This is a genomic window from Plantactinospora alkalitolerans (genome assembly GCF_015690345.1).
Lineage (GTDB): Bacteria > Actinomycetota > Actinomycetes > Mycobacteriales > Micromonosporaceae > Plantactinospora > Plantactinospora alkalitolerans.
The window spans coordinates 57,672-113,061 of record NZ_JADPUN010000148.1; the positions used below are offsets into that span (position 1 = coordinate 57,672).

Below are 55,390 nucleotides of genomic sequence, written 5' to 3' on the forward strand. Positions count from 1 at the left end.
GCTGGTAGGCGCACCGGGACAACCAGCCGGGCGACTGCCGAGAACAGCGTGCCCCGCGTGACTTGGCTCGTTGGCTTCCGGTCCGTCTGGCGTGGTTCCCGATCTTTTGCGGCACGCCCCGGTCTCCAGCAACAGAGCTCCACATCGCCAACGAACAGAGACGAGGCCCCGAGATATGACGAGTGATCCGATGAAAGAAGTGCTGGACCGGTGGAAGGCGGCGTTCGACGGCCATCAGGTGGACGCCATGGCGGACCTGTTCACTCCGGATGCCCTCTTCCAGGGGTTCGGGCCCGAGGTCGTGGTCGGCCGAGAGGCGGTGCACGACTATTACGAGTCGGTGCCCGATAACCGGGATGCCGAGGTGACCCTGCTGCACACGTACATGATCGGGCAGGAGGTAGCCGGTGGGTTCGCGGGCGTCACCTTTCGGGACCCGACGGGTTGGGAAGCCCCGGTGCAACTGTCGCTGGTTCTTCAGCTCAGCGAGGGCGGCTGGCGGATCCGGCAGTACCACGTGTCCCGGATCAGTAAGGAGCACTGAGCCTTCACCGCGGCGCGACGCACCATCGCCGCGTGGCAAACAGTGGCAGCGGGTACCGAATCACGCGGGCAGGTCGGCTTTGCCGGGGTCGTTGGGGTGGGCCTCCAACTCGGTGATGGCCGGTGTCATCCACGGGCGCAACGGCAGTGTCCCGAGTACCTTTTCGTGCAGTTCGGCCTCGTCGGCGGCACGCCACAGCCCGATGCTGCGCAACTCGCCGACAGGACGCCACAGCCGCACCAGGTGACCGGCGGCGGCCAGTTCCCCGGCCCGTGCCTTTTCGGCGGCACGGCGTCGATCGACCTCGGCCGGGTCGGTGCCCTCTGGGACATCAGTGACGAGCTCCACCAGAAACTCCTTCATGTCCGCATACTCCATCTGCTCAGTTGGCTGCGGATTGCTTCTGCGGCGGTACCTGCAGTAGGTCGAGGCAATTACGCCACAGTGTCTCAAGGCGCGTCGGATCGTTTAGCAGTTTCGCGAGCAGCACGCGTCCCTCGATCGGTGGGTCGGGGTCACGCCTGGACGGCGCCCCGGGCGGCGGTGAACTGTGCTTCCATCGTGTCGCGCAGTGCGAGCATCCCGCTGAGTGGGCGGATCATCACCACGAGTTCGTCGATCGCGCCGTGGTCGTCGAGATGCAGGAAGTCGCTGCCCTCGATCTGCTGGTCGGCGACGCGTGCCTGGAAGACCAGCGCGTGGTCGGCCGCGTCCTCGGCGCCGATCTCGCGTACGTATCGGAAGTCCTGGAAGACCTGGGCGACGGCGCGCAGGATCGGCGCGACGGCGGCCCGGCCCCGGTAGGGCTTGAACGCGATCGGGCTGCGGAAGACGACGTCGTCGGAGAGCAGCGCCACGGCCGCGTCGATGTCTCGGGCCTCGATGGCGACTCGGAAGGGATGCATGACTTGACCTCTCATTAGACAACAAGTTGAATAGGTGCCAATGAGACTAATGCAATCTTCGGGAGTTGTGTAGATGGCGCTGCGCCACGCTGTCCTGGCCGCCCTGTCCGAGGGCGAGGCGTCGGGATACGAGTTGTCCAAGAACTTCGACGTCTCGGTCGCCAACTTCTGGTCGGCCACCCCGCAGCAGCTCTACCGCGAACTCGAACGCCTCGAGGCGGACGGACTGCTGCACGGGCGCGTGGTCGAGCAGCAGCGCCGGCCGAACAAGCGGGTGTTCCGGCTGACCGACGCCGGCCGCGCGGAGCTGCGCGCCTTCGTCGCGCAACCGGCCAGGCCGACCGCGATCCGCGACGACCTCCTGGTCAAGTTGCAGGCCGCCGACACCGAGGACCTGCCCTCGGTACGGAACGCCCTGACCAGCCGGCTGGAGCAGGCCCGCGACAAACTCGCCCGCTACGACCGCCTCCGCGACGCCCTCCTCGACGGACGCGACGAGGACACGTACCTGCGCGACACCGAACGGATCGGCCCCTATCTCACGCTGCTCGGCGGACGCATGTACGAGCAACAGAACATCTCCTGGTGCACGACCGTCCTCGGCCTGCTCGACGAGCGGATGCAGGGGCAGCACACGGGTGCGTCGAACGAGGAACGGACGTAGGGCGCCGCGCAGGGCCATGGCACCCAAGCCGTACACCAATCTCATAGGGCCGGGCACCGAGGGCTGTAGCTGGTAACTGCACCCGGCATGGTCCGAACGCCGGTGCCAACTCGACCTGACCCAGTCCGACCTGGCCGACCTGCTCGCCAGGCGCGGCCTGCGGAACCGCCCTAGAAGGTGATCACCTGCCGGGTCAGGGTGGCGGAAGCGAGCGCGTCGAAGCCCGCGTTGATCTCGTTGAGCCGCAGGTGCCCGCCGAGCAGCAGGTCGGCCGGGAGCAGACCGGCCTGGTACAGGGCGACGTAGCGCGGGATGTCCCGGCGCGGGACGGCGCCGCCCAGATATGACCCGCGCAGCGTGCGCTCCTCCGCGACCAGGGAGACCGCCGGGATCGACAGGACCTGCCGCGGGTCCGGCAGCCCGACGGTGACGGTGGTGCCGCCCCGCCGGGTGGCGGCATAGGCCGTGGCGAGCACGGCGGCGCTACCGACCGCCTCGATCGCGATGTCGGCGCCGCCGGAGGTGAGGTCGCGTACCGCGGCGACCGTGTCCGGATCGCCGGCCAGCGTGTGGGTGGCGCCGGCGGCCAGCGCGACGGGGTGCTTGGCGGTCACGGGGTCGACGGCGACGATCGGATGACAACCGGCGGCCCGGGCGCCCATCACCGCCGCGAGGCCGACGCCGCCGAGGCCGAACACCACGGCGGCGGTACCGGGCCGGGCCTGCGCGGTGTTGACGACCGCGCCGACGCCGGTGAGCAGCGCGCAGCCGAACAGCGCCGCCCGGTCCATCGGCAGCGACCGGTCGACCGGTACGAGCGACTCCGCCGCCGCGACCGTGTACTCGCTGAACGCGGAGACGCCGAGATGGTGGTGCAGTTCGCGACCGGCGCGCCGGAACGGCCGGTGCCCGCGCAGCAGCGTCCCGGCGGTGTTGGCGGCGGCACCGGGCTCGCAGAGCGCCGGTCGCCCCGACTGGCAGGGCAGGCAGCCGCCGCAGGCTGGCACGAACGCGAACACCACGTGGTCGTCGACGCGCACGCCGCGTACATCGGGGCCGACCTCGACCACCACGCCGGCGGCCTCGTGGCCGAGCACCATGGGCAGCGGTCGTGGCCGCGAACCGTCGACCACCGACAGGTCGGAGTGGCAGAGCCCGGCGGCACCGACCCGTACCAGCACCTCGCCGGCGCCGGGCGGGTGCAGCTCGAGGTCGCCGACGGTCAGGGGCCGGCTGTGCGCGTAGGGCCTCGGTCGGCCGCTCTCCTCCAGGACGGCCGCGCGGGCCGTGATCACAGTGCGGAACTACTACGCATGGCCCACCACCATCAGATGGAACGACATTTCATTTGGACGCTAGGCACGACATCGTTCCATGTCAACAGGCTGCCGGGAGCGGTTCGATCACCATCGTCGGCCTATGTGGACGGTCGTGAACTGCCTCTTGACAGAGCCGATCCCGGCCGCGAATGATCCCGGGTCACAACATGAAACGAAGTTCCATTCGACTCGGTCGTGCTCTCTAACTCTGCTCACCTGGGGGCAGCAATGCGCCGTGTTATACCGCTTCTAGCCATTGCCACGCTGCTGACCGCCGCCGCCGGCTGCGGCGGCGACAGCACATCCGGCGACGCCGGCGACGCCCGGTCCAAGACCCTCGTCTACGGGGTCAACCTCAAGTCGCAGGGTCCGTGGGACCCGCACGTCGGCGCGGTCGGCCTCGACCGCGTGGTCAACCGGGCCGCCTACGACACGCTGGTCGCCTATGCCGGAACGGACTACGCCAAGGTCGTCCCCGACCTGGCCAAGGCGTGGACCGTCGCGCCCGACGCGAAGACGTTCACGTTCAGTCTCGACCCCGCCGCCAAGTTCGCCACCGGACGCACCGTCACCGCCGATGACGTGCGGTGGAGCTTCACCCGGTTGAAGAACCTCGCCGGTCCGCCGTCCTACCTCGCCGAGCCCATCGCGTCGGTCACCGCGCCGGATCCGGCCACCGTGGTCGTCACGCTGAAGAGCCCCGACGTCTCGTTCCTGCGGCAGTTCGTCGACGGCCACTTCTCCGTGCTCGACAAGGAGACCGCGACCGCGAACGGCGCCACCGACGCGGCCGACGCGGCGAAGACCGACACCGCCACCAACTGGCTCTCCGCCAACAGTGCGGGCTCGGGACAGTACAAGATCGAATCGTGGACCGCCGGCTCCCGGCTGGTCATGGTGAAGAACCCGAACGCGTGGCGGCCGACGTCCTACTTCGAAAAGATCATCCTGCAGGACATGCCGACACCGGACGCCCAGCTCGCCGCCCTCAAACGGGGCGAGATCGACCTTACCCAGCCGCTCGGGCAGAGCCTGCTGGAGCCGCTCGCGTCGGAGAGCAAGTTGCAGGTCGCCGGCTCGCCGGGCCTGACCTGGTTCCTGCTCGGCATGACCCGCGCGCCGAAGACCGACCCCAACCTCGCCAAGCAGCAGGTGCAGGAGGCGATCCACCTCGCCCTCGACTACCGGGGCATCGGCCAGCTCGCCGAGGGCGTGCAGCAGTGGTACGGGATGATCCCGCCGTTCATCCCCGGCGGGGTGGCCGAGCAGGACGCGCCGAAACAGGACGTCGAGAAAGCCAAGCGGCTGCTCGCCGAGGCCGGGCTCAGCGGCGGCTTCGACACCGAGCTGTGCACCACCACGTCGACCGACCACCAGCCGTCCGCGCTCGACCTTGCCCAGAAGGTGCAGGCCGACCTGAAGAACGTCGGTATCAGGGTCAAGATCGACGGCCAGGAGAACTCGGCGTTCCTGACCAAGTACCGGGCCGCCCAGTGCAAGATGGTGCTCACGATCGACGGGCCGGCGTTCCCGGACCCCTCGCACATCGTGCCCTACCTGCCCGACGGTGCCCGGGCGCTGCGGATGGGCTGGTCGAGCGCCAACCCGGGCTGGGACGGCGCGAAGTACTCGGCGGCCGCGAAGGACGCGCTGACGCGGACCGACGAGACGCAGCGGGTCCAGCTCTGGCACGACGTGGTGGCCGGGATGAATACCGACGGACCGTGGATCGGGCTCGCCTCGGTGCCGTACAAGTTCGCCGCGGACGCCCGGATCAAGGGCTTCGACCAGGCCACCAACCAGGTCGTGCTGTTGGACGTCGCGGCGCTGCGCCGTGACTGATCAGGTGGTCACCCCGGCGCCGGCGGACGAGGCGGCCGTCGACACCCGGCGCCCGCTGCGTCGCGGGCGCCGGGGTGGCCGCCGCCGGTCGATCGCCCGGCGGCTGGTCACGCTGCCGTTCCTGCTGCTCGGCATGACCCTGCTGATGTTCCTGATCAGCCGGTTCCTGCCAGCCGACCCCGCCGTCGCCTTCCTCGGCAACAACGGCGCCGACAACCAGCAGGCGGTCGACGCGTTCAACGCCAGGTACGGCCTGGACCGCCCGCTGTGGGAGCAGTACTGGATCTACCTGGACCGGCTGCTGCACGGCGACCTCGGCACCTCGATCTCCACCAGCCGCCCGGTGGCCGACGAACTGGCCGCCGCCTTTCCGGCGACGCTCGAGCTGGCCGTGGCCGCGCTGCTGATCTCGCTGGTGGTCGGCATCCCGCTCGGCATCCTGGCAGCGGCGCGCCGGTCCTCGCTGTTCGACCGGCTCACCGGCGGCGCCACCCTGCTGGGTGTCTCGATGCCGCCGTTCGTGCTGGCCCTGCTCGCGCTCCAGGTCCTGTACCTGCAGCTCGGGTGGGTCGCCGGGCCGGGCCGGCTGGACCCCTTCCTCGACCCGCCGCCGACGGTCACCGGCCTGATGACGATCGACGCCCTACTGGCCGGGCGGCCGGCGGTCGCGCTGGACGTGCTGCACCACCTGGTGCTGCCGGCCGTGGTGCTGGGCGTCATCCACGGCGCCTTCTTCGCGCGGGTGGTCCGCTCCACGATGGTCGACGCCCTGCGCGGCGACTTCGTGCGGACCGCCCGGGGCAAGGGCCTGTCCGGGCGCGTCATCGTCGGCCGGCACGCGTTCCGGTTCGCGCTCATCCCGACGTTGAGCCTCGTCGGCCTGACCTTCGGCGAACTCTTCGCCGGTGCCATCACGGTGGAGACCATCACCGGCTGGCCCGGCGTCGGACGCTACATGTACAACGCCGCCACCAAGCTGGACTTTCCGGCCGTGATGGCCGGAACCCTGCTGATCGGCATCGCGTACGTGCTGGTGAACCTGATAGTCGACCTGTTGTACGGGGTCGCGGACCCGCGGGTGGAGGCGTCATGACGCGCCCGGTCGAGTCGGCGCCGGGGCTGCGGCTGCTGCGTCCGGTCTCGCCCGCCCAGTGGGTGGGCCTGTCGATCATCGCAGCCTGGGTGCTGCTGGCGGTGCTCGCGCCGCTGGTCAGCGCCGATCCACTGGCGCAGCAGACCGCCGACCGGCTCCAGGCGCCCAGTTTCGCCCACCCGTTCGGCACCGACCAGCTCGGCCGCGACGTGCTGAGCCGGGTGTTGCACGGCGGGCGGGCGACGCTGCCGATCGGTGTCTCGATCGTCCTGCTGGCCACCCTGGTCGGCGTACCACTGGGTGCGTTGGCGGGCTTCGTTCGCGGTTGGCTCGACGAGGCGGTGATGCGGGTGGCCGATCTACTGCTCGCCCTGCCGGCACTGGTGCTCGCGCTGGCCATCGCAGCGGCGCTCGGGCCGAGCGTCAGCAGCGCGGTCATCGCGATCGCGGCCGTCATGTGGCCGCGGTACGCCAGGCTGGCCCGCGGTCAGGTGCTGACCCTGCGCCAGCGCGAGTTCGTCCTCGCCGACCGGGCGACCGGCGCGTCACCGGCCCAGGTGCTGTGGCAGACCGTACTGCCGAACGCGGCGCCGGTGGTCACCCTGGTCGCGGTGCTGGACCTGGGCACCGCGACGCTGGCCGGCGCCACGCTGAGCTTCCTCGGCCTGGGCGTCCAACCACCGACGCCGGAGTGGGGCGCGATGGTCTCCACCGCGGTGCAGACACCGGAAGCCTGGTGGGCCAGCCTGTTCCCCGGCTTCGCCCTGGTCTCGTTCGTGGTCGCGGTCAACCTCTACGGCCAGGTGTTCGACCGGAAGGGGCTGGGCCGATGACAACGGAACCGTTGCTGCGGATCAGCGAGCTGTCCGTGGAGTTTCCCGGCGGGGTGCGCGCCGCGCGCGGCGTCAGCCTCGACGTACGGGCGGGCGAGACGCTCGCCGTGGTCGGCGAGAGCGGCTCCGGCAAGAGCGTCACCGCCCTGTCGGTGCTCCGGCTACTCCCCGAGGACGCCCGGGTGACCGCCGGGCGGGTCGAATTCGCCGGCGTCGACCTGCTCAACTGCCCACCCCGGCAGCTCAACGAGCTGCGCGGCGGTGCGATCGGGATGGTCTACCAGGACCCGCTGACCGCGCTCAACCCGGTGCTCCCGGTCGGCCGGCAGATCGAGGAGGCGGTCCAGCGCCATCTCGGGCTGCGTCGGCGGGCGGCCACCCGGCGGGCCGGGGAGCTGCTGGACCTGGTCGGTATCCCGCAGGCCACCCGCCGCCTGCGGGACTATCCGCACCAGTTCAGCGGTGGGATGCGGCAGCGGGTGGTGATCGCCATGGCGATCAGCTGCGAGCCGCGCCTGGTCATCGCGGACGAGCCGACGACCGCGCTCGACGTCACCATGCAGGCGCAGATCCTGCACCTGCTCCGCCGGCTCCGTGACGACCTCGGCACCAGCCTGATGGTGATCAGCCACGACGTCGGCGTCGTGGCCGGGCTGGCCGACCGGGTCGCCATCATGTACGCGGGCCGGGTCGTCGAACACGGCACCGCGACCGACGTGATAGGCGCGCCGAACCACCCGTACGGCGACGGGTTGCTCGCCTCCGTCCCACGTCTGGACGCGCGGACCCGTACCCGGTTCGCCGCGATTCCGGGCTCGCCGCCCGATCCGGCGGCACTGCCGGCCGGCTGCGCCTTCGCGCCCCGGTGCCGGCACGTCGTCGACCGGTGCCGGGAAGCGGATCCACCGCTGCTCGACGCCGCCGACGGCCGACTGGTCGCCTGCTGGCGCCATGCCGACCTGGCCGAGGTCGCACCAGAAACCACCGGAGGTGCCCGATGACCACCGAGGAGCCGTTGCTGGAGGTGCGCGGGGCGGCCGTCTCCTACCGGACCCGGGCCGGCACGGTCACCGCCGTCGACGGCGTCGACCTCACCGTGCGGCGCGGCGAGATCGTCGCCCTGGTCGGCGAGAGCGGCTGCGGAAAGAGCTCGCTGGGCCGGGCCGTGCTCCGGCTGGAACCGCTGGCCGGTGGCGAGGTGCGGTTCGCCGGCGTCGACCTCGGCACGCTCTCCGGAACCCCGCTGCGGCAGGCGCGGCGCCGGTTGCAGATGGTGTTCCAGGACCCGCAGTCCTCGCTGGACCCGCGGCGCACCGTCGGGCAGATCGTGGAGCGGCCGCTCAAGGTGCACCGCGCCGGCACCCCGGCGCAGCGGCGCGCGAAGGTGGCGGAGACGCTTGATCTCGTCGGGCTCGGCAGCCGCTTCCTCGACCGCTACCCGGCCGCGCTCAGCGGCGGGCAGCGGCAGCGGGTCGGCATCGCCCGGGCCCTGGTGCTCGACCCGGAGCTGCTGGTCTGCGACGAGCCGGTGAGCGCGCTGGACGTCTCGATCCAGGCGCAGATCCTCCAGCTCCTGCTCGACCTGCGCGAGCGGCTCGGCCTCGCCCTGCTGTTCGTCGCGCACGACCTGGCCGTGGTGCGGCATCTCGCCGACCGGGTGGCCGTGATGTATCTCGGCCGGATCGTGGAGCGAGGCGCGGTGGACGAGATGTTCGCGCTGCCACGGCATCCGTACACGCAGGCGCTGCTCTCCGCCGCGCCGGTGCCGGACGTCGCGGTCGAGCGGGCGCGCAGCGTACCGCTGGCGGCCGGTGACCTGCCGGACCCGCTGGCACCCCCGTCCGGCTGCGCCTTCCGTACGCGCTGCCCGCACGCCCGGCCGGTGTGCGCCGAGGTCACCCCGGCGCTGGTCCACGACGTCGCCTGCCACCGGCAGGACGAGCTGCCCCCGTTCGTCAGTCCCATCATCCACAGCGGAGGCTGAGATGGCCGAGTCCCCGGTGGTCGTCGTCTTCGACCCCTTGCCGCATTTCAGCTACCGAGAGGAGCGGGCGATCCTCGAGGCCGGCGGAGCCCGGCTGGTCGTACCGGCCACCGAGGCCGAGGCGCGGGCGGCGATCGCCGACGCCGACGTCGTCGTGGTCACCGGTCGACGGCGGTTCACCGCCGCCGAGGTCGCCACGCTCAGCAGGTGTGTCGGCGTGCAGACGTCGAGCGTCGGATCCGACTACGTCGACCCGAGCCTGCACGACCGGGGCATCCCGCTGCGGACGGCTGCCGGATACTGCACCGAGGAGGTCAGCGACCATGCGGTCGCGCTGCTGCTCGCGGCCTGGCGGCGGATCCCGATGCTCGACCGTGCCGGCCGCCGCGCCGGATGGGCCGGGGGCGCCGCACTCACCGCTCCGCTGCGCCGCCTGCGCGGGCGTACGGTCGGCATCGTCGGCCTGGGAAGGATCGGCCGCATGGTCGCCGCGAAGGCGCGCGGCCTGGGCCTGGAAGCGGTCGGGCATGATCCGTTCCTGACCGCCGGCGCGGTCGCACCGACCCCGCTGGTCGATCTCGACGCGCTGCTCGCCGCCGCCGACGCCGTGGTGCTGTGCGCGCCGGCGACCGCCGAGTCCCGACACCTGCTCGACGCCCGGCGGCTCGCGCTGACCCGGCCCGGTGTGATCCTGGTCAACGTGGCCCGTGGCGGGCTGGTCGACGAGGCGGCGCTGGTGGCCGCGCTGGACAGTGGACAGGTGGCGGTGGCTGCCCTCGACGTACGGGAGCTGGAGCCGCCGACCGACGGCGACCCGCTCGCCGACCGGCCCGACACGATCCTCACCCCACACGCGGCGGCGAGTTCCGTCGAGGCGGTCGCGGAGCTGCACGAGTGGACCGCCCGGGGAGCGCTCGACCTGCTGCGCGCCGCGGGACGGTTGTAGCGAGAACGACTTCCGGGTGTCGCGCTGCGGGCGGTTGGCGCGACGGCTCTGTTGCGCTCGTCTGAAGCAGGTGCAGGCAGGGGTTCGGCATCATTTCGCGCGGTACGCGGCCCCAGCGCGGCTCCAGACCGAGGATGCATCGGCGCCCTCTGCGATGTCCGGCTGAGTGACAGGTCAGTTCTGATTCACCGGCCACACCGCTGCCGGGTCGCACCGGGCCGGGCAGGCCAGGAGATAGACCTCGTTGCCCAGGAACATGCCGTACTCGGCGGCGCTGAACGAGTCGATCTGCGGCTCTGCCTCAGGTCGCTTGGGGAAGCCGACGTTTTCCGGGACCTGGCAGAGGAACGCCAGTTCGGTGCCGCACGCGCAGCGGTAGTTCTCCGGACCCTGGATCCATGCCGGCAGCCCGCCCACCTTGAACGCCGAGGCGCCGTTGCCATGCCTGTCGCTGACCTCCTCGGCACGCTCGAGTGTCAGCCGGAGCGGCTGCAGGTGGGGGTCGGCCGAGGCGGCCCTGACTCCGGCGCGTTGTCGGAGGATTCGCCAGAACGACATCTTGTTCGGGGGCGGCGGTTGATCCCAGTACAGTGCTGGGAGCTGCCGGTCCCGGGGCGGGAAGCATGCCTCGTTGTGCCGTGGGCATTGGAACGCCAGCAGATGGTCGCCGCCAAAGGTGGGGACGTCGAGCGGGATGTCGAGCTGGAAGAAGAGCGCCATCTGGGTGCCGCACCGGCAGGCCGGCCAGGTCTGGCCCGGATCCAGGATCGGCCATCCACCGATGGTGTTTCGATCGCCGGCTACGGCCGGCGTCGAGGTGATCTCGATCAAATACATCCGGCGACGATACCCGCGCGCGGTTGGGCGGTCCGCCGGCAAACCATCCCCGCAGGACCTGGCCCGGCACGCGGATCGTCCGCCCATCGCCGGATCCGTGCGCCGAGCCGACGATCGGTTCGTTACGCACCGCGGCACCCGGTCGCGGCCAGATCCGGGTGCCGGATCCGGTGCACGCCGCTACCTGAAGTCCGGCCCCGAGCGCGTTCGACGGATCATGGTGACCTGCGGTCGTGTCCGCTCGAAGCCGGCCGGTGCTCGGAGTGACGGTAACCGTTGCCCGGTAACGGTTTCAACTACCGTCGGTTCGGGTCGGCGAGTGGAACGACGCGCTTCTCGCCGGTGCGGGTCAGCATTACGAGCGGGGCGCTGGCCGCGCCGATCAGGCGTGCCAGGAGAGGTTGTTGCCGTCGCTTGAGCATGGCCGGTCCGATCGCCGCCATGACGGCAGTGACGCCGGGCAACGGCCTTCCGAACAGGGTCAGTTCTTCGATCAGCCCGTCGTCGTTGAATCGAAGCAACTGGGCCTCTTCGAAGTCCTCGCGGCCGCAGCGTCCGTTGAAGAACAGGGCCCGGGCCGATCCGTCGCCGAGTTCGGTGTGATAGCGGATCGTGTCGATGACCTCGAAGGCGGCGATGAGCATATCGCGGGCCTGGTCGCGGCCCTGGAACCGAAACCGTGCCGTCAGCGGCGAGATGACTTGTACGTCCTCGGCCAGGCAGGCGGCCGCGAGCTCGACGTCGTGTGACTCGCCAGCAGTGCGCCACGATGCGGTCGTCGTGTCGACACGGTTGCCCATTGGTCAGGCTCTCCTCTGTCTGTCGCCGGCTCTGGGTCATGCGGTCGTGGTCCTGATCGTGGCTGAGGCCCCTGGACGAACCCAGGGCGCCGGCCTCGATCCATGTGTCGCGCGCTTCCGAGGCGAGTGGATGTGGCGCCGGAGCAGTCTTGCCTGCGGCGACGAGTTGGAAGACGGAGACGGGATGAGAAGGGCCGCTCGGGTTCCGCTGCTGGTACACCGGCAGGATAGCGCGTCGCCCGGTACGCGTGTCCGTTGAGGACCTTTCGGTCGACGCCTGCTGCCGGGTGCTGGACGTCTCCGGTTCGGCTACACCCCACCCGGGAGGGCAAGGCTTACGGCGCCCTGGTTCTGGGCACCGGAGGCGTCTCCGTGGCCATTTGGCAACATGGTGATCGTCACAGTACGCAGGGACCCCGCCACTCAACGGTCACCATGCACAGTGATGGATGCATGGTCCATCGATCAGGGTGGGCGCCACGCCGGACGGAGTCCACCAGGTCGGGGTCGCACCAGGTGCGAAGTGGATCGCGGCCCGAGCCTGCGGAGCGGTCCTCTGCGATTACAACGCGCTGGTGGCGGCTGGCCAGTGGATGCTCGCCCCAACCGACGAGTTGGGCGAGAACCCCCGCCCCGACCTGGCGCCGGACGTCGTCAACAACTCCTGGGGCTGGGACCCCGAGGATGGACCGCAGTGGTACAGCCCGATCGTCGAGTCGTGGGTGTCGGCCGGCATCTTTCCGGTATTCGCCAGCGGCAACTCGGGGACCACGCCGTGCGGGTCGACCGGCTCCCCAGCCCAGGACCTCTCCGCGTACGGCGTCGGCGCGTTCGACTCCGACAACGTCATCGCCGACTTCTCCTCGAGCGGCCCTGGGGAGAACGGCGACATCAAGCCGAACATCGCCGCCCCCGGGGTGGCGGTCACCTCGGCGTACGGTGACGGGTACGAGTCCCTCGGAGGCACCTCGATGGCCACCCCGCACGTGGCCGGCGCGGTCGCGCTGATCTGGGCCGCCCGCCCACATCTGGAGGGCAACGTCGCGGCGACCAGGAACCTGCTGGACAACGGCGCCATCGACGTCAACGACACCACCTGCGGCGGCAGCGCCGACGACAACAACGTCTGGGGCGAGGGGCGGCTCGACGTGTACGCCTCGATCGTCGCCGGCCCTTCCGTCCCGACCGGCACGCTCACCGCGCACGCGATCGACCAGAGCAGCACGGCCGACCTGGGCGACGTTCAGCTCACGCTGACCGGCCCGGTGAACAAGACGCTGACCACCGGTGCCGACGGCGACCTCGACTGGCAGCCGGCGGCCACCGGGACGTACACCTGGCAGGCCCGCAGGTTCGGATACCAGCCGCGCAGCGGCACGGTCACGGTGACCGCGGGTGGCACCGCATCCCTGAACCTGAGCATGGTGCGGTTGCCGAGGTACACCATCCAGGGCACGGTGACGGTCGGCGGGCAGCCCGACCCCGCCGCGCTGGTACGCCTGGTCGACGTCGCGGTCTCCGCGGTGACCGACGTCAACGGGCACTATTCGGTGACGGTGCCGGCGGGCAGCTATCGGCTGTACACCGAGCCATCGTCGCGGTGCGCCGCACCGACCACCGCCGACCTGACCGTCACCTCGTCGGATGTCACCCGGAACTTTCCGCTCGCCCAGCGGCAGGACGCCTTCGGCCACACCTGCCGGCGGATCGCGCCCGGCTACCAGGCCGGCAGTACCCTGCTGCCGATCAGCACGACCGGGCAGAAGGCCCAGGTGACCCTGCCGTTCCCGCTACTGCTCTATGGTCAGAGCTACACCTCGGCCTGGATCAGCACCAGCGGCGCGATCCAGCTCCTGCCCACCTGGACATACGACTTCTTCAACAACAGCATCCCGAGCTCGAGCCGTCCGAACGGTGCGTTCTATCCGTTCTGGGACGGCCTGGACGTCGACGCGGCGGCGGGGGTGTACATCTCGGCCAGCTCAACCACGTTCGTGGTCGAGTGGCGCAATGTCACCTTCTCCGCCGCGCCCGGCGAGCGGATCTCGGTGAGTGCGGTGTTCAGTCCGATCGGGACCGTCGAGTACCACTACAAGGATCTGGTCGGCGGCTCGGACGCCACCGGCGGCAGGGCGACCGTTGGTCTGGAGAACGCCACCGGCACGGACGCACTGGAGTACACCTTCAACAGTCGGTCGATCCGGACGGGCCTGAGCATCCGGATCAGCCCGCCCGCCTGACAGCAGGCTGACCCGACCGCCCACCCACACGGTCGGGTCAGCCTGTCCGCCGCGCCGAGGGGTGCGGGGTACTGAACAGGCGCGCGGCGTTTCTCGGGGTCTAGAAGATCTCAGGACCCTTGATGGCAATGACTGGTTCTTCTACCTCCCACTGGGGTGGTGCTCGGATGGACCACCACTTCGCCGTCGTCGACGACGAGCACGACGTCAAGGACCCGGTCACCGTCGTCCGGGTGTCCGAGCGCACCGGTGTCACCGAGTTCCACGACGAGGCCGACTGGGTCGAGAAGAAGTCGGCCAGGACCGCCGCCAGCCAGGTCGTCCCGGCCGAGCGACTCACCCCTGGTGGTCGGCACCGGATCGAACGGGCTCGGCTCGGCGCCCGCCGGCAGGATCAGGTCGGGCCCGGGTCGCCCGGTGGCCATCGCGTCGAGCCGGGTGGTGTGCTCGCGCGGCCGCCGGATGACGCCGTACGTGAAGGTGTGGTTCGTGTCGGCGGCAGGTCCAGACAGGACAGCGGATTGGCACCGACTCAGATCCGGCGCAGCACGACGCCGAGGAGTCGGTCGGCGGTCACGTATCCGTAGTGGCGTGAGTCGTAGCTCGCCGATGCGTTGTCACCGAGCGCGACCAGGCAGTCCGGGGGAACGACGTCGTCGTCCAGGACGGCCAGTGCCGGCCCGGCGTCACGTGGCACGGGATCCCCCGCGACCGCGACCGCCCGCTTGACCAGCCATCCCTCCGACGACTGCGACAGCTTGTGGCCGGGCACACCCGGGCGCCACGGTCTTCTCGGTCCCCGGGCCGGCATCGGCGATGGCGGCATCGGCCCGCCTGATGGCATCGATGTCGACCCGCCGGTTGGCGTCGGCCCGTACGGTGGCGTCGGCCCGTCCGCTGGCACCGGCCCGTGCGGTGACAGCGGCGGTGGTCCGTGCGGCGACTCCGGTGCTTCCGCGAAGACCACGAGGTCGCCGGCACGAAGTCGCGCGGCCTCTCGGCGGCGGATCAGGACGCGGTCGCCCTCCCGCAACGTCGGCTCCATGCTGGGGCCGCGCACGGTCACCACCACGAACCGTCGACGGAGTACCACGAGGCCGATGGTCGTCACCACCACGACCACGACCCCCACCACGACGGCGAGCACGGCTGGCCACGCCCCGTCCACCATGGGGCACCACTGTAGCGACAGATGCGCCGCAGGCGCCCGCACCGGACCCGTCGGCAAGTGTCGACCCCTCAACCGTGGACTCGCCCGATGATGACCCGAGCCGGCGCCCGGTGGCCCGGGGGTGGTGCGCTGTTCGTGGCTGGCTGGTGCGCCGCTCTTGGCTGGCTGGTGCGCCGGCCCGGGTTGGGCGAACCCGGGCAACCTCCGGATCAACGGTGCGTCGACCCGGTTTCCCCACCCGGCGTTCCGCGCGTACCGCCGGCCCGGCCGACCGATCCGGCGGCTTCCTGGGAGCGCGCGACAGCGCCTACAAAACCTGCGGCCGGACGTGGGACTCGCTGTGGCTCAGCGAATGAGCCACAGCGAGGCTGCCCCGTTGACGTGCGCTACGCGGCGACGTAGCCGTTGAACACGTGGACCCCGTCGTGCGCACCGCTCGAGTTCGCCCGGTTCGTGCTGAAGTACAGCTTGCCGTCGCTGATTCCTACGCCTTCGATCTCGAACTTGACCGAGTATGCCGAGGACGTGATGCGGAAGGAGAGGTCAGTGGCCGCGGGCGCGGTCCCCGTCGTCGTCGGCAACACATTCCGGTAGACAAGCACGATGCTGCGGTTGTCCTTGGTCAGCGGGTAGTAGAGAACCCTCTTGGCCTCGTCGTAGAAGAATCCCTGGTTGGCAAAGGTCCCCAGGTCTGGCACCGTTGCACCGTTGACCAGGGCGCCTTCGACCTGCAGGTTGAACGCCTGCGTCAGGTTGATGGTCCCGGAGGCGGCGCGCAGCGGGAGAGTGCCGTTGTAGATCGTCCTGCCACTCTTGAACATGAACGCGATCGCAGTGCTGGTGACCGAGACTCGATCAACCCCGGACGGCGTCGATACGGCCCCGTTGAGCCGCAGCTGGTAGGACCCGGCGTGGTAGTAGGTGGTGCCGTCGTAGCGAAGCCTCACGAGCTGCGCGCCGCTCGCGTTCATGGTGACGATGAACATGTGGTGCTGCCCATCGATGTCGACGATCGTCATGTCGTTCCCGTGCCCGAGCCAGGTGTTGGTCGACGTGTTGTTCGTGCCGTTCTTCATCACCACTCGCGCACCGGTGGTCTTGTGGACGCGGTATATGACGGAGACGTCGTCGTAATTGGTGTGGTTCTTGATCGAGTAGAGGTAGGTGGTTCCGGCGGCGAAGCCTTGCACCCCGGTGCAGCAGCTCGTGTCTGGCGTGCTGGCGATGTCGCTGTACGTGTTGTAATAGGCAGCCTGAGCTGCGTGTCCAGACAGGACCAGGAAGCCAAGGACCATCGCGACCAGAATCGTCAGCCGTCTACCAAATCGCATGTTGTCCTCCCCGAATTTGACGACCCGGGCCGAGTGCCTCGGAGATCGTCGGGTGCAGGTTATTGCGTGATGGTAGGGCGGTCAAGGCGCCGACGAGACTCAGGGAAGTGCTCGGTCAAAGACGCTTGGACCTCGACGAGGTTTCCCCAGGTGCATTTCGAAAACCGGAAGCGGCATGCGCCCCGTCGTGGTCGTGGTCGTCGGTCGGATCGAACCGGCCGCGAAGCCACGTCCGGTCCACAGTTTCGAGGGCATCAGCCAAGTCCAGCACGTCGCGGACGCCGACGTATACGACGTAGGTCCCGTCATGCAGATGCCGCCCGCCGAGCACGATCAACCGATCACGCAGGCCATCGCCGACGCCGTCCGGCGTCCCGAACCCCCGTACGTAGCCGCGCTGCGTCGCCTGCGGATCGGCGTGACCAGCCCGTTCCGCCCAGCGCCAGGAGGTCTCGCGTCCACGCCCGACAGATCGGCAGGTACGACACCGGAAGCAGAATCAGGTAGGGCGGCCCTGCATCACCGTCGTCACCAGCTGCGACGAACGTCAGCACGGACGGAGCGGTACGAGCGTGCGTCAGCGCCCGCCTACGTGACTCGGCCCTGTCGATCGATCATCATGTCAGCCATCATGCAACGGTCCGTACTGCCTATCGTGCGTGGCATACACGTGCGACGCTTCGTGGAAGGGAACCGCAGTGGGCTACGAGACCACCTTCACCGGCCAGGTGACGATCACTCCTCCGCTCAACCGGCACGAGATCGACTACCTGCTGGCGTTCGCCGAGACCAGGCACGAGCCTCGGTCCACCGGCCCCTACGCGCTCGGCTACGGCGACGAGATCGAGAACGCCGGCGATCCGGATCCGAGCAAGCCCGGGTACTGGTGCAAGTGGGCGCCGACCGCCGACGGCACCGCGATCGCCTGGAACGGAAATGAGAAGTTCTACCAGGCCGATCTCTGGATGGGGTACCTGGTACACACGTTCCTGAAGCCGGACGCCACCGTCGCGCGGGAGCGGGTCGACCCGGCGCCGGGCCGGATATATCCGCCCGCGCTGGACGGGTTTACTTTCGACCACGTCGTCGACGGCGTCATCAAGGCCGAGGGGGAGTGGCCCGACGACCGGTGGCGCATCGAGGTGCGCGCTAACGCCGTCTACGTGGTCCGTCTGCTGACCGAACCGGACTTCGCCGAGTACCCCCGCACCCACCGCGACGACTGGACCGACGAGCAGCGGGCCGACTTCGCCGCGCGGACCCGGCACAATTTCGTGTACCTGGTGCGGGGCGGGCGGTTGCACGAGGTGGGCCCGGCGGACGGGACGTCGTTCGATCCGATCACGGCCGACGCGGACTGAGCGCCGGCAGATTCAGCGGCGCACAACCCACGCCGGCCACGGCCGGTACGTACCGTCGGCCTGCACCGCCTCGATTACCATCGAGCGATGAACGATGAGGTCTGAGCCCGCTCCGCAGACCCCGCTGGCCAATGTCTTCACATTGGGCGTTCGTGATCTGGGGCGGCAGCGCGATTTCTACCGTGCCCTCGGATTTTCGCAGGTTGTCGACGATGCCGACTTCGCCGCCTTCCCGCTGTACGGAGCAGTCCCAGCGTTGTTCCCGGCGGCGAAGCTCGCTGCCGAATGGTGTGGGCTGAACCAGACAATGCCATCGTGGCGGCGGCGTACCGAGCTGCGCGTCTCGCGCCGCCCGTCGGACAGTAGGCCGACCAGCCGGGCCAGAGCCCGCGCCATGAGGCGATACGCGAACCTGCATTTGAAGGCTGGGCCCGATCAACGTGGGAACGAGCCCAGGGGTGACCTGTCGCCCACGGACCAGTTGTGACCGAACGGGTCGGTGAAGCCACCTTGACGGTGCGTCCCCCAGGGCACGCGGTGATCCTCGATTGCCGCTCTGGCGACTGCGCCGGCCGCGACGGCGCGCTCGATGAAGGTGTCGGGGTCATCGACGAACACCTCGATGCGGGTGCTCGTGACCCCCGCCTGGCCGGGATTGGTCTCTGTAGGGTTCTTGGGATTGACCTCATGCAGGAAGAAGGGGGCGCTGCTGATCTCAAGGCCGGCCACACCCCCAAGGTTCCACAGTTCCGTCGCGCCCAGTGCAGTCGAGTACCAGGCGGCTGCGGCGTCCGCATCGGAGACGATCAACATCACAGAGATCGCCGCCGGTGCGACGGGCACCGTGTCGCCGGACAGAGCGGATCGATCCTTCGGTTCCTCGGTCATGTCCACAGCATGCCGGACATCACCAGCAGCATCTCCCGAGTCTCGCCGACGGCCGTCTCCACCAGCACCAAGGGGAACAGATCGCGAAACGTCACCGCCATCCAACTCCTCGCCGCCAGCCGTCTCACGGGTAAGACGAGAAAAGGTGGCGAACAAGGCGTTCCCAAGCTGGATCAAGGCTGACTAGCCTGGGACCCGTGCAGCTTGGCGTGAACGTACCGAACTTCGCCCCGGGTACCGACCCGGACATGCTGCGACAGTGGGCGCAGACACTCGAGGGTCTCGGCTTCGACCTGCTGATGGTCTCCGACCACATCGCGGTGACCCCGGACGTGGCCGAGCAGTATCCGGCACCGTTCTACGAGCCGTTCACCACGCTGTCCTGGCTGGCCGGGCTGACCCGCCGGGTCCGGCTGGGCACCACGGTGCTCATCGTCCCGTACCGGCATCCGCTGCTCACCGCCCGGATGGCGGCGAACCTCAATCGGCTCAGCGGCGGCCGACTCGTCCTCGGCGTCGGTGTCGGCTGGGCCCGGCAGGAGTTCGAGGCGCTCGGCGTGCCGTTCCGGCGGCGCGGCGCGCTGACCGACGAGTACCTGCAGACGATGCGCGACGCCTGGCGGAACAGCGACGACTACGACACGGCGGCGATCCCGATCTGGGTCGGCGGCAACAGCGACGCCGGCATCCGTCGTGCCGTGCTGCTCGGTGACGCCTGGCACCCGCTGCGGCTCACGCCCGGATGGCTGGCCAAGGCGGCCGGGCGGCTGAAGGCCACCGCCGACGAACTGGGTCGGCCGGTGCCCGCGTTGATGCCGCGTATCGCACTGCGGGAGACCCGTGAACCGGTCACCGACCCGGAGCGGCTTGCCGGGGTCGGCACCATCGACCAGATCATCGCCGACCTCGACCAGATCCGTCTGCTCGGCGCCGAGACGGTGGTGCTCGACCCGTTCAATGGTGACCCGACCGAGATCCGCCAGCCCGAACGCGCCTGGCAGACCCTTGCCGCCCTGGCCGCGTACCACAGATCCCAGGAGGACGGATGACTCCCGACGACGAGAAGTTCCTCCGCCGTGCCGTGGAACTCGCCAGCCAGGCCGGGGCGTCCGGCGAGCGGCCGTTCGCCTCGTTGCTGGTCGGCGCGGACGGCGCCGTCCTGATCGAGGCCCACAACACCGTGGTCTCCGACTCGGACATCTCCGCTCACCCGGAGCTGAAGCTGGCCCGCTGGGCCGCTCGGGAACTCGTACCCGACGTGGCAGCCAGCACCACCATGTTCACCAGTTGCCAGCCCTGCCCGATGTGCGCGACCGCGATCGCCCGGTCCGGCCTCGGCCGGGTGGTGTACGCCCTGTCAGCCGAACAGTTCGAGCAGGTCAAGCCGGCCACCCCGCCGCTACTCCCGGTGCGGTACGAGGGACCGGCGCTGTTCGACGAGGCCCGCCAGCCGATCGACAACTATTACTAGAGTTCACCGGACGGACTTCGGTCGCCGTCCCGGACTGCCTGCCGCAACCCCGACGCCGGACCGGACTGGCCCTGTCCCGAGGGCGCTGGACGGTCCACGGCCGGTCGGGGTCGGTCATGACGCCGGGAAGATGTGTACGTAGCGGCCGCCGGTTGGGCTGCGGTGGAAGATTGTCCCGGGCCGTGTCGATCCGGGGGCCGATCGTTCGACGTGGGGGTGCGAGGGCCGAGCGACGGCCCCCTGCCGGATGAGGAGAACGCGATGCCGCAGTACATGCTGATCATGCGGGGTACCGACGAGACGAACGCGGCCATGATGGCCGACATCGACGAGATGATGGCCGCGACCCGCCTGTTCATCGAGGAGACGGCCAGGGCCGGCGTCTACGTCGCGGCCGAAGGGCTGGACGATCCGGGCCAGGGTGTCGTGGTGCACTTCAGCGGCGAGGCCCCGGTGGTCACCGACGGGCCGTACGGAGAGACCAAGGAACTGTTCGGGGGCTACTTCCTGCTCGATGTCGCCTCGAAGCAGGAGGCGGTCGAGTGGGCCAAGCGGGTCCCGGCGGTCCCCGGATCCAAGATCGAGATCCGGCGGGTGCCCGGGGAGGACGAGGTCCCGCAGGACAGCGGGAAGTTCGTCAAGGAAGGGCGCTTACGCGAGAGCAACGGCCAGATCTGATGGGTACGGCCGACGTCGAGGCCGTCTGGCGGATCGAGTCGGCGCGGATCGTCGCCGCGCTGACCCGGTTCACCGGCGATTTCGGGCTGGCCGAGGATGCGGCCCAGGAAGCGGTTGCCGAGGCGCTGGTGTCGTGGCCGCTTGCCTCTCCGGCCAATCCGGGCGGCTGGCTGATGGCCACGGCCCGGCGGCGGGCGATCGACGCGATCCGCCGCCGGACCGCCCTCCAGGACCGGTACGCCCTGCTGGCGGCCGAGCCGGTGGTCGACGAGGAGATCGACCCCGACAGGATCGACGACGACGTCCTGGCGCTGATGTTCGTCAGCTGCCACCCGGTGCTCTCCCCGGAGGCCCGGGTGGCGCTGACCCTGCGCGTGGTCGGCGGCCTGTCCAGCGAGGAGATCGCCCACGCGTTCCTCGTACCCGTGCCGACCGTGCAGGCTCGGATCACCCGGGCCAAGAAGACGATCGCGGCGGCCGGGGTGCCGTTCGAACTGCCGCCGGCCGGCGAGCGCGGGGAGCGGCTGGGCGGCGTGCTCAGCGTCCTCTACGTGATCTTCACCGAGGGGTCGACGGCCACATCGGGCGACCGGCTGCTGCGCCCCGACGTCGCGTACGAGGCGATCCGGCTGGCCCGCACGCTGGCCGCGCTACAGCCGGACGAGCCCGAGGTGCACGGCCTGCTCGCACTGTGCGAACTGACGGCCGCGCGCTTCCCGGCCCGGACCGGCCCGGACGGTTCGCCGATCCTGCTCGAGCACCAGGACCGGCGGCGGTGGGACTTCTCGGCGATCCGCCGTGGGCTGGCCGCGCTGGCCAGGGCATCGACTCGCGGCCTCGGCCCCTACGGCCTGCAGGCCGCGATCGCCGCCGCCCACGCTTCGGCGCCGTCGGTCGAGGCGACCGACTGGGACCGGATCGTGGTGCTCTACGAGGCGCTCGGTCGGATTGCGCCCTCACCGGTGGTCGAGCTCAACCGGGCCGTCGCCGTGGCGATGGCCTCCGGCCCGGCGCAAGCCCTGGCCATGGTGGACGAGCTGATCGCCTCGGACCGGCTCGCCAATTCGTACCTGGTTCCGACCGTACGCGGCGAGCTGCTGGCCCGGCTCGGACGGCGACCCGAAGCGCGCGCCGAGCTGGAGCTGGCGGCCCGGCTGTGCGCCAACCAGCGCGAGCGCTCTGTGCTGCTGCGCAAGGCGGCGGCGCTGAGCTGACTTCCCCCGGGCTCGGCCGGCCGGGATTCGAGCGCGGCGCCCGATCGGTGGCCGAGCGGAATCCTCGAAACGTTCCACTCGTTTCGGTCCGGGTGTCGATCGGGTAGGTGAGGGCATGGATCGCAACGTGGTCAAGGTGCTGCTCGCCGCTTGGGAACGACCTGACTTCCAGGCTGGCCTGCGGCATCTGATCGACCTTGACGAGGTGACGTCCCTGCTCGCCGCCCTGGCCGTCGACGATCACGACGACGAGGTACGGCGCCGGACGATGGAGCTCCTGCGGTCGGCGCTGGAGACGGCGGAGATCCGCGGTGCGGTCCTGCTGTTGATAGAGACCGACGACATCCGGCACAGCCTCACCGCCGCGATCTCGGACAACCTCGCCGACCGCCCGGGTCTCGCGTCGTCGATCCGGTCCGCTCTGGACGATCCCGACGTCCGCGCGGAGATCCGCGACGCCCTCGAGTCCCAGGGGATGCGGACCCTGGTGTGGAAGGTGGCGGAGGACGAGTTCCGCGGGCACCGGCTGACGCTGGTCAGGGAGGCAACGGTGCTGCTCCTGCGGCACCGTCCCGCCCGACGCCTGGTCTGGGCGCTGCGGCGGCACGGCGTCATCCGGGAGTTGCGCCGCAGGCCGGCGGCCACCTGATCGCGCAGGGCGACCGCCGGCGTCCAGCTCCGTGGCGGCGTACCCGCGCACGGTGGTTCAGGCGACGAGAAGACGGAGGCCGAGTTCTGCCGCGTCGAGGGCGGCGAGTTCGCTGTTGCGCTCGGCCCACCGGCCCGAGGCAAGATCTTCGTGGAGGGTGCTTACCGCCCGCTGCTCGGCCTCCGGCCCGACTCTGGTCCAGACCGATACCGCGCGGCGTACGTGTTCGTCCAGGTACGCCTCGGGTCGGCGCCAGTAGGCCTCGAGGAAGCCGTCGGCGCAGTCCCACGGGATGAGCACCGGCTCCATCCGGGCCCCGATCGCGCGGGCCAACTGGTCCACCGAGGGCCGGCCGGCGACCAGACCGGCGACCTCGGGCAGGTAGTCGCGGGTGAGCCAGAACCGGTGACGCCAGCCGGTGTCACTGGCGTCGTGTGTGAACACCACCACGCGTCGGGCCACCCGCCGCATCTCGCGCAGCCCGGCGATCGGGTCGTGCCAGTGGTGAACGGTGCTGAACGCCACCGCGGCGTCGAACGACTGGTCCTCGAACGGGAGGCTCTCCGCAGTGGCGGCCACGCACGGCGCCGCGCCCGGGGGACGCTGTGCCCGCATGACCGCCGACGGCTCCACCGCCGTGACATCGCGATCGGGAGGCTCGTACGAGCCGGTGCCGGCTCCGACGTTCAACACCGTCCGCGCGTCGCCCAGCGCCTCCCAGACCCGCGCCGCGATCCGCGGCTCGGTGCGCCGCGTCGCCGGGTAAGCGGATCCGATGGCTTCGTACAGTTCCGCGCCGAACATCTTCAGTTGTTCCTCCGGCGTCATCCTGATCCCCATCGCCCGTGCCTCCAGTTCCCTGTCTATGGCTGTCACCATGGCGGCAGCGCGGTCACGCTGTTCCAGCAGCAGGCCGCGCAGCCGGTGCAGATGTGCGACCGCGTCGATGCTCGGGTCGTCGACCAGATCCGCGATCTCGCGCAACGCGAAACCCAGCCGCCGGTAGGCGAGCACCTCCCGCAGCCGCTCCACGTCGCCCGCGGAGTAGGCCCGGTACCCGGCCGCGGTCCGCGCGGACGGCCGCACGAGGCCGATCTCGTCATAGTGATGCAGTGTGCGGACGCTCACGCCAGCCAACTCGGCCACGCGTCCCACGGCCAGATGCTCTGCCACACCGCCGACAATGCGGCATCACGCCACGTGAGGGTCAAGGGCACGGGCGCCGCCTCGGTCAGGACGCCGGTTCGGGATCGCTGCCCGGTCGTCGGCTACAGCCGGGACACCAGCCCGGACTCCCACGCCCAGGCGACGACGCCGACCCGGGTGAGGTTGCCGAGCTTCATGGACAGATGGGCCACGTGCGTCTTGGCGGTACCTGGTGAGATACGCAGTTCCACGGCGATCTCGTCGTTGCTCAGTCCCCGCGCCACGAGTTGGGCGACTTCCCGCTCGCGCGGGGTCAGCGGCGGACTCGGCTGGCGTACCGTCCGGTCGGTCCTCAGCCGTTCCAGCAGGCGGACGGTGACTTCGGGGCTGACCAGGGCATTGCCCGCCAGCGCGGCCCGGACGGCCTCGACGAGCAGCCCGGGCGCGGACGCCTTCAGGAGAAAGCCGCTGGCGCCGTCGCGCAACGCCCGAGCGACGTACTCGTCCTCGTTGAAGGTCGTCACCACGATGACCCTGGTGGGCAGGTCGGGCGCGTTGGCGACGCGTCGGGTGAGTTCCAGCCCGTCTGTTCCCGGCATTCTGATGTCGGTGAGAAGCACCGCCGGGCGGAGATGGCGGACCAGCTCCCATGCGCTGTCGCCGTCGCGGGCCTCACCCACGACGGTGAGGTCGGGTTGTGCGGACAGCACCATACGGAAGCCGTGCCGCACCATGTCGTGGTCGTCCGCGACGACGATGCTGGTCATGAATCCTCCCACCGGGGACCCGGCGACGGGTCGAGGGGCGGCATCGGCTCAGTCTATGGGCAGCATCGCGCGGACCCGCCACGAGCCATTGTCGGCGCTGGCGCCCATCGTCCCGTCGAGCGCCTCCACCCGGGCCCGGAGGTGTACCAGGCCCGTTCCCGGGCGGGTGTTCCGCGTTCGCGTCGCGGCGTCGGCCAGGTTGTTCGACACGACGACCTCGAGCTGTCCGGCCTGCCGGGTCGCCGAGACCCGCACCTGGCAGCCCGGGTGCGCGTGCCGGACCACGTTCGTGAGAGCCTCGGATATCACCCGATGTGCCGTGGCCTGTATCGCGGCCGGAACCTCCTCCGGCCGTTCCACCGCCACGGTCAGCTCGACCGGAAACGGACAGGCGGCAACGAGGTCCGGTACGTCTGCGAGGCCGTACTGCGGGATCGTACCGTCGGTGCCCTGACGCATGAGCCGGATGCTGCGGTCGAGGCGGCGCAGTGCCCGGGTCGCGGCCAGCTCGATCTGCGCGATGGATGCCACGTCGTCGTGTCGTCCGGTGATCCGCGCCGACTGCGCGGCGACCGCGATGCCGGCGATGTCGTGCGCCACGTAGTCGTGGAGATCCGTCGCGAGCGCCCGGCTCTGCGCGAGTCGCGCCTGCTCGACGGCGGCGACCCGGGCATGGTCCAGCCCACGCAGATAGCGACCGAGCAGGATTCCGGACAGCACCGTGGCGGCGCCCAGCAGCCCCAGGAAAATCTGTTCCACGACGGCTGCGTCCGGCAGAAGTCGGATCCCGACTGCGGCGCCGGGGGTCAGCAGGAGCCATCCGCTGCGCCGGCCGGTCCGGTCGGCGCAGCGAGCCAGCGTGACGCCGAGGGCTGTCAGCCCGCCGACATCGACCGTGGTCCACAGCAGCAGCTTGTCCGAGTCGGCGCCGGCATCGACGAAGCCGTAATCGAGAGATTGCCAGGCCCAGAGACTTCCGCTCATCGAGGCGGCGGCCGCCGCCAGGCCCAGCGGTGCGCGGGCGAGTCGGAGGAACGAGGATGCCAGTGCCGCGGCGACCACCACGATCCAGGCGGACAACCGCAGCACGCCGGGCTGGCCGTACCAGGGTGCCAGGGCCGTGACCAGGCCAGCGGCCACCCACGGGAGCCGGGTCATGCCGGTGAGCATTTCACGGTACGACCAGGTCGAGGGTCACGCCCGGTTCCATGGCGAACGTGCCGGCCGGCGCACCGCGAAGTTGGATGTCGAAGAAGCGGACAAGAGCCTGTCTCGCCGTACGTTGCGCCAACGGCTGCGCGTCGCCGATGTCCCGCCGTACGACCGGATTCGTCTGCGGGTAGCGCTGGGCTATCTGCGCCAGCACCGCACCGTCGTCGGTGAACGAACGCGCCGTCGCGCCGGGTACGGTCACGCTCGCCAGCCAGCCTCGTGGCCGATCACGTCGCTGCCCATCCTGCTGGCCGTCGACGACGAGCAGCGGCGGTACGCCCGGTGCGCGACCGGTCATGGCCGGAGTGGCGGCCACCGCCGCGAGGGCGGACACGTCGGGCAGATCGGCGAGGCGGGTCAGGTGTTCGCTGTCCGACCCCACCCAGCCGAACAGGCCGAGGCGCCGCTGGTCCATCACGTCGCTCAACTCCCGGTCGAGGGTGGGAAGACCCGCCACCACGTACCCGATGTCGGCGATCCTGGTCGAGTCGGCCTCGGCGCGGCCCACCACCACGGTGGCCTGGGGAGATCGGATCACCCGCCGGGTGGGATAGATCTCGACCACCGGCGAGTCGTACGGATGATCGAGCGTGACGACGACGTAACCGCGGCTCGCCAGCTCCTCCGCGAGACCCGTGTACGCCGTGCGCATCACACCAGGTGGCGCCGAGCAGATCAGGACGGGGAACGATCCGTCCGCCGGCGGCGCCCACTCGTGTGAAGCGGTACGGAACATCCAGTTCACCTCGTCGGGCCGTAAACCGAGGCGCCGCTCTTCGGTAGGCGCCCACGCCAGGCTGCCGAGTTCCGTCATGGCGGACGCCACGGCGTAGTGCGCCAACGGCGCGGACCCGGCGTCCGCCGGATAACGCACGTCGAGCATCAGCGTCCGCTCGGTGTCCGGCCGCCATGGGTCGCGACGGTCGCGGTCCACGAGCAGCGTTCGTCGCACACCCACGTCGTACGGGCCGCTCGGGGCCGGCAGGGCGGGACTGAACGTGTCCTTCCAGCCACCGGTGTCGCCGCGGTGCGGCAGCACGAGCATGGCGACCCCTGCCGTGAGGAGCGCCAGGAACGCCGATGTCAGCTGTCGCCTTCGCATGCGTTCGTGCTGCCGGGAAACCATGCCTTCATGCTGCCGGGAGACTCAGGGCCCCGGCATCACCGTGGGGGCGCAGACGCGGCACCCGAGCGCCTTCCAGATCGTCCACCAGGCAGACGCCGGGGGTGCCCGCCATACTCGACACTGCCGACATGACAGCCTCGACAGAATCGGAAACGCGGCCCGGCCGCTCTTCCTGGCGGCGGTGGGCGGCAGCTGCGGCGAGCGGATGGTCCTGGTTCCTCGTTGCGATGGGCGTGTTCTGGTGGGCCGGTGGGGCCGGATACCCGTTCGGGCGCAACGACGTGACCGGGCCGGACTACTCCGCACTGCTGACCGGCATGGAGCGCGGTACGGGTGGTCCCGTCGTCGTCGGCTTCGGCGCGGCGGCACTCGTCGTGGCCGTGCGGCTCGACACCCGCGACCAGCGGCCACGGCGACGGGGACTGGTGATCAGCGGCGGCGTGGGTGTCGTCCTGACCCTGGTCTGCGTCGTACTCGACGGTCGGATGATCATGTTGCTGCCGCCGCTCGGCCTGGTCCCGATCAACTGGCTCCGGGCGGACTGGCCGACGTTGTTCCAGGCCGTCGTGGCGCTCGGTGCGACGCTGTTCATCCTGGCGGGCGTGGCCTACGCGGCGCGTACCCGCGATCGAGGTTCGGAAGCCGCGCGGCGGCGGGAGCGCGTATCGTCCGGGTGGATCCGGGTCGGTCGAGTGGCGACGTTCGTCGCGATGCTGTGCCCGCTGCCGTACGCGGTGATCCGCCTGGCCTGGTCCCGGGGCTGGGCGCTCGGGGCGCCGGAGCCGTTCGTCGCCTCGCTCCTGCGCAACCAGCCCGAGAACGTGTACATCGAGCCGATCCTGGCATCGTTCGCACTCGGCGGTGTCGTACTGACGTCTGGACTGTTGCGCCCGTGGGGCAGGGTCTTCCCGCGCTGGATCCCGGTGCTTCGCGGCCTGACCGTGCCGATGTGGTTTCCCCTCCTGCTCGGCGGCTGCGCCGTGGTGGGCATCTTCGGGTTCGGCCGTGGACAGTTGCTGGGCCAACTGGGCGTGCACCTGCCGGGTCAGCTGGACACCTTCCAACTGTGGGGCCAATCGATATCCGACCCGGCGTACTGGGGTGCCGGCGGCCTCGGATGGTTCTTCTTTCCGCTCTGGTCGATCTCGTTGGCGGTCGCACTCACCGGCTACTACTTCGGTCGCGTCGCGCCAGCGGCGGCGGAAGACCGGGCGGCTCGGCGCCGCCGGTGGTAGTGAACGGTCAAGATGGCGAGCAGTGGTCCCCAGGCGGCCAGCGGCAGGTAGGCGACCCAGAACGCGACGCTCTGCCAGCCCTCGGTGAACGACGTGAGCGGACTGCCATTGACCATCCGGCCAGAGGCGATCATGGCCAGTGCGTACGGGAAAATCAGCAGGGCGGTCGCACCGAGGCCGGCGGGGATGACGGCGGCGAGGGGCGGTACCCGGCGGCCGCGCAGGCCAGGGATCCACCTGGGCCACACCTCGCCCCACTCGCACACCAGCCCGAGAGCGAGGAACGCCAGCACCTCGCTGATCAGGCTGAGCGCAAGGATGTACCACATCCCTTCGAACAGGACCGGACCGTGGCCGGGCAGCGGAGCGTCGAAACGCTTGACGAGCGGAGCGTCGAGGACGAAGGCGGTGATCCGCCAGATGGCGGAGGGCAGCGTGGTCAGGGCGGCGGCGTATGCGGCGACCATGGCCCAACGGGGCACGCCCACCGCCGTCCGGCCGTGCAGCTTCCTCAGGACGGTGGCAGCGGTCATCGGCAGATCTCCTCGTCGAGACACCGACCAGCGGGGAGGGTGCTGTTACGCCAGCGGGCCGGTGGAAACAGGGGTTGCTGACTCAATGTCGCAGCCACGTGGAGTCCACGCCTCCCCCTCGGGAGGGGACGGGGTAACCCGCGCGAGGGTAGAGGGGGGTCGGGACCTTGGGTCACGTGTGGGGATGGTTGGTGATGCCGTCCAGGATGGTGGTCAGGTTGTGGTGGAAGGTTTCCTCGGCGTTGAGGTGGGCGCCGTCGATGACGAGCCGGGCGACGGTGGGATAGCGGCCTGTCTCGAGCATGCGGGTGAGGTAGGGGCCGAGGCTGGCCTGCCAGGCGGTTACGTCGGTGCCGGTGGAACGGGCGGTACGTCGCTCGGTGACCTCTCTGCGGAGCGCTCCGACGATGAAGGCGTTGAGGGCGCCCAGGGCCCGCTGGAGATCGTCGATGCCGCGCACGTCAGGAGCCTGGCTGAGCGCCGCCGCGGTCGATTCGCCCACGGCGAGCGCGTGGGGTCCCAGGTGTGGCCTTCCGCCGAGCAGGTCGGAGAACCACTCGTGCTCAAGGGCGGCCTCACGGGTCCGGTGAACGATGGCCAGGACCGTTGCGCGCCACCCGGAGTGCTGGCCGGCCTCGGCGATCTGGGAATAGACGGCGTCGACCATCAGATCTAGCAGTTCAGACCTGTTGATCACGTAGTCGTAGAGCCGCATCGGACCGACGCCGAGCTCTTTGGCGATCTTGCGAACCGAGAGTCCGTCGAGACCGTGCGCGTCCGCCAGCCGGATCGCCGTGGCGGCGATCTTCGCGCGGCTCAACGGCACCGGCGCCGCTCGCGGCGCCGGCTCGGGCCGTTCCCAAACGGGCAGAACTTCGCTACCGTACGGCGTATCCATGAGGTACAGCGTACGGTAAAGGAGATGGGGATGCGAATCGCGATCATCGGTGGCGGACTCGGCGGCCTGACCCTGGCGCGGATCCTGCGCCGGCGCGGCATCGAAGCGGTGGTGTACGAACGCGAGGCGAACCGATCCGCGCGACCGCAGGGCGGATCGCTCGACCTGCACCCGGAATCCGGGCAACGTGCCCTGGCCGAGGCGGGTCTCGCCGGCCGGTTCCGGTCCGAGGCGCGGCCCGAGGGCGAGGAACATCGCATCCTCGACCCGGCCGGACGCACCCTCGTGCACCACAAGCCGCAACCCGGCTCGTTCTCCGGACGTCCCGAGATCGACCGCAGCGCACTGCGCGATCTTCTGCTCGACTCCCTGCCCGGTGACGCGGTCGCCTGGCAGCACCGGCTCGTCGCGGCGACACCACGACCCGACGGGGGCTTCGGGCTGACGTTTCACGGTGGCCACGGAGCCGACTGCGACGTCCTCATCGGCGCGGACGGCGCCCGCTCGGTCGTCCGGCCGCTGCTGACCGACGTGGAGCTGTCCTATGTGGCGACCCTGGTGGAGCTGAGCATCAGCGACGCCGACCGGCGCCATCCGGATCTCGCCGAACTGGTCGGCCCCGGGAACCTGTGGTGCATCGGCGTGAACCGGATCCTCGCAGCGCAACGCCTCGCCGACGGCAGCATCCGAGTCGGGATCTCACGCGCGCGGAAGATCGCGACATCGACGCATACCGTGGTAAGCGTGTCCTGCTGGAGATGTTCGACGGCTGGGCTCCAACCCTCACCGCACTCATCGAAGCCGGCGACAGCACGCCGACGCCGCGCAGGATCGAAGCGATGCCCACCGGTCCACGCTGGGTCAACCGGCCGGGCATCACCCTCATCGGTGACGCCGCGCACCTCATGCCGCCGGTTGGCGAGGGTGCCAATCAGGCCATGCTCGACGCCGCCGAACTCGCCGGCGTGCTCGCCGCCAACCCCGCCGACCCGGACTCGGCGATCCGGGCGTACGAAGAGGCGATGTTCACCAGGATCCACCCGATCGCCGAAATGTCCGCACGGGTCCAGGCGATGATGCTGTCCCCAACCGCAGCGGACGACATCGTCCGCTTCTTCACGGCGCGGCCCAGCGAACCGGCAGCCGCCAGTTGAACACGCGCTGCTCTCTCCGCCCTGATGGTCGGGCGCCGTGTCGGCAGGAGACGGCTACACCTGGACGACCGCGAGACCCTTGACGAAGCGTGCCTTGGACGCACATCGGTCCTCGTACCCGAGTCGTTGGTAGAACTCGTGCGTTCTCGTTCGGTATCGGCTGCTGGTGACCTCCATCTGGATGCAGCCTGCGGCACGCGCCCGCTCTTCGGCGGCCGTGACCAGCGACTGACCGACGCCCCGACCCCGGTACCGGTCGTCGACGACCAGCGCGAGCAGGCGTCCGAGCTTCCCGGTCACCTCAAGCATCGGCAGGATGTGCAGTGCCGCGACGCCGATCAGATCGCCGTCGTCGTGGGCGCCGACGAGCCAGCTCGAGGGATCGTCCAGCCAGTAGTCGAGGCGTTCGTGCACGGCCGTCTCGGTGGTCGGATACCCGAGCTGCCCCAGCAGGTCGGAAAGTCGTGGCACGTCCTGCCGCTGGATCGGTCGCAGTCGTACGGCCATGCCGGGCATTCTGCCATTTCCTCGTGTCCCGCCCGACCTGGCAACCGACTGAAGCCAACGTGCGGCTGCGTCGCGAAGATCGATCGGAGGCGCGGCTTGACCTATATCCGTCGCGGATATAGTTTGGGTTCATGGCAAGCACCAAATCAGGTGGGCCCCTCACCCCGGCGGTGCTCCACATCCTGCTCGCGCTCTCGACGCAGGAACGTCACGGCTACGGGATCATGAAACAGGTCGAGTCCGACTCCCGGGGCAAAGTCAGGATGGGGCCAGGAACGCTCTACGGCTCGATCCGCCGAATGAGCGAAGCGGGCCTGATCCGCGAGAGCGACAAGAAGATCGATCCGAACCTCGACGACGAACGCCGCGTCTACTACGGCATCACCGCGCTCGGTCAACAGACCCTCGCGGCGGAGTTGCAGCGTTACCGCCAGGTCGTCGCGGTCGCCCACGAGCGGTCCCTTCTACCCAAGGTAGTGGGTATCTGACAATGGACGGACAGGCACGATACCGGCGCTGGTACCGGAGGCTGCTCGGTCTCTATCCGAGGCCGTACCGCGAACGCTTCGCCGACAGCATGGAGCAGACGTTCACCGACATCTGCCGTGAACGGGCCGAAACCGAGGGCCGTGGGCATGGCGGCTTCATTCTCTGGATCTTCATCGAAACGTTCGCGGGCATCGTCCGGGAACGCGCGACAGACCTTGCGAGGTTGACTATGGCCAGGAACGCAACCAACGTCTTCAGGATCGTCAAGTACCTCGCGCTCGCCGCCGGCGGCCTGATGGTGGCGGGGATCGCCACGGTCATGGTGCTGGCCCGCGGAACCGGCGAAGACATCACGGGTGTCGTGGCGCCGGCGTTGCTGTTCACACTTCTCTCGGTCGTGGCCGCCATCGTCGCGGCCGTCCTTCAGGGCGCGAGCCATCGCCGCGGGCGCAAGGCGGGCGACGATCTGGCCGGCTGACGCCGCACCGGTTCTTTGGCCGGGACGCCGGCTTCAGACATGCAGGGTCGGCCGGTAGACGAGCTCCGCCTTGAGTCGGGCCACGACATCGACGGCGTCACCTGTCACGACGGTCGCGTCCGGCCAGTCGAGGGGTCCTTCCAGCGTGCTCGACAGCACCGTCGCCGGAAGGTTCCTCATCCGGGTGACCCAGGCGTCACGGACCTCCGACTCCTCGGTGCTCGCGGCCAGCATCCCCGCGAACAACCGGTACGTGTCTGCCCCGAAGACCATGCGCTGCTCCTCGCCGTACCGGCCGAGGCGGTGCTCGAGCAGCTCGGGGCCCTGCTTACCCCAGTAACCACCCCAGTTCCCGCTGGTGGTGCCGAACCCGTCCAGGCTGGAGAAGACGTCGAAGGTGTAGGTGGCGGTCAAGATGGTCTCCTTGTGCGGGTGAGTTCGGCACGACGGGTATGCAGGAACGCACGCTCGGTCTCGTTGGTGGCCAGCGCCATGGCCTGGTCGTACGCGGCTCGGGCCGCTGCGTCGCGTCCGAGCCGGACCAGCAGTTCGGCCCGGGTGGCGGGCAGCCGGTGGTAGCCCGGGAGATCGAGGTCCGCCAACGCGGCGAGGGCCACCGCCGGTCCGTGCACCTCGGCGACGGCGACCGCACGGTTGAGCGCGACGATCGGGGTCGGCGTGAGCGCGAGGAGCTGGTCGTAGAGTGCCAGGACCTGCGTCCAGTCGGTGGCGGCGCCGTCGGTGTGCACCGCGCTGATCGCGGCCTGGATCTGGTACGGGCCGGGCCGGTTGCGCCGCAGGCAACGGCGGACCAGATCGTGTCCCTCGGCGATGAGGCTCCGGTTCCACAACGACCGGTCCTGGTCGGGCAGCAGCACCAGTTTGCCGGTCGGGTCGAGCCGGGCCGGGCGGCGTGCCTCGGTCAGCAGCAGCAGGGCGAGCAGGCCGAGGACCTCCGGCTCGTCGGGCATCAACGCGGCGAGTTCCCGGGCGAGCCGGATCGCCTCGGTGCACAGGTCCGCGTCGATCAGCGGTCCGGCGGTGGACGTGTAGCCCTCGTTGAACATCAGGTAGAGCACGGTGAGCACGGGCGGCAGCCGGTCCGGCAACTCGTGCTCTGCGGGTACCCGGTAGGGGATGCCGGCGTCGCGGATCTTCTTCTTGGCGCGCACGATCCGCTGGGCGACGGTCGCCTCCGACGTCAGGTAGGCCCGGGCGATCTCCGGTACTTCGAGGCCGCCGAGCAGGCGGAGGGTGAGGGCGGTCCGCGCGTCCGGCGCGAGCGCCGGATGGCAGCAGGTGAAGATGAGTCGGAGCTGGTCGTCTTTCACCGGTCCCACCTCCTGGGGCTCGTCCTGTTGGTTCAGCAGCAGGGCCTGGGCGTGCCGGGCCTCGCGGGTCGACTCCCGGCGGAGCCGGTCGACGGCCCGGTTGCGTGCGGTGGTCACGATCCATGCGCCCGGGTTCGGCGGCGGGGTCTGCCACTTCTGCAGGGCCGTGGTGAAGGCGTCCTGGACCGCCTCCTCGGCGAGGTTGATGTCACCGAGGAGGCGGGCCAGGGTGGCGACACAGCGGCCGTACTCCGCGCGGTAGATGTCCGTCAGGTCCATGTCGGGTGACCGGATCCGGTTCAGGCCTGGGACAGGTCGTCGAAGGGGCGCACCTCGACCGGGCCGCAGGCCGCCGCGCACTTCTCGGCCCAGGCCAGCGCCTGGTCCAGGTCCGCGCACTTGATCACCCAGAATCCGGCGATGTGCTCCTTCGTCTCGGCGAACGGCCCGTCGCTCATGGTGGCGGTGCCGTTCGCGATCCGGACGACGGTGGCGCTGTCCGGCGACGTGAGCCCTCCGCCGAAGACCCAGGCGCCCGCGGCCTGCATCTCGTCGTTGATCCGACCCGTTTCCCTGAACACGGTCTGCATCTCCTCGTCGGTCGGCGCCGGTGCGCCCTCGACGACATGAACGGAAAGCAGGTACTGCCTCATGATGGTCCTCCGGTAGCTCGGGCGGTGGGATGGCGACAGGTCAGGCGGCCAGGCGGCGCGCGAGAGCAGGGATCATGATCGCCGCCGCGACCAGGTGGGTGAGCATCAGCAGCGCCTTGGTGGCCGTCCCGGCGTCGACGATCACGTCCGGCACCAGCGACAGGACGGTCAGCACCACCGTCGTGCGGATGAACGTGCGCTGCGGACGCCTGGCGAAACGGGACAGCACCGCGGCGATGACCACGCCGATCAGCGAGAAGACGGCGGTCAGCACGCCGAACCCCGTGACCGGAATCGGGGCGCCGCTGATATCGAGGCTGATCCCCGCCGCGTGACCGGCGGCGGCGACGGCCATGGTGGCGGCGCTCGCGGTAACCGCGGCGACAACCCCGGTCCCGATCAGCGCACCGATGTTCGAAACGGTGGCGGGGCTCGTGTGCGCGGTGGTGGTCATGATGTCCTCCGGTGGATGTGCGGACCGGCTCGGTGCCGGGCTCTCACCAGGGCTACGAAGAGGATCAACCCCGATCGACAACCACGCCCGGACTTTTTCCAAGATTTTCGGCTCCGGTGTACGTCGAGGCAGTCCTCCCGGGCATAGCGGACGAACCAGACGATACGCCGATGACGCTCTCGCTTCGACGACTGAACGTCATCCGACGTGCAGCAGGGACTGGACCGAGGCCACGTCGGGATGGTCCAGCTCTTTCAGCAGGGTCAGTGCCTGCCGCCACGCGGCGACCGCAGCGGTGTCGTCCCCGGCCGCGCGGTACGCCTCACCGAGACGTACGAGGGTGTCGGCTTCGGCGTAGCGGACTCCCACCTGACGCCAGACCCGGACCGCCCGCTGGTACGCCTCGACCGCAGCGGCGGGCTCACCACTGTGGTGGTGGGCGTACCCGATGCTGTCCCACACGTCGGCCTGGCTGCGCTGGTCGCCGACCTCCTCCAGCAGTGCCAACGCCTGCCGGCAGTAGCGCAGGGCGGGTTGGTGCTGGCCGAGCAGGGCGTGGTACCAGCCGACGGCGTTGAGCGCCATGGCTCGGCGGGCCGGGTTGCCAGCGCTCTCCAGCAGCCGCAGTGCCTGTTCGGCGTGGGTGAGTGCGACTTCGTAGCGGCCCTGCTGTTCGAGTACCCAACTGAAGGTCCGGTGCTGCTCGGCACGGGTGTCGTCGTCGACCGTGTCGGTGAACAGGTCGAGGGCCTGCTGCATGTGATCGCCGGCTTCGCCGAGCTGGCCGAGGTTGGCCAGGGCCCGGGCCAGCACGCTGTGCATGTGTCCCAGCGCGACCGGATCGCCCAGGCGCTGCGCGGCGGCCAGCGCGGTCCGGCTGAGCGCCAACTGTTCGTGCCACAGGCCCCGGCCGTACAGGAACTGGTTCAGCGCCCAGGTCAGCTGCCACACGTGCGGGTCGAATCGGCTGTCCGGGGCCACGCTGGTCACCAGGTCCAGCAGGAGCCGGTAGCGGCTGTCCAACCAGGCCGACGCCTGCTCCGGCGTGGTCAGCTCGGTAACACACACCCCGGGCCGCGGTCGCGGCAGTGCGATCGGTGGCCGGGACACCGAGTAGTGCCCGGCCGCCGCGGCGGCGGTGTGCAGGTAGTGGTCGAGCAACCGGTGCCGGGCCTGGTCGCGGTCGGCGGCGCTGTCGTGTTCCGCGCTCAACTCGGCGGCGTAGGCCCGGAGCAGGTCGTGGCAGGTGTATTCGCCGGCGGCGGCCTCGCTGGCCAGGTGGGCCTGGGCCAGTGCGGCCAGCGACCCACGGGCCTCGCGGACGCTCACCCCGAGCAGGCTGGCCGTGGCGGGCAGCGTCACGTGGCTGCCCGGATGCAGGGCCAGCAGCCGGAACAGCCGGGCCACGCCGGGCTCAAGCGCCCGGTAGGACCAGGAGAAGACGGCACGGGCGTTGGTAGCGGCATCCGCGCCGGCGAACGCATCCAGACTGCCCTCGGCCTCCCGCAGCTCCGCAACCACCGCGGTCAGCGGCAGATCCACGTCATGAGCGGCCCGCGCCGCAACCACAGCCAGCGCCAGGGGCAACCGTCCGCACCGCTCGGCGATCTCGTCGAGGACCGCCGGCGCCGCCACCGCCGTGGCCCGGTCCAGCCGTCGAATCAGGTACTCACGGGCCTGCGCCAGCTCGAACAACGGCACCCGCATCGGCCGGGCCCCATGGGTGACGCTCAGCCCGGTCAACCGATCCCGGCTGGTGACGATGGCCAGGCACGTCGCCGAACCGGGCAGCAGCGGCCGCACCTGCGCCGCATCCCGGGCGTTGTCGATCACCACCAGCACCCGACGTCGGGCCAGGACGCTGCGGTACAGCGCCGCCCGGTCGTCCAGTTCCGCGGGCAGATCCTTGGCGGGTACGCCCAGCGCCTGCAGGAAGCCGGCCAACGCCCCGGCCGGATTCACGGTACGACCGTCCGGGTCGAACCCCCGGAGGTTCACGTAGAGCTGCCCGTCGGGGAACCGGCTCGCGAAGGAGTGCGCCAGGTGAACCGCCAGCGCCGTCTTCCCCACACCGGGCATCCCGTCGACCGCGATGACCGTCATCCCGCCGCCGCGTTCCAGGTCGGCCAGCAGCAGCGACGCCTCGGCGAGTTCCGTCCGCCGGCCGACGAAGACCGGCAGGTCGGCGGGCAACTGGGCCAGCCGGGCCGACGGCCTCGCCGTGGCCGCCGTGGCGTGCGTACCCTCGTCCGTGCCGGAGCGTACGCCCGGGTCGGTGTGTGGGCCCTGGGCGGTGTGTGGGCCCTGGGCGGTGTGCGAACCGGGGTCGGGCGGTTCGGCGGGCCGGACCTCGTCCGCCGGCACATCCTCCTGGAGGACGTGCCGCTGCGCCTCCTGGAGATCGTGCCCCGGCTCGATGCCGAGCTCGTCGCTCAGGCGACGGCGGGTGTCCCGGTACGCGGCGAGCGCCTCGGCCCGGCGTCCGGTCGCCGCCAACAGCCGGACCAGGCACGCCTGGATCGACTCGTTGAGCGGGTCGAAGGCGGCGGCCCGCCGCACCTCGCCCAGGCACTCGTGGCCGAGGTTCCACCGCAGGGCGAACTGAGCGGCCTCCTGTGCGGCCGCGAGGTACTCGTGATCGGCGGCGGTGATCGCGAGGGGTACCCGGACGACCGTCCGGACGTCGGCGGCACACGGTCCGCGCCACAGGCGCAGCGCCGCCACGTACGCCTCGACGGCCGCCGCATGGTCGCCCCCCTCCACGTGCCGCCCGGCCTTCTCGCGCAGGAGCCGGAACGACGCGAGGTCGAGGGAGTCGACCTCGACGACGATCCGGTACCCGCCGACCTGCCGTTGCAGCACCTTGCCGTTGGTGCGTGCCGGCAGGTCCGGCTCCAGGATCCGGCGCAGGCCGCTGACGTAGCGGTGGATGAGGTTCGTGGCGGTCGGCGGCGGGTCGTCCCCCCAGAGCATGTCGGTGATCGTTTCGGTGCCGACCGGCTGACCCGCCTCGGCCAGCAACAGCCCCAGCAACGCCCGCTGCTGTGGTGGCCCAAGCTCGACCTCGACTCCATCGCGCCAGGCTCGAATCGCTCCAAGGATCCCGAACGTGACCATTCCCGGCAGCCTACGACATTGTGCACAGCGGCGGTGGGGCGTGACGGCACCGAGTGGACAACGACTGATCACCGTCTGTACGTGATCATCCGACGGTCACCGTTCATGGAAGTGGCCGGTCAGTCCCGGAAACCACAATTGCACATGTACACCGGGAATCGACGGATGGAAAAGAGTGACTCGTCGGTCCTCGGCGCGTTGACCCGCCGACAGAACTCGGAGACCCGGATGTCGGAACGTCTGGACGATCTCGGGACCGGGGACGACCCGGACGTCACCGTCGTGGTACCCGCCTCGAATGCGCGGCCCGGCATCGCCCGTACCCTGGACTTCCTGATCGCCAGCGTGGCGCCGCACGCCAGCCTCGAGATCCTCGTCGTGGTCAACGACGAAATCCCCGGCCCGGTGGTCTCGGACGTACGGCTCTACCGGGTGAACACCGACCCGCGGGTGGAGCTGCACCAGTTGCCCGGCCGGGACAAGGCGGCCGCGATCCGGTACGGATTCGAACGCGCCCGCGGGCGGGTGTGGGGGTACTCCGACGGCGACCTGGGCTGGCAGGCCCGGGTGGACGAGACCAGCGACATGCTGTCGTTGTTGCTGTCCGGCAGCTGTGACCTGGTGGCCGCACAACGCGACCAGTCACAGTGGACTCCGGTTCGCCGGTGGAAGACCAACGTCTTCCGGTGGATCGGCCGGTGGGTGTTCCGGCACCACATGGTGGACTCGCAGGCGCCGCTGAAGTTCATGACAGCGGAGGTCGGGCGGGCGGTCCTGGGATCGTGCGCCTTCCAGGGCTGGGAGTTCGACGTCGAGCTGCTCTGGTGGGTGCGCCGTTTCGGCTACCGGATCCGGCCCTACCCCGTCCACTGGTCGACCACCGGCACCGAGACGACCCTGGAGACCGTCGTGCTCGGCCTGGTGTTCATGGGACCCGCAATGGTCGTCAACCTCGCACGGGTCCGGGTTCGGGCGTGGTTCCTCCAGCGTCGGCTCACCCGCCGGTACCGGCGGATCCCGGCCTAGTCTCGCCCCCACCGCAGGACGGAACCGAAGGGAGACGAGGTGAGCGCGAGGAACGAACGCGCGATCCCCGCAGCCGCGAACGAAGTGGAGGAGGGCATGGCCGCCGAGCCGATCTTCGTTCTGGGCTCGCCCCGCTCCGGGACCACACTGGCCGGTGCCTGGCTCGGCTCGCACCCCTCGGTGTACGCCATGGGCGAGTACTCGGCGTTCGTCTTCGCGTACGCGACCGCACCCGCCGGATACACCCGGACCCGGCCGCCCTACGCGCAACGGTACCTGCGGGAGCTGCAGAGCCACGCCGCCGAGTTCGCCGGTCGACTCGCCGCGGAGCGGGGCGCCCGGTTCTTCTGTGACTCCACGCCCTGGAACCTCCTGGTCGCGGACACCCTCGCCGAGCTGTACCCGTCCGCCCGCTTCGTGCTCACCCTGCGCCACTACTCGGGGGTGATCCAGTCGCTGGAGCGTTCCTACCTCCGACGGTACCTGTGGGCGGGAGCCACCCCGGTCGAGCGGGCATCGATATGGGTCGCCGTGTACGAGCGGGCCGCCGCTCTGCCGGCCGACCGCACCACGGTGTTCAGCTACGACGAGCTGTGCGCCGACCCGGGCGGCACCGTCGCCCGCTGGCGGTCGGCGCTGGCCCGGGTCGGCGTCGACCCTGCCGGACTGGACGACCGGGTCTTCCTCCGCAGCCATGCCAGCGGATCGGACGACCACCGGCGCACGGTCGCCACCGGTACGGGTGGGCGGGTGAGGTTCGCACCGATCCCGAGCATCGACCCGCTGCGGTGGAGCGAAACCCTCGACACCGAGGTGCGCCCGGTGGTCGGTGAGGTGGACCGCATGTTGCGGCAACGCTTCGCCGAGTACGCGACACCGCCCTACGCGATGTCGTGACCAGGCCGCAGCCGGCGATCCGCCCGGCTGTGTTCCGAGCAACGCCATGGAAGGAGGTGTGCAACATGGCAGAACACTTCGCCCCGATGGTGAAGATGCGGCAGATGCTCAGCAAGATCGCGAGCCAGGGCCGGGAGCAGCGCGAGTCGCTCCTCGGCCCGGTCCCGGGTCTGAACCTCGGTACGGCTGGCGCCCATGCCGCGCAGGCTGTCGAGCCCGCGCAGCGTCACACGCCGGAGTAGTAGTGCCGGCAGTTCCGGCGATCGCCGGGCCCGGGGCGGGTGGAGGGGTCACGCCCGTCCCGGGATGCCGCCGGTCAACCTGCGAACCGCCTTTCCGGGGGCCGCCGGTGCTTCCCGCCCGAGGAGAAGGGACGTCATGCAGATCGTCTTCGGCGACCTGGTCATCTGTGACTACGAACTGGGCGCCACGCTGTCACCGATCGAGCTGGAGCTGTACACGTCGGGCGTACAGGCGGTGCCGGCGGTGCTGCTCGGCGATTCGCTGACGCTCGGCAGCCTCCGGCGCCAGGGCGTGCTCGACATCCCGCTGACCGAGTTCGTCCGGGTCCGCGACCGGTTCACCGAGCGCATCTGGTCGGCCGGTAGCGCGGCGGCGGCCCGCCGACACCTCGACGACCTCGTACGCCGGGCGGACACGCTCGCCCGGGACGTCGAAGCCCGGATCCTGGCCGACCGGAACGACACCGATCTGCTGCGCGCCTACCACACCACCCTGGTTCGGCTGATGGCGTACCACGTGCTCAACTGGTGGTTGCCGGTGGACGACTACGAACGGCTCCTCGCCGGGCTTCTCGGTCCCGAGCGGGGCCGCGACGTGCTGTTCCGGTTGCTGACGCCGAGCCGGCAGCCTCACATGATCTCGTTCCACGAGGAGATCCTGGCCGCGGACCGGTCGGCGCCGGCCGCGGCCGAGCGACTCGCCAGACAGGTCGGCTACCTGCAGACGTGGGGTGTGGCGGCCTCCGTTCTGGAGAGTCCGGCCGCGATGAGTCAGCACCTGCTCGGGCTCGACGCCGGCGAGGCGGCCGACGGCCTCGCCCTGCTGCGCGCGGCCCGGACCGATGCCCGACGGCGCCGCGACGAGGCCCTGGCCGAGGCCCTGGCGGCCGCCCACGCCGACCCGGCGCGGTTCGACCGGGTGGAGGCGCTGGCGATCATGTGCCAGCTGGCCTGTGACGAGGAGGAGGACCGCCGCGTGCACCAGCTGCGCGGGCTGCGCAACCTACGCGCCGTCGCCCGGCTCACCGGTACCGACCTCACCCGAACCAGCTTCGGGCAGCTGCTGAATGCCGTGGCCCGCAGGGTCCGGACACCGATCGCCGTGGTACCCGCCATGGACGGGCGGTGATCCGGTGTCGCGCCCGTCGTTCCTGCACCCCCTCGCGACCGCCGACGATCCGGCACTGATGGGACGCAAGGCCGTGGGCCTGCGCCTCGCCTCGGTGGCGGGTCTGCCCGTACCGCCGGCACTGGTGCTCGACGCGGACGCTCTCCGCGCCCATCTCGATCACCACGGCGACCCGGCGGACGCGGTGACGGCGATCCTCGAAGGCCACCTGCCCGAGCGGGTGGCGGACGCCGTGCACGCCGCCGCGTCGCGCTTCCGCACCGCTCCGCACGGGGTCGTCGTCCGCTCCTCGGCACCCGGCGAGGACGGCGAAGATCTCTCCTTCGCCGGCCAGTTCGGGTCGTTCTTCTGCCCCAGCCGTCCCGACGCGGTGCAGGCGGCGGTCCGCCGCGTCTGGGCGAGCGCGTTCGGCACCACGGTCCGGCAGTACGAGCAGAGCCGCCCGGGTGGCTCCGATCGCGCCCCGACGATGGCGGTGATCGTCCAACAGGCCGTGAACCCCTGGTGTTCCGGTGTCCTCGCGGCCGACGCGGGTGGCCACGGCAGGCTCCTCGTGGAGAGTTGTCCCGGTCTGCCGGTACCGGTCGTGCAGGGGCTGATCCGCCCGGAGGTGTTGACGTCGCACCGTCCTGGCCACAGCGACCTGCACGACGGGGATCGACACGTCTTCGTCCTCACCGCCGGCGGTCCGGATGCGCCCGACGTACTGCCCGGCGATCTTTTTCCGGCGCCGGCCGGCCTCCCGTTTCCGGACGACGCCGGGACCGAGCAGCCGTGGAAGGTGGTGTGGCGCGAGCCGGACGGCGCCCTCGTCTATCTCCAACCGCCGGAGCGGGTTCAGCAGACGCCTACGCTGACGGCGGGCGACGAAGCCATCTTCCGCGACCTGGTCCGGCGGCTGCCGGACCCTGGCGGTGCCGGGCTGGACGTGGAGTGGGCCCGTGACGCGAGCGGCCTGCATGTCCTGCAGGTCCGTCCGCTCACCGCCCCGGTGCCGCTGGAGCACCGGGCGAGCGGCACCGGCGAGCCGCCGCCCGAGGACAGCGACCCACCGATCGGGTCGGCAACCCTGCGCGGCCGTCCGGCGGCGGGAGGGCACGCCGAGGGCCCGGTCTGGCTGGGCTCCCAGCCAGGCGCGGCTGCCGAGCAGATGCCGGACGGCGCGGTCCTGGTCTGTTCCGGGCTGTCCACGGACCTGCTGCCCGCGCTGCTCCGCGCCGCAGGCGTGGTCAGTGGAGAGGCCGGCGTGCTGGCCCACACCGCGATCGTCGCCCGCGAGCTGGGCAAGCCGTGCGTGATCGACATCCCGATCGGCTCGGGCCTGCTGAAGAACGGCGATCTGGTGCACCTCGACGGCGATCGGGGCACCGTCCGGCTGCTGGGGAAGGCGGGCCAGGGTCCGACCGGAGGCACACCACCGGTGCCCCGCACGACACCGGCGGATGGGACGCTTCCGGCGATGCCCGCCACGACACCGGCGGATCGGGCGCTTCCGAACGCGCTACTGGTCGTGGTGACCCGGGCCAGCGGCGACGGGGGAGTGGCACCGTCGGTCGACATCGGCCCCGGGAACTGGCTCGGCGTCCTGCTTCCGGACACGCCTGCCGCCTCGGACGACGCCGGGAACCACCGGCTGCTCCGTACCCGGCTCGTGGCGGGTGGCTGGGCGGGCACCCCGCTGGCCGGTGGTGGCGAGGTGTGGTGCGGGGTGGGCGCCGTGCCCGGCGAGACATGGCGGCTGGACGTGTCCGACGGCCGGGCCGTCCTCGGCCGGCCGGGCCGGGAGCCCGTCGTCTGCCGGCTGCGGACGGCCTCGCCCGAGGTTCTCACCCGGCTCGTTGCGACGGAGACCTGAGATGACGCTCCACCAGCACTACCTGCCCGCGGCCCGGCGGCTGCTCGACGCCGCCGGCCTGCGCCGCAGCCTCGACGAGGTCTGCCGACTGCCGGGCATCGAGAAAGTGGACGTCTTCCCCGATGTCACGGTCAAGGACTGGGGGTTTCCCTCCGGCCTGGCGATCCGGTCGCGCGGGTACCTGTACCCCCTGGCCGTGCCGGACCCGGGCAGCGGCTACCACGTGAGCGCCTTGCCGGTGCGCCGCGACCAGCTCGGCCCGGACGAGGTCAGGGCCCTCTACGACGCGGTCGCCAGCTCGGTCAACCACCGCGACCTGCGGCACGAGTATCCCGAGGTCGACCTCGACCGGGTACTGGCCGACGGGCTGAACTACGCCGCGGAGCTGCACGCAGACCTGGGCGGTCCCGCGGCGGAGCCCGCCGACCGTGGGTGGCACCGGGCCGGCGTCGTCGCCCGCTTCGACGACGACCTCAAGGCAACCCTGCGGCGCTCGCTCGGCGGCGCCGACGGGCACTACGTCGCGGTGCAGTGGATCCAGCAGCTCCTGGACCCCGGGACGGCGCACCGGCACGGGCTGCGTACCGGACAACTCGTCGTGATCATCCACATCGGCGCCAGACCGATGCGGGAGTACATCTACCGGCGGTACGGCATCCCGGCCGCCGAACACAGCATCCACGACGGCAGCGCGCTTCCGGAGCAACTGCGCACCGGAATCTTCGCGGTACGCAGCGACAGCCCGTACGGCGAGGCGTACCTGGACTGCGCCGCGGCCAGCGCCAACTTCGGGTACTTCAACCGCCACCTGGTCCGGCTCAACGTCCTGGCGGCGCTGGCACCACGCTGGGGCGACCTCACCGGGCAGGCGCCGCTGCTGCAACACCGGCACCACACCGAGTTGAGCATTGCCGCCGACCAGATCGTCACCGCGCGCCGGGGAGTCCAGCGGCTGGATGCCGACGCGGGCGGGGAGTGGCTGCCGGACCGGCGGGAACCGCTGTCCTATGTGGCGGGCGGCGAGTTCGGCTCCAGCTATCTCGTCGCCGCCGCGAATCCCGACCGGTACGCGAACCTGTGCGGTCACGGCATCCCGGAGTGGCAGCCCGTCGGCCGGTTCCGGGACCAGATCGACGACTGCCTGCCGCATGCCCGGGCGGCGGTGCGCAACTCCGCCTTCGACCTTCAGACCTTCGTGCGCGATCTGGCGAACCTGGAGGAGACCACGGCACATGTCCGCGACATCGGGATGGCACGACCGGTGGCCCGGCTGTACCCGCTGGTCAACTTCCGTTCCCCGATCTGAGCGGCGACAGCGGTGCAACGGGCGGCCGGCGGCGGCGCGCTCTGGCGGCTCCGTGGGGCGCTGCGTCCGCACCGGCGCGCGCTGGCGCTCAACGCCGGCCTCGCCGCGGCGTCGATGCTGGCCGGTATCCTCCTGCCGCTGCTGGCCAGGAGGCTTCTCGACGACCACGCGCTGCGCGGCGACACCGACGGCCTGCCGCTGATCGCCGCCCTGACGGTCCTGTGCGCGGGCGGGGAGGCGGTCCTGATCGCGCTGCGCCGCGTCACCGGACCGGCCACGGCACTGGCGGTCGAGGAGACCATGCGGCATCGCCTGGTGGGCCGGGTGCTGTCGCAGCCGGCCGCGTTCCACGACCGGCATACCCCCGCGGTGCTGGCCACCCGGATCGTGTCCGATCTCGCGCTGCTGCGGCGGTTCGTCAGCTTCGGCCTGCCGTTCCTGATCATCAATTCGCTGACCGTGGTCGTGGTGGTCGTGCTGCTGCTCTGGCTCTGCTGGCCGCTGGGGCTGCTGGTCGTGGCGGCCACGGTGCCGCCGGCTGTCCTGGCACGACGGTGGGAGCACTCCTCCCGGGAGGTCACCCGGCAGGTGCAGCGGGACGGGGAGACGTTCGCCGACCTGCTGGACGAATCCATCCAGGGGGTCGACACGATCCAGGCGTTCGGGCGCCGCGACGACTTCACCGCGCGCCTCGAGAAGGCCGCCGACCGGCTACGACGCAGCCAGCGGGAACGGGCCCGACTGTGGACGGCGCTCAGCACCCTGGTCGAGGGGTGTCCCTCGGCGGTTCTGGTGACACTCATCGGTGCCGGGGTGGCCGCCGTCTGGGCCGGCGCGGTCACGGTCGGCACCCTGGTCGCCGTTCTCACCCTCTGGCTCTTCCTGCTCTGGCCGGTCCAGTCGCTCGGCGGGCTGATGAACCAGCTTCAGCAGGCCGACGCCGCGGCCGAGCGGGTGTCCGAGTTGCTCCACCGGCCGCCCGTACCGGCGCCGCCGCCCGCCTTCCGTCCGGCGCCGCCGCCTTCCTCCCGTCCGGCGCCGCCTTCCTCCGGTCCGGCGAGGGTCGGGTCGCGCGGCGCGGAACTGGTCCTCGACCAGGTCTGGTTCCGCTATCCGCCGGCCGGTCCGGATCCGCCGACCGGTCCGGCGGTGCTGACCGGGATGGACCTGCGGGTCGCCGCGGGTGAACGGGTCACCGTGGTCGGTGCCGCCGGAAGCGGAAAGAGTACGCTGGCCGCCCTGCTCACCGGCCTGTACGAGCCCAGCGGCGGCCGGATCCTGATCGACGGTACCGATCTGCGCCACCTGCCGACGGCCCGACGGGCCGATGTCGTCGCCCCGGTGCCGGAGCATCCGGGCCTGTTCGCCGGCACCATCCGCGACAACGTCCGGCTCGGCCGTCCGGAGGCGGACGACGCCGAGGTGACCGAGGCGCTCCGGGCCGCCCAGGCGTTCTTCGTCCACGAACTCCGGCACGGCCTCGACGAACCGTTGACCGAGGCCGGCCTGTCGCTGTCCGGGGGGCAGCGCCGGCGTCTCGCCCTGGCCCGGGCGTTCCTGTGCCGTCCGCGACTGCTCGTGCTCGACGACCCGCTGGTGGGACTGGACCCACGCACGGCGCAGCAGGTTGGTGCGGCGGTCAGCGAGCGGCTCGGAGACACCACCGTGCTCTGGCTGACCCGGCACCGGCCGCCTGCGGCGTCGCCCGGCAGGGTGGTCCGGCTGCACAGCGGGCACATCGACGGCGGATCGCGGTGACGTCGCCTCCGCCGGCCGGCGCGCCCGTACCGGCCCGCCGGGTGGTAGCCCTGCTCGCCCGCCCGCGCCGCCGGGAACTGCTGCGGATTGCCGTCGTGCTGCCGGTGAAGTTGCTCGCCACGATCGCCGTGCCGCTGCTCGTGGGCCGGATGCTGGATCGGGGGATCCCCGCGCTCGTCGAGCGGCGCTGGTCGGAGGTGGCGCTGCTCGCCGGCCTGCTGCTGACCGCCGCGGTCGCCGAACTGGCCCTGACCTACCGGGTCCTGTACCAGGTCAGCGCGCTGGGCCAGGAGATGCTGTTCGAGCTGCGCTGCCGGGTGGCCAGCGCCGCTCTCGGCCAGTCCAGCACGTTCCGCGACCGGCACCATTCGGGCGAGGCGTTCAGCCGCGCCGGCGCCGATGTGCAGACGGTCGGCCGCCTCTTCGACGCGGGCCCCGACGGCCTGGTCACCCGGTTGCTGACGGTGGTCGTGATCGGTGCGGTGCTCCCGTTCGTGGATGGCTGGCTGGCCTGCCTCACGGTCTCCGCGCTCGCGCCGGTCGCCGTGCTGCTGGGCTGGGTCCGCCGCCGTGGCGGTCGGGCACACCGCGACGCCCAGCGGGCCACCGCCGATCTCACCACGGGCCTGCTCGAGGCCACGCGGGTCGTCCGGGTGCTGCAGGCGTTCGGCGCGCAGGAGCGGGCCGCCGCCGCCCTGGGCCGGTCGTCCCGGCGGTACCGCCACGCCCACCAGCGGGCACTTCTGCTGGCCGGGCTCTTTCCGCCAGCGGTCCGGCTGGCCGGCAACACGGCGGTGGCCGCCGTCCTCGTCGTCGGGGCGTACCGGATCGCGCACGGCCACGCCAGCGTCGGCGAGGTGACGGCGTTCCTGCTGTTCCTGCGCCGCCTGGTCGATCCGTTGCAGGACCTCGCGTCGGTCCTGGAGACCTGTCAGGCGGCCGTGGCGGCGCTGGAGCGGCTCGGTGACCTCGTCGGCCGGGAACCGGACGGTGTGCCCCGCCCGGCCGGACCGGATCGCCGCCGTGCGGCGGCGCCGGGCGGCGTCGAACTTCGCGACATCTGGTTCAGTTACGCCGGGCGGTCCCGTCCCGCGCTGCGTGGCGTCTCCTTCCGCATCGCCGAGGGAGAGACGGTGGCCCTGGTGGGGGCGACCGGTGCGGGCAAGTCGACGATCGCGAAGCTGCTCACCCGGGCCTACCACCCGGCCCGCGGGACAGTGCTGCTGGGCGGCGTCGACCTGGGCCGGGTGCCGGAGGATGAGCTTCGCCGGGCGGTGGTGCCGGTGCTCCAGGAAACCTTCGTCTTCACCGCCACCGTCGAGGAGAACGTGGCCCTGGCCCGGCCCGGTGCCAGCGACGAGGAGGTGGTACGGGCGTGCCGGCTGGTCGGAGCGGACCGGTTCATCGCCCGCCTGCCCGACGGCTACCAGACTCGGATCGGGCGCAGTGGTTACCGGCTCTCTGCCGGCCAGGAGCAGCTGATCGCGCTTGCCCGGGTATGCCTGGCCGAACCCGTACTCGTCGTGCTGGACGAGGCGACCGCCGCTCTCGACGCCGGAGGTGAGAGGACCGTCCAGGACGCGCTGCGAAAGCTCCTGGCCGGTCGTACAGCCCTGCTCATCGCGCACCGGTTCACCGCGCTCCGGCTGGCCGACCGGGTGGTCGTCGTCGACGACGGCAAGGTGGTGGAACAGGGATCCGTGGCGGCGCTGTCTGCCGCCGGTGGCGACTTCGCCCGGCAGAGTCGAGCCTGGCGGGCGGTGCTGGCCGGTGACCTCCCGCCGCGTCCGGGACCGTCCGGCCCCTGACTTTCCCGGCCCGCCATCCCGAAGCCTGCCCGGAGCCAGGTCGTCCTGTTCCTTACTCAAGAAGCCACTTCCGGAGGCAATCAGGCAGCATAGGAGGGTGAGACCCGGGCGAGGCGTGGTGTATTCGCTTTCCGCCGTCGGTGTGCTGCTCGCGGCTGTGGTGCTTCCGTCCAAGGCAGGCGACGTCGAACATTCGATGTGGGAGAGCGTCTTCACCGGGTTCAGCGGCATACTCTTCATCGGCGCGGGTGCGGTGGCCCAGCACCGTCGGCCGGACAACCGGGTCGGCCTGTTGATGGTGCTCGTCGGCGTCGGCTGGTTCGCCGAGGACGTGCGCTTCATCCCGTTTCCGGTGACCCACACGGTCGGCCTCATGCTGAGCACCGCCTCGAGTGCCTTCCTCGCCCATCTCGTGCTGGCGTTTCCGACCGGCCGGCTGGGTTCGCGGCCGGTGCGGTGGCTCGTCGGCACCACCTACGTCGCGGTGTTCGTGCTGGTCCCGTTCGGTTCGCTGTTCCAGGACCTGTCCGGGATCGGTCCGGCGTACCAGCGCAATCTGCTGCTCGTCGACTCGCCGGCGATGCTGCTGTTGCTCACCCGGCTGGTGGCTGCGATCGGGGCAGTGGCGGCCGGTGCCATGGTGGTCGTTCTCGTCCAGCGGTGGATGCGGGCCAGCCCACCGCAGCGCCGGCTGCTCGGGCCGGTGTTTCTCACGTTCCTCGTCGGCGGTCTCGCCTCCACCGCCGGCAATGCCATGAGCCAGTTCGATCCGGTGCGGATCGGTGCCCTGACCGTGTACCAACTGGCGTTCTGCGTACTGCCCCTGGTCTTTCTCGCCGGCGTGCTGCGGGTCCGGCTGGGCCGGACGGCGGTCGCCGAGCTCCTCATCGACCTGCAGCGGCCGCTGTCGCCGGTGGACCTGCGGGACCGCCTCGGTACGGCGCTCGGGGACCGGTCCCTCCAGGTTGGATACTGGCGTCCGGACGTCGGGGACCTGGTCGACGCGGCGGGCGCGCCACTGGCCACGCCCGCGCCGGGCAGCGGCCGCGCGGTGACGTACGTCGACCGGGCCGGGAAGCGGGTCGCGGCGCTGATCCACGACGTGGCGCTGTGCGAGGATGCCCACGTTCTGCGGGCGGTGACCGCGGCGGCCGGTCTGAGCCTGGAGAACCAGCGGCTGACGGCGGAGGTGCGGGCACAGTTGGGCGAGGTCCGCGCGTCCCGGGCGCGGATCGTCACCGCGGTCGCCGAGGAGCGCCGCCGGATGGAGCGTGACCTGCACGACGGGGTGCAGCAGCACGTGGTCGCGGCCGCGATCGGGATCCGCGCGGTCGAGAGCCAGCTCGCTCCGGATGCCGACGACGGTGTACGTGTGCTGCTGCGCACGTGCGGCGAAGGGCTCGACACCGCGCTGGCCGACCTGCGGTCGCTGGCCCGCGGCATCCATCCGGCGATCCTGAGCGAGGACGGCCTGGTCGCCGCCCTCCAGTCGCTGGTCGAGCGGGTCCCGGCGCCGGTCGACCTGGCGGCCGCCGAGATACCGCGGCTGCCCTTCGCGGTCGAAGCCACCGCCTATTTCGTGGTGGCCGAGGCGGTGACGAACGCGATCAAACACGCGCAGGCCGATCGCATCCGGATCACCGTGGTGCCGGGGCCAGGGGTGATCCGGGTGGCGGTACGCGACGACGGTACCGGCGGCGCGGCTCTCACTGCGGGCTCCGGCCTGCTGGGCCTCGCGGACCGGGTCCGCGCGCTCGACGGCGACTTGGTCGTGGAGAGTGAGCCCGGACGGGGCACGACGGTGACGGCGGTCCTGCCGGTATGAGCGCGAAGGAGCGGACGTGACGACCAGGGTGGTGCTCGCCGACGACGCGGCGCTGGTCCGTACGGCGATCGGCGTCCTGCTGCGGCAGCAGGGCTTCGACGTGGTCGCGGAGGTGGGCGACCGGCCGGCGCTCTGGGACGCGGTGGCGTCGAGCCGTCCCGACGTGGCCGTGGTGGACGTGCGGATGCCGCCGACGCACCGCCTGGAAGGGCTGGAGGCGGCGATCGAGATCCGCGCCACCTATCCCGACGTGGGCGTGCTGGTGCTGTCCCAGTACCTGGAGTCGCGGTACCTGACGGCGCTGCTGGGTGGCAGCGCGCGCGGCGTCGGATACCTGCTGAAGGAGCGGGTCGGCGGCGTTCCCGACTTCGTCGACGCGGTCCGCCGGGTGGCGTCCGGCGGCTGCGCGGTCGACCCCGAGGTGGTCTCGCTGATGCTGTCGAGCCGCCGGCGCGACGATCCGCTGCAGCGGCTGTCCGCGCGCGAGCGGGAGGTGCTCGCGCTGATGGCCGAGGGCCGCTCCAACCAGGCGATCGGGGACCGGTTGTTCCTGACTCCGAAGACGGTCGAGTCGCACGTTCGCAGCATCCTGCTCCGCCTGGACCTGCCGCCCGAGCCGGAGAGCCACCGACGTGTGCTCGCCGTGCTCGCCTACCTGCGGCCCGCCGCGGCTAGCCCGCCCCCAGCATGATCCTGAGCCGTTCCGCCGTCAGCGCGGACTTGGTCAGGAACCCGGTCGCCCCGCAGGCGTCGAGCCTCGCGCCGTAGTCCGTGGCCGCGCGGACCGAGCAGAGCACCACCCGGCTCGCGATGCCCTGCTGCCGCAGGGACCGGAGGACCGCGAACCCGTCGGTGTCCGGAAGCTGCACGTCGAGCAGGACCACGTCCGGCACCAGTGCGGTGATCATCGCCAGTGCTTCGGCGCCGGTGCTCGCCTCGCCCGCGATCCGGAAACCGCCGGCGCTCAGGAGTACGGCGGCCATCGTCCGGAATCCGGCATGGTCGTCCACGACCACCACGGTGGTCGGCTCGCCGCCCTTCGTCACCCGTTCGATGACACCAGCCTGGTCATACCCGACCGCCACACACATCAGGGGCCGCCCTGATGTACATCGGCCCGCCAGGAACGAGCATCGTGGGCATGGTCCTGCCGCTGATCCCGTCGCTGCCGCTGGCGCCGGCGTGAACGGAACCGTGATGTCGCTTGTCGAGCGGGATGGTGATCTGGCCGCGATCCACGAGGTGCTCGCCGCGGCCGTGGCCGGGCGCGGGATGACGGTACTCGTCGAAGGGCCACCCGGGATCGGTAAGACGGCGGTGCTCGCCGCGGCCAGCGAGTACGCGATGGGTCTGGGTGTCCGCGTGCTGACCTCGATCGGCGGCGAACTGGAGCAGGACCTGCCGTTCGCCATCGTCCGACAGTTGCTGGAGCCGCCGCTGCGGGCGGCGTCGTCGGCGCGCAGTGCCGAGCTCCTGGCCGGTGCGGCCGGGCTGGCGGCGCCGGTCTTCGGGCAGCACGACGACACGAGCGCGGCAGGCGTCGCTCAGGGCGATGTGGTGTACGGGCTGTACTGGCTGTGTGCCAACCTGGCGGAGTCGGAACCGCTGCTGCTGGTGGTGGACGACGTGCAGTGGGCCGACGGCGCCTCGCTGCGGTTCCTGTCGCACCTTGCCCGGCGCATCGCGGACCTTCCGGTGCTGCTGCTTCTGGCCGGACGGCCGGGCCGGGTCCTGGACGGTCTGGTGGGCAGCGCGCTGGGCGGAGTCGCGCCGCGCGTCGTCCGGTTGCGGCGGCTCAGCGACGAGGCGGTGGGCGTGCTGGTACGCCGGGACCTGTCCGCCGAGGCCGACGACGAGTTCTGCCACGCCTGCGCAGTGGCGACCGGCGGCAACCCGTTCCTGCTCGCGGAGGCGCTGACCAACCTGCGGACGAACGGAACACGACCGGTCGCGGCCGAGGCGCACCGGGTCGAACACCTGCGGGCCGCGGCCATCTCACGGGCCGTGCTCGCCCGGGTCGCGCGGCTGGGTCCGGACGCCGTCGGATTCGCCCGGGCGCTGGCGGTACTGGGAACGGCGGCCCAGCCGCGGCACGTGGCCGCGCTCGCCGGGCTGTCGGTCGAGGCGGCCGCCACCGCCGCCGACCGGCTCGCGCGGGAGTCCATCGTCACCACCAAACATCCTGTCTCGTTCGTGCATCCGCTGGTGCGGACCGCGGTCTACGGGGACTCGAGCAGCCTGCTGCACGCCGCCGACCACAAGCGGGCCGCGCGCGTGCTGGCCGCGGACGACGCCGATGCCGAACAGCTCGCCCCGCACCTGCTGGCCGCGGAGCCGGAGTCCGATCCCTGGGTGGTGGACCGCCTGGAGGCGGCCGCGTTCTCCGCGCTCGGCCGTGGCGCGCCCGAGTCGGCGGCGGCGTACCTGACCCGGGCCCGGGTCGAGCCGCCGCCGCTGGCCCGACGCGGGCCGCTGGCCGCGATGCTGGGGCGGGTGCTGGCCATGGCGGCCCGGACCATCGAGGCCGCGGACGTGCTCCGCGAGGCGGTCGCACTCACCGCGCCGCTGGTCGACCGGATTCAGCTGGTACTCGAGCTTGGTTTCCTGTTGACCCAGACCGGGCGTGCGCCCGAGGCCGTTCAGGCCGCCGAGCTGGCCCGCGGCCTGATAGCCGGCCATCAGGGTGAGCTGTCGGTGGCGATGTACGCCGCCGTCGCCGGGCTCGACCTCATCACGATGCAGCCTCCGGAGGGCGTCATCGAGCGGTTGGACGCCGTGGTCGCCCGCCCGATCGGGACCAGCGATGCCGACCGGCTGCTGCTGTCCACACTGGCCTTCGGCGCGGCCGGCACCGGTGGCCGGTCCGCGAACGAGGTGGCCGCGCTGGCCGAACGGGCCGCCACCGGCCCGGTTCCGATGAACGAGGGGTGGATGCTGGTCAACTACGCCAGCGCCGCTCTGACGATCGCCGACCGGCTGCCCGAGGCGCTGGAGTTGCTCGACCGGGGTCTCGACGCGACCAGCAGGCTGGGCGACGTGTGGGACTTCCGCTACGTGTCGATGCTCCGGTCGCACACCGCCTGGTACGCGGGTCGGCTGATCGAGGCCGAGGGCGACGCCCGCGCTGCCCTGGAGGAGGTCCCCGGGGAGCCGCGCCGGCGCAACGCACCACTGGCCGCGGCCATGCTGGTCGACGTGCTCGTGGAGCGTGGACGACTGGACGAGGCACGCCAGGTGCTCGAGGACTACGAGATCAGCGGCCACAAACCGACCGACACCGTCATCATGCACTTCATCCCGATGGCCCGCGGCCGGCTCCGGCTGCGGTGCAACGAACCGGCGGCGGCGCTGGTCGACCTGCTCGACGTCGGACGGTTTCTGGTGGATGCCGGATACGTCAACCCCGGCTTCGCCGAATGGCGGACCGACGCGGTGCGGGCGCACGTCGCGCTCGGCGATCCCGGTGCCGCGGTCGAGCTGGCGCACGAGAACCTGGAGCTGGCCCGCGTCTTCGGCGCACCGAGGTCTATCGCCCGCGCCCTGCGTACCCTGGCCATGATCGAGTCCGGGAAGCCCGGGTTGGACCGCCTGGCGGAGGCCGTCGAGCTGTTGACCGATTCGCCTGCCGAGCTGGAACGGGCGCACTGCCTGATTTTCTACGGCGTGGCCCTACGCCATGCCGGGCAACGAATCCTCGCCCTCGATCCGCTCCGGCGCGGCCTTGACCTGGCGACCCGTTGCGGCGCCGAGGCGCTGGCCGAGTCGGCGCGGCAGGAGCTACGCGCCGCGGGAGCCCGGCCGCGCCGGGACGCGGTCCGCGGCCGCGAGGCGCTGACCATCAGCGAGCTGCGGGTGGCGCGTCTCGCGGCCGGGGGCGCGACCAACCGCGACATCGCGCAAACCCTGTTTCTGACCCCGCGAACGGTCGAGGCCCACCTCACCAACGCCTACCGCAAGCTGGAGGTCAAGGGCCGCCAGCAGCTGAGCAGGGCGATCGCCGAACCGCCGCCCTGATCCGGCCTAGTCGGAGAACAGGTCGGCGAAGAATTCCCAGACGATCTCGACACCGACGGTCAGGAAATCGCCGACGACCACGCCGAACACCAGTCGAACCGCGGTCTTCACCAGCTCGTACAACCAGGCCTGGTTCTGCGTCGCCACCGCGCGCTGGTAGTTCGCCCGGTACGTCCGGTCGATCGCGACCTGACGCTGGACCGCCCGGACCAGGTCGGCCTCCGTGTAGTAGCGGGTCATCGTCGGTCTCCCAGTTCCTGGTCGGCCATGTCGAAAAGGACCTTTCCGCGGGCCTGGTCGAACACGACCAGGTTGCAGAACCTCCGCGCCGTCTCGACGGACACCGTATTCAGCCCCTGCGGGGAGGTGAATTTCTGGAACCGTACGGCGGCGCCCGGTCCGAGCTTGTTGACAATCACGAACATCAGGTTCGCGAGGTTGAAGCGCAGCCGCGCCGAGCAGGAGATCACCCGGTGGTTGTCGTGCAGCCGCTGGAACACGTCCCGGTGCCGGGGGTGGCGAGCGGACAGTGCCTCCGCGGCCTCGCTGGTGAGCAGTCCCCGGTGGCTGACGAGGTGCTGGTCGAAGGCCAGGCCCGACTCGCTGACGTCGAACGTGCCGTCGTGGTGCGTACTCGACACGAGGTCCGCCGCGTGCGGAAGGATGAAGGCGTCCTGGAAATACCGTTCCTTCTCGGCCAGCAGCTCGGCCGTCGCCGGCATCGCCGCGAACATCCCGACGCCGCCCGACTTCGAAAAGATCCATGGCGCGGGTGTGAGCAGGTCCGCCTTGGTGAGCAGGAAGGTGAGCCTGCTCATCAGGGCGACCCGCTCCGCCGGGGAGTCGCCGAGAACGCGGTCGAGCGCGTGCTGGTCGAAGGTGACCGACCGGCTGTCCGCGTGAATCGCCCACAGGACGACGTCGGACTCGAGCAACCTGGTCCGGTACTGCGCGATGTAGGACTCGTCGACCGTCCCGGCCTCACCGATCCCGGGCAGGTCGTGAAACAGCAGGTGGCTCCCGTCCGATCCGTCCACCCGTACGGTCTGGACGTCCTTTGTGCACGGACGCACCGGGTCGGTCCTCAGATCGGTGCCGAACAGCGCGTTGATCAGCGAGGACTTGCCGGTGCCGGTCGTACCCATCACGGAGACGACGAACGGCTTGGCCGTCTCGACCTCGACCTGGCGGGCCACGATCTTTCTGACCCGCTGCAGGACATTGACCGGGTGGGTTTCTTTCTGCATGCCGTTATCGTCAGCCGCGGATGCCGCACCGCGCGGTGGGATCGCGACCGCAGTCTTTGACGGGCCCTCGGATCGTTTCGGGGGGCAAACATTGCGGTGCCGACCACAATGCCCGCCGCCGAGGTACGGGAGATGGTCCTTGGCATGACCGAGGCAGGCAGCGAGATGCTACGGGTCGTGCTGGACCTCGTCCCGGACGCCGAGCCGATCCAGGGGCAGGCCCACGGTGCGGACGGGATCGAGCACGCGTTCGCCGGCTGGCTGGAGCTGGTCGAGGTGCTCGACCGGGCACGTAGCAGCCAGCCGCCCTGCCCATTCGGAAGACCGACAGCAACGGACAGGGAGTCACCATGACCTCGCCAGGAGCACGGGGCGCGCAGCAGGCGTACCAACAGCAGGTCCAGAACAACAGC

At 70.8% G+C, this 55,390-nt stretch carries 56 protein-coding genes and 1 pseudogene (1 of these 57 running past the window's edge); 34 read left to right on the forward strand and 23 right to left on the reverse strand.

The window, feature by feature from the left end; translation table 11 throughout:
* The first annotated feature begins 190 nt into the window (after nt 1–190).
* Nucleotides 191–544 (forward strand): YybH family protein, encoded by a 354-nt coding sequence (locus I0C86_RS15035; RefSeq protein ID WP_230394179.1) that lies wholly within the window; start codon nt 191–193, stop codon nt 542–544.
* A 60-nt stretch (nt 545–604) separates the two neighbouring features.
* On the opposite strand, the gene I0C86_RS15040 is transcribed toward I0C86_RS15035, so the two are convergent.
* Nucleotides 605–907, reverse strand: a complete 303-nt coding sequence (locus tag I0C86_RS15040; protein WP_196201838.1) for a muconolactone Delta-isomerase family protein — start codon at nt 905–907, stop codon at nt 605–607.
* A gap of 152 nt (nt 908–1,059) precedes the next feature.
* A complete protein-coding gene (locus I0C86_RS15045; protein WP_196201839.1) occupies nt 1,060–1,449 on the reverse strand; it encodes a nuclear transport factor 2 family protein in 390 nt (129 codons plus the stop codon).
* Nucleotides 1,450–1,522: 73 nt separating this feature from the next.
* On the opposite strand from I0C86_RS15045, the gene I0C86_RS15050 reads away from it, so the two are divergent.
* A complete protein-coding gene (locus I0C86_RS15050) occupies nt 1,523–2,113 on the forward strand; it encodes a PadR family transcriptional regulator (protein ID WP_196201840.1) in 591 nt (196 codons plus the stop codon).
* A 170-nt stretch (nt 2,114–2,283) separates the two neighbouring features.
* Here I0C86_RS15050 and I0C86_RS15055 read toward each other — a convergent pair whose 3' ends face one another.
* Nucleotides 2,284–3,408: a zinc-dependent alcohol dehydrogenase family protein gene (locus I0C86_RS15055; RefSeq protein ID WP_323373641.1), complete on the reverse strand. Its 1,125-nt coding sequence runs from the start codon at nt 3,406–3,408 to the stop codon at nt 2,284–2,286.
* Nucleotides 3,409–3,627: 219 nt separating this feature from the next.
* Between I0C86_RS15055 and I0C86_RS15060 the strand changes: the two genes are divergently transcribed.
* The 6 genes from I0C86_RS15060 to I0C86_RS15085 are packed head-to-tail and all read left to right on the forward strand — an operon-like array spanning nt 3,628 to nt 10,130.
* Nucleotides 3,628–5,274: an ABC transporter substrate-binding protein gene (locus I0C86_RS15060; RefSeq protein ID WP_196201841.1), complete on the forward strand. Its 1,647-nt coding sequence runs from the start codon at nt 3,628–3,630 to the stop codon at nt 5,272–5,274.
* Nucleotides 5,267–6,367 (forward strand): ABC transporter permease, encoded by a 1,101-nt coding sequence (locus tag I0C86_RS15065; RefSeq protein WP_323373642.1) that lies wholly within the window; start codon nt 5,267–5,269, stop codon nt 6,365–6,367. The genes I0C86_RS15060 and I0C86_RS15065 overlap by 8 nt, the downstream gene beginning before the upstream one ends.
* Entirely contained in the window at nt 6,364–7,200 is an 837-nt protein-coding gene (locus I0C86_RS15070; RefSeq protein WP_196201842.1) for an ABC transporter permease, read from the forward strand. The genes I0C86_RS15065 and I0C86_RS15070 overlap by 4 nt, the downstream gene beginning before the upstream one ends.
* On the forward strand, nt 7,197–8,201 hold the full coding sequence (locus I0C86_RS15075; protein WP_196201843.1) for an ABC transporter ATP-binding protein: 1,005 nt from the start codon (nt 7,197–7,199) through the stop codon (nt 8,199–8,201). The genes I0C86_RS15070 and I0C86_RS15075 overlap by 4 nt, the downstream gene beginning before the upstream one ends.
* Complete coding sequence (locus I0C86_RS15080; RefSeq protein WP_196201844.1) at nt 8,198–9,184, forward strand: ABC transporter ATP-binding protein; 987 nt, start codon at nt 8,198–8,200, stop codon at nt 9,182–9,184. Before I0C86_RS15075 ends, I0C86_RS15080 begins: the two co-directional genes overlap by 4 nt.
* A gap of 1 nt (nt 9,185) precedes the next feature.
* Nucleotides 9,186–10,130: an NAD(P)-dependent oxidoreductase gene (locus I0C86_RS15085; RefSeq protein WP_196201845.1), complete on the forward strand. Its 945-nt coding sequence runs from the start codon at nt 9,186–9,188 to the stop codon at nt 10,128–10,130.
* 174 nt (nt 10,131–10,304) lie between these two features.
* Here the strand turns inward: I0C86_RS15085 and I0C86_RS15090 are convergent, their stop codons facing one another.
* A complete protein-coding gene (locus I0C86_RS15090) occupies nt 10,305–10,967 on the reverse strand; it encodes a hypothetical protein (protein ID WP_196201846.1) in 663 nt (220 codons plus the stop codon).
* A 296-nt stretch (nt 10,968–11,263) separates the two neighbouring features.
* The gene (locus tag I0C86_RS15095) at nt 11,264–11,767 is read right to left on the reverse strand and encodes a nuclear transport factor 2 family protein (RefSeq protein WP_196201847.1); all 504 of its coding nucleotides are present in this window, start codon (nt 11,765–11,767) and stop codon (nt 11,264–11,266) included.
* A 449-nt stretch (nt 11,768–12,216) separates the two neighbouring features.
* Here I0C86_RS15095 and I0C86_RS15100 point away from each other — a divergent pair, with 449 nt between their 5' ends.
* Nucleotides 12,217–14,007, forward strand: a complete 1,791-nt coding sequence (locus I0C86_RS15100; protein ID WP_196201848.1) for a S8 family serine peptidase — start codon at nt 12,217–12,219, stop codon at nt 14,005–14,007.
* A 167-nt stretch (nt 14,008–14,174) separates the two neighbouring features.
* Nucleotides 14,175–14,594 carry a hypothetical protein gene (locus tag I0C86_RS15105; RefSeq protein WP_196201849.1) on the forward strand — a complete coding sequence of 140 codons (420 nt, stop codon included), beginning with the start codon at nt 14,175–14,177 and terminating at the stop codon, nt 14,592–14,594.
* Here the strand turns inward: I0C86_RS15105 and I0C86_RS15110 are convergent.
* Together I0C86_RS15110 and I0C86_RS15115 are read right to left on the reverse strand one after the other, a co-directional pair.
* On the reverse strand, nt 14,540–15,178 hold the full coding sequence (locus I0C86_RS15110) for a S26 family signal peptidase (protein ID WP_196201850.1): 639 nt from the start codon (nt 15,176–15,178) through the stop codon (nt 14,540–14,542). The genes I0C86_RS15105 and I0C86_RS15110 overlap by 55 nt on opposite strands.
* 386 nt (nt 15,179–15,564) lie before the next feature.
* Nucleotides 15,565–16,509, reverse strand: a complete 945-nt coding sequence (locus I0C86_RS15115; RefSeq protein WP_196201851.1) for a hypothetical protein — start codon at nt 16,507–16,509, stop codon at nt 15,565–15,567.
* A 698-nt stretch (nt 16,510–17,207) separates the two neighbouring features.
* On the opposite strand from I0C86_RS15115, the gene I0C86_RS15120 reads away from it, so the two are divergent.
* Nucleotides 17,208–17,870, forward strand: a complete 663-nt coding sequence (locus I0C86_RS15120; RefSeq protein WP_196201852.1) for a hypothetical protein — start codon at nt 17,208–17,210, stop codon at nt 17,868–17,870.
* Nucleotides 17,871–18,305: 435 nt separating this feature from the next.
* Here the strand turns inward: I0C86_RS15120 and I0C86_RS15125 are convergent, their stop codons facing one another.
* Nucleotides 18,306–18,758, reverse strand: a complete 453-nt coding sequence (locus I0C86_RS15125; RefSeq protein WP_196201853.1) for a VOC family protein — start codon at nt 18,756–18,758, stop codon at nt 18,306–18,308.
* Nucleotides 18,759–18,955: 197 nt separating this feature from the next.
* Between I0C86_RS15125 and I0C86_RS15130 the strand changes: the two genes are divergently transcribed.
* From I0C86_RS15130 to I0C86_RS15150, 5 genes are all read left to right on the forward strand, one after another.
* On the forward strand, nt 18,956–19,807 hold the full coding sequence (locus I0C86_RS15130; protein ID WP_196201854.1) for an LLM class flavin-dependent oxidoreductase: 852 nt from the start codon (nt 18,956–18,958) through the stop codon (nt 19,805–19,807).
* The gene (locus I0C86_RS15135) at nt 19,804–20,229 is read left to right on the forward strand and encodes a nucleoside deaminase (protein ID WP_196201855.1); all 426 of its coding nucleotides are present in this window, start codon (nt 19,804–19,806) and stop codon (nt 20,227–20,229) included. Before I0C86_RS15130 ends, I0C86_RS15135 begins: the two co-directional genes overlap by 4 nt.
* Nucleotides 20,230–20,490: 261 nt before the next feature.
* Nucleotides 20,491–20,907 carry a YciI family protein gene (locus tag I0C86_RS15140; RefSeq protein ID WP_196201856.1) on the forward strand — a complete coding sequence of 139 codons (417 nt, stop codon included), beginning with the start codon at nt 20,491–20,493 and terminating at the stop codon, nt 20,905–20,907.
* Nucleotides 20,907–22,121 (forward strand): RNA polymerase sigma factor, encoded by a 1,215-nt coding sequence (locus tag I0C86_RS15145; protein ID WP_196201857.1) that lies wholly within the window; start codon nt 20,907–20,909, stop codon nt 22,119–22,121. The genes I0C86_RS15140 and I0C86_RS15145 overlap by 1 nt, the downstream gene beginning before the upstream one ends.
* A gap of 115 nt (nt 22,122–22,236) precedes the next feature.
* Nucleotides 22,237–22,770 carry a hypothetical protein gene (locus tag I0C86_RS15150; RefSeq protein WP_196201858.1) on the forward strand — a complete coding sequence of 178 codons (534 nt, stop codon included), beginning with the start codon at nt 22,237–22,239 and terminating at the stop codon, nt 22,768–22,770.
* A 57-nt stretch (nt 22,771–22,827) separates the two neighbouring features.
* On the opposite strand, the gene I0C86_RS15155 is transcribed toward I0C86_RS15150, so the two are convergent.
* The 4 genes from I0C86_RS15155 to I0C86_RS15170 form a co-directional block, all read right to left on the reverse strand.
* A complete protein-coding gene (locus I0C86_RS15155) occupies nt 22,828–23,943 on the reverse strand; it encodes a MerR family transcriptional regulator (protein WP_196201859.1) in 1,116 nt (371 codons plus the stop codon).
* A gap of 95 nt (nt 23,944–24,038) precedes the next feature.
* Nucleotides 24,039–24,683, reverse strand: coding sequence for a response regulator (locus tag I0C86_RS15160; RefSeq protein ID WP_196201860.1), 645 nt, complete (start codon nt 24,681–24,683; stop codon nt 24,039–24,041).
* A 48-nt stretch (nt 24,684–24,731) separates the two neighbouring features.
* A complete protein-coding gene (locus I0C86_RS15165) occupies nt 24,732–25,841 on the reverse strand; it encodes a sensor histidine kinase (RefSeq protein ID WP_196201861.1) in 1,110 nt (369 codons plus the stop codon).
* 13 nt (nt 25,842–25,854) lie between these two features.
* Complete coding sequence (locus I0C86_RS15170; RefSeq protein WP_196201862.1) at nt 25,855–26,997, reverse strand: alpha/beta hydrolase; 1,143 nt, start codon at nt 26,995–26,997, stop codon at nt 25,855–25,857.
* 251 nt (nt 26,998–27,248) lie between these two features.
* Here I0C86_RS15170 and I0C86_RS15175 point away from each other — a divergent pair, with 251 nt between their 5' ends.
* A complete protein-coding gene (locus I0C86_RS15175) occupies nt 27,249–28,256 on the forward strand; it encodes a hypothetical protein (RefSeq protein WP_196201863.1) in 1,008 nt (335 codons plus the stop codon).
* On the opposite strand, the gene I0C86_RS15180 is transcribed toward I0C86_RS15175, so the two are convergent.
* Nucleotides 28,193–28,789: a hypothetical protein gene (locus I0C86_RS15180; RefSeq protein ID WP_196201864.1), complete on the reverse strand. Its 597-nt coding sequence runs from the start codon at nt 28,787–28,789 to the stop codon at nt 28,193–28,195. The genes I0C86_RS15175 and I0C86_RS15180 overlap by 64 nt on opposite strands.
* A 172-nt stretch (nt 28,790–28,961) precedes the next feature.
* Nucleotides 28,962–29,687 carry a TetR/AcrR family transcriptional regulator gene (locus tag I0C86_RS45470; protein WP_196201894.1) on the reverse strand — a complete coding sequence of 242 codons (726 nt, stop codon included), beginning with the start codon at nt 29,685–29,687 and terminating at the stop codon, nt 28,962–28,964.
* A 30-nt stretch (nt 29,688–29,717) separates the two neighbouring features.
* Here I0C86_RS45470 and I0C86_RS45475 point away from each other — a divergent pair.
* A pseudogene (locus I0C86_RS45475) lies at nt 29,718–30,233 on the forward strand (FAD-dependent oxidoreductase); the annotation flags it as partial.
* Nucleotides 30,234–30,316: 83 nt separating this feature from the next.
* Nucleotides 30,317–30,841, forward strand: coding sequence for an FAD-dependent oxidoreductase (locus tag I0C86_RS45035; protein WP_323373644.1), 525 nt, complete (start codon nt 30,317–30,319; stop codon nt 30,839–30,841).
* A gap of 54 nt (nt 30,842–30,895) precedes the next feature.
* Here the strand turns inward: I0C86_RS45035 and I0C86_RS15200 are convergent, their stop codons facing one another.
* Nucleotides 30,896–31,348 (reverse strand): GNAT family N-acetyltransferase, encoded by a 453-nt coding sequence (locus I0C86_RS15200; protein WP_196201865.1) that lies wholly within the window; start codon nt 31,346–31,348, stop codon nt 30,896–30,898.
* Nucleotides 31,349–31,479: 131 nt separating this feature from the next.
* Here I0C86_RS15200 and I0C86_RS15205 point away from each other — a divergent pair, with 131 nt between their 5' ends.
* The gene (locus I0C86_RS15205) at nt 31,480–31,836 is read left to right on the forward strand and encodes a PadR family transcriptional regulator (protein ID WP_196201866.1); all 357 of its coding nucleotides are present in this window, start codon (nt 31,480–31,482) and stop codon (nt 31,834–31,836) included.
* Between the two features lie 2 nt (nt 31,837–31,838).
* Nucleotides 31,839–32,315, forward strand: a complete 477-nt coding sequence (locus I0C86_RS15210) for a hypothetical protein (RefSeq protein WP_196201867.1) — start codon at nt 31,839–31,841, stop codon at nt 32,313–32,315.
* A 33-nt stretch (nt 32,316–32,348) separates the two neighbouring features.
* On the opposite strand, the gene I0C86_RS15215 is transcribed toward I0C86_RS15210, so the two are convergent.
* The 5 genes from I0C86_RS15215 to I0C86_RS15235 form a co-directional block, all read right to left on the reverse strand.
* Entirely contained in the window at nt 32,349–32,729 is a 381-nt protein-coding gene (locus I0C86_RS15215; RefSeq protein WP_230394180.1) for a hypothetical protein, read from the reverse strand.
* Nucleotides 32,726–33,925 carry an RNA polymerase sigma factor gene (locus I0C86_RS15220; RefSeq protein ID WP_196201868.1) on the reverse strand — a complete coding sequence of 400 codons (1,200 nt, stop codon included), beginning with the start codon at nt 33,923–33,925 and terminating at the stop codon, nt 32,726–32,728. The genes I0C86_RS15215 and I0C86_RS15220 overlap by 4 nt, the downstream gene beginning before the upstream one ends.
* Before the next feature lie 20 nt (nt 33,926–33,945).
* The gene (locus tag I0C86_RS15225) at nt 33,946–34,299 is read right to left on the reverse strand and encodes a YciI family protein (RefSeq protein ID WP_196201869.1); all 354 of its coding nucleotides are present in this window, start codon (nt 34,297–34,299) and stop codon (nt 33,946–33,948) included.
* Between the two features lie 40 nt (nt 34,300–34,339).
* Nucleotides 34,340–34,753 carry a DUF6069 family protein gene (locus I0C86_RS15230; protein WP_196201870.1) on the reverse strand — a complete coding sequence of 138 codons (414 nt, stop codon included), beginning with the start codon at nt 34,751–34,753 and terminating at the stop codon, nt 34,340–34,342.
* A 198-nt stretch (nt 34,754–34,951) separates the two neighbouring features.
* Nucleotides 34,952–37,870, reverse strand: coding sequence for an AfsR/SARP family transcriptional regulator (locus I0C86_RS15235; protein WP_196201871.1), 2,919 nt, complete (start codon nt 37,868–37,870; stop codon nt 34,952–34,954).
* Between the two features lie 165 nt (nt 37,871–38,035).
* Between I0C86_RS15235 and I0C86_RS15240 the strand changes: the two genes are divergently transcribed.
* The 10 genes from I0C86_RS15240 (at nt 38,036) to I0C86_RS15285 (ending at nt 50,407) form a co-directional block, all read left to right on the forward strand.
* Entirely contained in the window at nt 38,036–38,896 is an 861-nt protein-coding gene (locus tag I0C86_RS15240) for a glycosyltransferase (RefSeq protein ID WP_196201872.1), read from the forward strand.
* Between the two features lie 39 nt (nt 38,897–38,935).
* A complete protein-coding gene (locus I0C86_RS15245; RefSeq protein ID WP_196201873.1) occupies nt 38,936–39,793 on the forward strand; it encodes a sulfotransferase family protein in 858 nt (285 codons plus the stop codon).
* A gap of 65 nt (nt 39,794–39,858) precedes the next feature.
* Complete coding sequence (locus tag I0C86_RS15250; RefSeq protein ID WP_196201874.1) at nt 39,859–40,035, forward strand: hypothetical protein; 177 nt, start codon at nt 39,859–39,861, stop codon at nt 40,033–40,035.
* Between the two features lie 136 nt (nt 40,036–40,171).
* A complete protein-coding gene (locus I0C86_RS15255) occupies nt 40,172–41,164 on the forward strand; it encodes a hypothetical protein (RefSeq protein WP_196201875.1) in 993 nt (330 codons plus the stop codon).
* Between the two features lie 4 nt (nt 41,165–41,168).
* On the forward strand, nt 41,169–43,019 hold the full coding sequence (locus I0C86_RS15260) for a PEP/pyruvate-binding domain-containing protein (protein WP_196201876.1): 1,851 nt from the start codon (nt 41,169–41,171) through the stop codon (nt 43,017–43,019).
* 1 nt (nt 43,020) lies between these two features.
* Nucleotides 43,021–44,325, forward strand: a complete 1,305-nt coding sequence (locus I0C86_RS15265; protein WP_196201877.1) for an RtcB family protein — start codon at nt 43,021–43,023, stop codon at nt 44,323–44,325.
* Nucleotides 44,326–44,337: 12 nt separating this feature from the next.
* Nucleotides 44,338–46,083, forward strand: a complete 1,746-nt coding sequence (locus I0C86_RS15270; RefSeq protein ID WP_196201878.1) for an ABC transporter ATP-binding protein — start codon at nt 44,338–44,340, stop codon at nt 46,081–46,083.
* Nucleotides 46,080–47,891, forward strand: coding sequence for an ABC transporter ATP-binding protein (locus I0C86_RS15275; RefSeq protein WP_196201879.1), 1,812 nt, complete (start codon nt 46,080–46,082; stop codon nt 47,889–47,891). The genes I0C86_RS15270 and I0C86_RS15275 overlap by 4 nt, the downstream gene beginning before the upstream one ends.
* Before the next feature lie 97 nt (nt 47,892–47,988).
* A complete protein-coding gene (locus tag I0C86_RS45040; protein ID WP_323373645.1) occupies nt 47,989–49,716 on the forward strand; it encodes a sensor histidine kinase in 1,728 nt (575 codons plus the stop codon).
* A 16-nt stretch (nt 49,717–49,732) separates the two neighbouring features.
* Nucleotides 49,733–50,407 (forward strand): response regulator transcription factor, encoded by a 675-nt coding sequence (locus I0C86_RS15285; RefSeq protein WP_323373646.1) that lies wholly within the window; start codon nt 49,733–49,735, stop codon nt 50,405–50,407.
* On the opposite strand, the gene I0C86_RS15290 is transcribed toward I0C86_RS15285, so the two are convergent.
* Nucleotides 50,388–50,762 carry a response regulator transcription factor gene (locus I0C86_RS15290; protein ID WP_323373647.1) on the reverse strand — a complete coding sequence of 125 codons (375 nt, stop codon included), beginning with the start codon at nt 50,760–50,762 and terminating at the stop codon, nt 50,388–50,390. The genes I0C86_RS15285 and I0C86_RS15290 overlap by 20 nt on opposite strands.
* 151 nt (nt 50,763–50,913) lie before the next feature.
* Here I0C86_RS15290 and I0C86_RS15295 point away from each other — a divergent pair, with 151 nt between their 5' ends.
* Complete coding sequence (locus tag I0C86_RS15295; protein WP_196201881.1) at nt 50,914–53,730, forward strand: ATP-binding protein; 2,817 nt, start codon at nt 50,914–50,916, stop codon at nt 53,728–53,730.
* 6 nt (nt 53,731–53,736) lie between these two features.
* Here the strand turns inward: I0C86_RS15295 and I0C86_RS15300 are convergent, their stop codons facing one another.
* Both I0C86_RS15300 and I0C86_RS15305 read right to left on the reverse strand, forming a co-directional pair.
* Entirely contained in the window at nt 53,737–53,970 is a 234-nt protein-coding gene (locus I0C86_RS15300; RefSeq protein WP_196201882.1) for a hypothetical protein, read from the reverse strand.
* Entirely contained in the window at nt 53,967–54,977 is a 1,011-nt protein-coding gene (locus I0C86_RS15305) for a GTPase family protein (RefSeq protein ID WP_196201883.1), read from the reverse strand. The genes I0C86_RS15300 and I0C86_RS15305 overlap by 4 nt, the downstream gene beginning before the upstream one ends.
* 144 nt (nt 54,978–55,121) lie before the next feature.
* Here I0C86_RS15305 and I0C86_RS15310 point away from each other — a divergent pair, with 144 nt between their 5' ends.
* Together I0C86_RS15310 and I0C86_RS15315 are read left to right on the forward strand one after the other, a co-directional pair.
* Nucleotides 55,122–55,331, forward strand: coding sequence for a hypothetical protein (locus I0C86_RS15310; RefSeq protein ID WP_196201884.1), 210 nt, complete (start codon nt 55,122–55,124; stop codon nt 55,329–55,331).
* Nucleotides 55,328–55,390 carry the 5' end (the start) of a hypothetical protein gene (locus I0C86_RS15315; protein WP_196201885.1) on the forward strand. The gene runs 207 nt beyond the window's last position, so only the first 63 of its 270 coding nucleotides appear in the window; its start codon is at nt 55,328–55,330; the stop codon falls past the right edge of the window. Before I0C86_RS15310 ends, I0C86_RS15315 begins: the two co-directional genes overlap by 4 nt.

What these genes read in the sequence shown, in the direction of transcription:
- I0C86_RS15250 (WP_196201874.1), top strand. Translation starts at nt 39,859, where the DNA reads ATGGCAGAACACTTCGCCCCGATGGTGAAGATGCGGCAGATGCTCAGC.
- I0C86_RS15210 (WP_196201867.1), top strand. Translation starts at nt 31,839, where the DNA reads ATGGACGGACAGGCACGATACCGGCGCTGGTACCGGAGGCTGCTCGGT.
- I0C86_RS15310 (WP_196201884.1), top strand. Translation starts at nt 55,122, where the DNA reads ATGACCGAGGCAGGCAGCGAGATGCTACGGGTCGTGCTGGACCTCGTC.
- I0C86_RS15125 (WP_196201853.1), bottom strand. Translation starts at nt 18,758, where the DNA reads ATGACCGAGGAACCGAAGGATCGATCCGCTCTGTCCGGCGACACGGTG.
- I0C86_RS15085 (WP_196201845.1), top strand. Translation starts at nt 9,186, where the DNA reads ATGGCCGAGTCCCCGGTGGTCGTCGTCTTCGACCCCTTGCCGCATTTC.
- I0C86_RS15180 (WP_196201864.1), bottom strand. Translation starts at nt 28,789, where the DNA reads ATGACCGCTGCCACCGTCCTGAGGAAGCTGCACGGCCGGACGGCGGTG.
- I0C86_RS15235 (WP_196201871.1), bottom strand. Translation starts at nt 37,870, where the DNA reads ATGGTCACGTTCGGGATCCTTGGAGCGATTCGAGCCTGGCGCGATGGA.
- I0C86_RS15265 (WP_196201877.1), top strand. Translation starts at nt 43,021, where the DNA reads ATGACGCTCCACCAGCACTACCTGCCCGCGGCCCGGCGGCTGCTCGAC.
- I0C86_RS15110 (WP_196201850.1), bottom strand. Translation starts at nt 15,178, where the DNA reads ATGGTGGACGGGGCGTGGCCAGCCGTGCTCGCCGTCGTGGTGGGGGTC.
- I0C86_RS15135 (WP_196201855.1), top strand. Translation starts at nt 19,804, where the DNA reads ATGACTCCCGACGACGAGAAGTTCCTCCGCCGTGCCGTGGAACTCGCC.
- I0C86_RS15105 (WP_196201849.1), top strand. Translation starts at nt 14,175, where the DNA reads ATGGACCACCACTTCGCCGTCGTCGACGACGAGCACGACGTCAAGGAC.
- I0C86_RS15240 (WP_196201872.1), top strand. Translation starts at nt 38,036, where the DNA reads ATGGAAAAGAGTGACTCGTCGGTCCTCGGCGCGTTGACCCGCCGACAG.
- I0C86_RS15115 (WP_196201851.1), bottom strand. Translation starts at nt 16,509, where the DNA reads ATGCGATTTGGTAGACGGCTGACGATTCTGGTCGCGATGGTCCTTGGC.
- I0C86_RS15045 (WP_196201839.1), bottom strand. Translation starts at nt 1,449, where the DNA reads ATGCATCCCTTCCGAGTCGCCATCGAGGCCCGAGACATCGACGCGGCC.
- I0C86_RS15100 (WP_196201848.1), top strand. Translation starts at nt 12,217, where the DNA reads ATGCATGGTCCATCGATCAGGGTGGGCGCCACGCCGGACGGAGTCCAC.
- I0C86_RS15050 (WP_196201840.1), top strand. Translation starts at nt 1,523, where the DNA reads ATGGCGCTGCGCCACGCTGTCCTGGCCGCCCTGTCCGAGGGCGAGGCG.
- I0C86_RS15170 (WP_196201862.1), bottom strand. Translation starts at nt 26,997, where the DNA reads ATGCGAAGGCGACAGCTGACATCGGCGTTCCTGGCGCTCCTCACGGCA.
- I0C86_RS15160 (WP_196201860.1), bottom strand. Translation starts at nt 24,683, where the DNA reads ATGACCAGCATCGTCGTCGCGGACGACCACGACATGGTGCGGCACGGC.
- I0C86_RS15205 (WP_196201866.1), top strand. Translation starts at nt 31,480, where the DNA reads ATGGCAAGCACCAAATCAGGTGGGCCCCTCACCCCGGCGGTGCTCCAC.
- I0C86_RS15145 (WP_196201857.1), top strand. Translation starts at nt 20,907, where the DNA reads ATGGGTACGGCCGACGTCGAGGCCGTCTGGCGGATCGAGTCGGCGCGG.
- I0C86_RS15095 (WP_196201847.1), bottom strand. Translation starts at nt 11,767, where the DNA reads ATGGGCAACCGTGTCGACACGACGACCGCATCGTGGCGCACTGCTGGC.
- I0C86_RS15090 (WP_196201846.1), bottom strand. Translation starts at nt 10,967, where the DNA reads ATGTATTTGATCGAGATCACCTCGACGCCGGCCGTAGCCGGCGATCGA.
- I0C86_RS15150 (WP_196201858.1), top strand. Translation starts at nt 22,237, where the DNA reads ATGGATCGCAACGTGGTCAAGGTGCTGCTCGCCGCTTGGGAACGACCT.
- I0C86_RS15035 (WP_230394179.1), top strand. Translation starts at nt 191, where the DNA reads ATGAAAGAAGTGCTGGACCGGTGGAAGGCGGCGTTCGACGGCCATCAG.
- I0C86_RS15220 (WP_196201868.1), bottom strand. Translation starts at nt 33,925, where the DNA reads ATGGACCTGACGGACATCTACCGCGCGGAGTACGGCCGCTGTGTCGCC.
- I0C86_RS15040 (WP_196201838.1), bottom strand. Translation starts at nt 907, where the DNA reads ATGAAGGAGTTTCTGGTGGAGCTCGTCACTGATGTCCCAGAGGGCACC.
- I0C86_RS15300 (WP_196201882.1), bottom strand. Translation starts at nt 53,970, where the DNA reads ATGACCCGCTACTACACGGAGGCCGACCTGGTCCGGGCGGTCCAGCGT.
- I0C86_RS15175 (WP_196201863.1), top strand. Translation starts at nt 27,249, where the DNA reads ATGGGCGTGTTCTGGTGGGCCGGTGGGGCCGGATACCCGTTCGGGCGC.
- I0C86_RS15225 (WP_196201869.1), bottom strand. Translation starts at nt 34,299, where the DNA reads ATGAGGCAGTACCTGCTTTCCGTTCATGTCGTCGAGGGCGCACCGGCG.
- I0C86_RS45470 (WP_196201894.1), bottom strand. Translation starts at nt 29,687, where the DNA reads ATGGATACGCCGTACGGTAGCGAAGTTCTGCCCGTTTGGGAACGGCCC.
- I0C86_RS15165 (WP_196201861.1), bottom strand. Translation starts at nt 25,841, where the DNA reads ATGACCCGGCTCCCGTGGGTGGCCGCTGGCCTGGTCACGGCCCTGGCA.
- I0C86_RS15255 (WP_196201875.1), top strand. Translation starts at nt 40,172, where the DNA reads ATGCAGATCGTCTTCGGCGACCTGGTCATCTGTGACTACGAACTGGGC.
- I0C86_RS15080 (WP_196201844.1), top strand. Translation starts at nt 8,198, where the DNA reads ATGACCACCGAGGAGCCGTTGCTGGAGGTGCGCGGGGCGGCCGTCTCC.
- I0C86_RS15075 (WP_196201843.1), top strand. Translation starts at nt 7,197, where the DNA reads ATGACAACGGAACCGTTGCTGCGGATCAGCGAGCTGTCCGTGGAGTTT.
- I0C86_RS15295 (WP_196201881.1), top strand. Translation starts at nt 50,914, where the DNA reads ATGTCGCTTGTCGAGCGGGATGGTGATCTGGCCGCGATCCACGAGGTG.
- I0C86_RS15140 (WP_196201856.1), top strand. Translation starts at nt 20,491, where the DNA reads ATGCCGCAGTACATGCTGATCATGCGGGGTACCGACGAGACGAACGCG.
- I0C86_RS15070 (WP_196201842.1), top strand. Translation starts at nt 6,364, where the DNA reads ATGACGCGCCCGGTCGAGTCGGCGCCGGGGCTGCGGCTGCTGCGTCCG.
- I0C86_RS15305 (WP_196201883.1), bottom strand. Translation starts at nt 54,977, where the DNA reads ATGCAGAAAGAAACCCACCCGGTCAATGTCCTGCAGCGGGTCAGAAAG.
- I0C86_RS15200 (WP_196201865.1), bottom strand. Translation starts at nt 31,348, where the DNA reads ATGGCCGTACGACTGCGACCGATCCAGCGGCAGGACGTGCCACGACTT.
- I0C86_RS15230 (WP_196201870.1), bottom strand. Translation starts at nt 34,753, where the DNA reads ATGACCACCACCGCGCACACGAGCCCCGCCACCGTTTCGAACATCGGT.